The sequence below is a fragment of the Pseudomonas sp. LBUM1641 genome (genome assembly GCF_059716235.1).
Window position 1 is genome coordinate 1604067 of sequence record NZ_CP166815.1, and the last position, 54395, is coordinate 1658461.

The window sequence follows — 54395 nt, forward strand, 5'->3', positions numbered from 1 at the left end:
AGTTCGGACAATGGGCGCTGACCTTTTCCCTTTCGAGCTTGCCGCTGTTGGTCAACATCATGATCTACCTGGTACTGGTGCCGATCCTGGTGTTCTTCTTCCTCAAAGACCGCGAGATGATCGGTCGTTGGGTGCGTGGCTACCTGCCGCGTGAACGGGCGCTGATTACCCGGGTCGCCGAGGAAATGAACCGGCAGATTGCCAATTACATCCGTGGCAAGGTCATCGAGATCTTTATCTGCGGTGGCGTTACGTACATCGGCTTTGTCGCGCTGGGACTGAACTACGCAGCCCTGCTGGCGCTGCTGGTGGGTGTTTCAGTGGTGGTGCCATATGTCGGCGCGGTGGTGGTGACGGTGCCGGTGATGTTGATCGCGCTGTTCCAGTGGGGCTGGAGTGATCAGTTCATCTACCTGATGGCGGTGTACGGCATCATCCAGGTGCTGGATGGCAACGTGCTGGTGCCGCTGCTGTTCTCCGAGGCGGTGAACCTGCATCCGGTGGCGATCATCTGTGCGGTGTTGTTGTTTGGCGGGTTATGGGGATTCTGGGGGGTGTTCTTTGCGATTCCCCTGGCGACGCTGTTCAAGGCGGTGCTGGATGCCTGGCCCCGGCAGGAACCGGTGGTGGCGCCGTTGTTGTAACTGTAGGAGCGAGCTTGCTCGCGAAGAGTTCATAGGCAGCGCGCCCATTCAGGTAGGGCGCGTTATCGTTAACGACCTTCGCGAGCAAGCTCGCTCCTACAGGTTAGGTGTCAGGCTTTATTCAGCGCCTGCGCCGCTGCCAGCACGGCATCCACATGCCCTGGCACTTTCACACCACGCCATTCCTGACGCAGCACGCCATCCTTGTCGATCAGGAAGGTGCTGCGATCAACACCCAGGTATTCCTTGCCATACAGCTTCTTCAGCTTGATCACATCAAACAGCTGGCAAACCGCTTCGTCCTTGTCGCTGATCAGCTCAAAGGGAAATTCCTGCTTGGCCTTGAAGTTCTCGTGGGACTTCACGCTGTCCCGTGACACGCCAAACACTTCGGTGTTGGCCGCCTTGAATGCCGCGTGCTGGTCACGAAAGCCCTGGCCTTCGGTGGTGCAGCCCGGGGTGCTGTCTTTCGGGTAGAAGTAGATCACCACTTGCTTGCCCTTGAGCCCGGCAAGGCTGAAGGTCTGCCCGCTGGTGGCCTGGGCTTCGAAGTCGGCTACCGGTTTGTCGATGACTACAGCCATGAAAACTTCCTTACATTGGGTTCTGTGGGCGCCATGGCTCGATCAGTGCGTCGAGGTTCAGGGCATCGGCGAAATCCAGGAACTGATCGCGCAGCCAGCTGATCTGCACGCCGGCCGGCAAGGTCACGGTAAAGGTGGCGTTGAGCATGGTGCCGCCGGTCTGTGGGGCCTGATAGGTGTCGCAGGTCAGGTTTTCCAGCTCGACGTTATGGTCGATAAAGAACTGGCACAGCTCGTTGACGATGTCCGAGCGGTAGGCCGAACTGACATAGGCAACATAAGGCAGAGCCTGGGGACGGTTCTCCAGGGCAGCGCTACGGACCACGTTGACGGTGAAGTCGTGCTTCTTGGCCAAGCCCGGCAAGCCGGTTTCAAGGCGGGCCAGGGCATCCCAGGTCCCGGAAATCTGCAGGACCAGCGCGCTGCACTCGCCATGGCGGGTCAGGCGGGAGGTCACGACGGCGCAGCGGTTTTCATGGCTGGCGCGGCACAGGACGTTAGTCAGCTCCATGGGGTTGGCGCCAAGGGCACTGATGACAAGGAATTGTTCGCGGACTGTGGGGGTGGACATGCAGCCTTCCTAAAGCGATGAGCGGTCGATACGATGAAAGCGGTATCAATCAAAGGATGAAGGGTAGCGAAAACCATCGCCAAGGGCTAGGAGGTGGCGTTTTCATTACGTAATCAGCTTCATCAAACCCCGCTTTGGCCGAATGATGGCGTTGCTGCGAACTAAGTTGATCCAGAACGCATCCTCAGGCGGTACTTCGCTTGTACAAGCATCTTGGCGCCAGTACCATTACCGCTCTCTTTTTCCGGCAGGAGCGGTTGCATGATTGCGGGCAGTATGGTGGCACTGGTCACACCCATGGATGCACAAGGTAATCTCGACTGGGACAGCCTGGGCAAACTGGTGGACTTCCACCTGCAAGAGGGCACCAACGCCATCGTGGCGGTCGGCACCACGGGTGAATCGGCCACACTTGATGTGGAAGAACACATCGAAGTGATCGAGTTCGTGGTCAAGCGCGTTGCAGGGCGTATTGCTGTCATCGCCGGCACGGGCGCCAATTCGACCCGCGAAGCGATCGAATTGACCAAGAACGCCAAGAAAGCCGGCGCCGATGCCTGCCTGCTGGTGACCCCGTACTACAACAAGCCGACCCAGGAAGGCCTGTACCTGCACTTCCGCGCTATTGCCGAAGCGGTCGACATCCCGCAGATCCTCTACAACGTGCCTGGCCGTACCGCCTGCGACATGAAGGCCGAGACCGTGATCCGCCTGTCCACCGTACCGAACATTATCGGTATCAAGGAAGCCACCGGTGACCTGCAACGCGCCAAGGACATCCTGGCCGGCGTCAGCAGCGACTTCCTGGTGTATTCCGGTGACGACGCCACTGCCGTCGAACTGATCCTGCTGGGAGGCAAAGGCAATATCTCGGTGACTGCCAACGTCGCACCGCGCGCCATGAGCGAGCTGTGCGCCGCGGCCATTGCCGGTGATGCGGTCAAGGCCCGGGCGATCCACGAACAACTGGCACCGCTCAACAAAAACCTGTTTATCGAATCCAACCCTATCCCCGTGAAATGGGCGCTGCATGAGATGGGCTTGATGCCGGACGGTATCCGTCTGCCGCTCACCTGGCTCAGCGAAGCCTGTCACGAACCGCTGCGACTGGCCCTGCGCCAGTCCGGCGTCCTGGTTTAATTGAGGAAGCACTACGCATGAAGCGATTGGCCGGACTTTCCGCACTTGCCTTGATTATCTCCAGCACCAGTGGCTGCGGTTGGATCTGGGGCCCGGAAGGCTACTTCCGCGACCGCGGTAGCGATTACCTGGAAGCCCAACAAACCGCCCCGATGAAATTGCCGTCGGACGTCAATGTCGCCAAGCGCCTTGACCCGTTGCTGCCGATTCCGCGCAACGTGGCCGACGACACCTTCAAGGGTGAGTACGAAGTGCCGCGTCCACAGCCGCTGTCGGCCGTGGCCGATGCCAGCGACTACAGCCTGCAGAAGAGCGGCGATACCCGCTGGGTCATGGCCCAGCGTCCGCCTGCCGAAGTCTGGCCGGTGGCCGTGCAGTTCTTCCAGGACAACGGTTTCCGCATCGATGAGCAACGCCCGCAGACCGGTGAATTCACCACCGCGTGGCAGCACACCAGCGAACTGTCGGCGTCCATGGCCAAGCGCCTGCAAGCCGGCGGCGTAGCCAATGACAGCGAAGCCCGCATCCGCGTGCGCATCGAGCCAGGCGTGCAGCGCAACACCAGTGAAGTCTATGTGGTAAGCGCCGAGCGTCCTGCCGGCAGCACCGCCAACGTCGACTTCACCCCACGTTCGGTCAACACCGGCGTGGACGCTGCCCTGGTCGACGAAATGCTCGCCAGCATGAGCCGTATCTCCGAGAAGGGCGGTTCCGTCTCCCTGCTCGCCGCCGGTAGCTTTGACACACCTAGCCGCGTCAGCCTCAGCGAAGACGGCAGTGGTAACGTTGTGCTCAACCTGGGTGAAGACCTGGATCGCGCCTGGTCGAGTGTCGGTCGCGCGCTGGAACACGGCGAATGGCGCGTTGAAGACATCAACCGCAGCCTGGGCCTGTACTACATCAACTTGGCTGAAAAAGCCGAGAAGAAAGACGAAGAGCCAGGTTTCTTCAGCAAGCTGTTCGGCAGCAAGCCGACCAAGGAAGAAGTCGAGACTCGCGCCGAGCGTTACCAGGTTCGTTTGAGCAAGGTAGGCGAAAGCGTGCAAGTCACCGTCGAGAAAAACATCAACACCGTGGCGCCGGCAGAAGTGGCGCGCAAAGTGTTGGGCGTGATTCAGGACAACCTGGGCTGATCCGATGCGTTTTGCCGTTCTCGGCAGCGGTAGCCAAGGGAACGGAACGCTTGTAGCCCACGACGACACGTACGTCCTGGTGGATTGTGGTTTCTCCCTGCGGGAAACCGAGCGCCGCCTGCTGCGCCTGGGGGTTCACCCTGCACAGCTGAGCGCGATTCTGGTGACCCACGAACATGCCGACCACGTGCATGGCGTGGGTTTGCTGTCTCGGCGCTACAATCTTCCGGTGTACCTGAGTCGCGGTACCTTGCGCGGGATGCGCAAACCGATTGAACCCGCAGGTTTGCTGGCTGGTGGCGAGCAATTGCAGATCGGCGCCTTGAGCATCGCTGTGATTGAAGTGGCCCACGATGCCCAGGAACCGACGCAATACGTATTCAGTGACGGTGAACGGCGCTTCGGCCTGCTCACCGACCTGGGTTCCTACTGCGCCAAGGTGCTGGACGGTTATCGCGACCTCGATGCATTGATGATCGAGTCGAACCACTGCCGTGACCTGCTTGCGCGGGGTCACTACCCGGCCTTTCTCAAGCGGCGGGTTGGCGGGCAGTTTGGACATTTGAACAACCACCAGGCGGCGTACCTGGTGTATGAGTTGGGCTGGCAAGACCTGCAACACCTGGTCCTGGCCCACCTGAGCAGCAAGAACAACCTGCCGCAGCTGGCCCGGCAATGTTTTGTCGACACCCTTGGGTGCGACCCGGACTGGCTGCAACTGGCCGATCAAGATTCAGGGCTCGACTGGCGGCACATCGCCTAGCCCACCTACTTAGCAAGCGGAGCCCATCATGGAAAAACGTGAAGAACTCTACCGCGGCAAAGCCAAATCGGTTTACAAGACCGACGACGCCAACCGCTTGATCCTGCTGTTTCGCAACGACACCTCGGCGTTCGACGGCAAGCGCATCGAACAGCTCGACCGCAAAGGCATGGTGAACAACAAGTTCAACGCCTTCATCATGCAGAAGCTCGAAGCGGCCGGCATTCCGACCCAATTCGACAAACTGCTGGGCGATAACGAATGCCTGGTGAAAAAGCTCGACATGATCCCGGTCGAGTGCGTCGTGCGTAACTACGCGGCCGGCAGCCTGGTGAAGCGTTTGGGCGTGGAAGAGGGGCTCAAGCTCAACCCTTACACCTTCGAACTGTTCCTCAAGGACGACGCCAAGGGCGACCCGTTCATCAACGAATCCCACGTCGTGGCATTCGGCTGGGGCACCGCTGAGCAACTGGCTCGCATGAAAGAACTGTCGTTGAAGGTCAACGACGTCCTGAGCAAACTGTTCGACGACGCCGGCCTGCTGCTGGTGGACTTCAAACTGGAATTCGGTGTGTTCCACGACGGCTCCATCGTCCTGGGCGACGAATTCAGCCCGGACGGCTGCCGCCTGTGGGACAAAGACACCCGCAAGAAAATGGACAAAGACCGCTTCCGCCAGGGCCTCGGTGACGTCATCGAAGCCTACGAAGAAGTCGCCAACCGTCTCGGCGTACCGCTGTAATCGACGCAAGCATCTGATAGCACGGAAAAAAATCGCTTTGGCGCTTTGCTTCCAGGAAACAGGCTGTTATGATGCGCGCCGTTGGAGAGATGCCAGAGTGGCCGAATGGGACGGATTCGAAATCCGTTGTACCTTCACCGGTACCTAGGGTTCGAATCCCTATCTCTCCGCCATTATTGAAAAATGAAAAACCCCCGATAACTTCAATGTTGTCGGGGGTTTTTTGCTTTCAGTCAGAAACTGCATAATGAATTCTGCTACGGTCTTCGTTAATTGGCGCTTCGGACATCAGTCATGAATTTTAAAAAAGTACTGGCGCGTTTGCAGGCTGAAGTTCCCGAGCTATTGGCTGTGTATGTGTTCGGTAGCCAAGTGACGGGTGAGGCTGGTAGTGAGAGTGATCTGGATGTTGCGGTCCTTTCTGCGGGAACGGTCGAGCCTTTATTGCTATGGCAGCTCTCCGGGGAGTTGGCCGATATAGTTGGAGTTCCAGTCGACTTGCTTGATTTGCGCGCAGCCTCAACAGTAATGCAATACCAAGTATTGACCACTGGGCGTCGGCTCTGGTCCGGGAATGTCCAGGCGGGTCTATTCGAGAGCTACGTCCTGAGCGAAAAAACCGCGCTGGACACGGCAAGGGCTGAGTTGTTGGCGGATATCCAGAAGGAAGGGAAAGTTTATGGTCGATGATGTTCTCATCAATAAAGCAGCCAGCATTGAGCGGTGCGTTGCTCGCGCCCGTCAGGAATACGATAAAGATCCCACCAGCTTCGCCACAGATTTCACGCGCCAGGATGCGGCGATTTTGAATATTCAGCGTGCCTGCGAGGCAGCGCTGGACATGGGCCAACACTTGATTCGTCGTGAGCGCCTGGGGGTTCCACAAGGGGCTCGTGACGTGTTTGAGTTGTTGTGTCAGGGCGGTTGGGTCAATCCTGCGTTGCTGACCAACCTGAAGAACATGGTCGGGTTCCGTAACATTGCTGTTCACGAGTACCAGACGCTTCAGTTGCCGATTACCGTAGCGATCATCACAAAACACCTAGGTGAATTTCTAGCATTTAGTTCGCATATTTTGACCAAGGATGCTGGGTTGGAAAATAAACAGGTCTAATCTGTAAATTTCCCCCTCCCTCTGAATAAGTTTTCCTGCTGCGGTGTTCACCACACAGACCACCCAGGAAACGCCCATGAACAGTCCCGCCGACCGCTACGACCGCCTGACCCGCACCTTCCACTGGCTGACCGCCGCCCTGGTGATCTTCATGTTCGCCAGCGCCCACATCTGGGAAAACCTGGAAAAAGGCACGCCACTGCGCAAAGGCCTGCAATCCGTCCATATCTCCCTCGGCATCGCCATGGCAGTGCTGATCGCGGCACGTATCCTCTGGCGGCTGTTCGGTGGTAATCACCCAAAGGCCGACAACCACCCTGCGCTTAAGCTGGCCGCCAAGATCGCCCACGGCTGTCTATACCTGTTACTACTGACGCAAGTGACCCTGGGCTTCCTGTTCCGCTGGGCCCAGGGCGAGCCATTCAACTTTTTCGGACTGTTCCCCATTCCCGCGCCATTCGTGATTGATCACGAATGGCGTGGCACCCTGGGTGGGCTGCACAACAACGTCGCGTGGGCGATCATCGTGCTCGCGGGGCTGCATGCCTGCGCCGCGCTGTGGCATCACTACATCAAGCGCGACAGCACGCTGCGCCGCATGCTGCCCGGCCCTCGGGGCGATCTTCAACACTGAGTTTGCTGCTGTACTTTCCCTATCGTTACGGAGCATGAGCGCCATGAAGAATCGCCACGAACACGCTGTTGGTTACCGTACCGCTTTGTTCTTCGGTGCCTGTATGGCCGCCGCACTGCTGGCCGGTCAGGCTCATGCTTCCGGTGACGAATCGGCGCCACCCAAGCCCAACTGCCCCAAAGGCCAGGTCTGGGACACCAAGACCGGCAAGTGCGTGCTGCAAACCAGCAAAGCCACGTCAGACGCCGACCGCACTGACTACGCCTATCGCCTGGCCAAGGACGGGCGTTATGAAGAAGCCTTGTCACTGCTCGACACCCTGCAAAACCCGAACACCGCCAAGGCCCTGAACTACCGCGGCTACGCCACCCGCAAGCTGGGCCGCACCGACGAAGGCATCAGCTACTACCTGAAATCCGTGGCCCTGGACCCCAACTACGCACAAGTCCGTGAGTACTTGGGTGAGGCCTACGTCATCAAGGGCCGCGTGGACCTGGCCCAGGAGCAACTGGTGAAAATCAAGGCCTTGTGCAGCACCACCTGCGAAGAATACGAAGACCTGGCCGAAGCCATCGCCGCCGCGCCTCAGGCTTGAACCCGTGAGCGAACAGTCGGGAGATTGCCATCAGCAAAGACGCTGAGTTGCGTCGTGAGTTGAGCCAGTTGTTGCCACGTTTATGGCGATACGGGTTGGTGCTGTCGCGACAAAAGCATGTGGCGGATGACCTGGTGCAAGCCACTTGTGTGCGGGCACTCGAGCGTGCAGGCCAGTTCATGGCCGGCACGCGACTGGACCGCTGGTTGCTGACGATCATGCATTCGATCTGGCTTAACGAATTGCGCTCGCAACGGGTACGGCAAGGCCAGGGGTTTGTCGACGCTGAGCAAGAGTTGTCGTTCGACGGCGAAACCCTGGCTCAGGATCAAGTGCTGGCCGCGCAGGTGATCAAGCGCGTCAATGCATTGCCCGAAGCCCAGCGAGAGACGGTGTTTCTGGCCTACGTCGAAGGGCTTTCATACAAGGAAATTGCCGAAGTCCTGCATATCCCGGTGGGAACGGTGATGAGCCGGCTGGCCGCTGCGCGCTTGAAACTGGCTGAACCGGCGCACTCGAGCGGCTTGTTGGATAAATCGAGCGGAGAACGACGATGACTCAAAACACCCCACCGTCGGATGAACTGCTGGTGGCTTATCTGGACGGTGAGTTAGACCATGAGCAGCGTCAGGTTATCGATAACCTGCTGGGGATCGATCCAGCCATGACTGCCCGCGTAGAGCAGCTCAAACGCGGGCACCTGTCGTTCAAATCAGCTTTCGATTCGGTACTCGATCAAGCTCCCACCGAACGTTTGCAGGCGATGCTCGATAGCCTGCCGCCGGCGCAAACATCGACCCTGAGTCGACGCAGGTTTTTCGCGGTAGCGGCAAGCTTTGCGGTGGCCGGCGTGGTCGCCGATCGGCTGTTCATGACCTGGCCCCGGCCTGAACCCGGTTCGGGCTGGCGTGCCTCTGTCGCCGAATACATGGCGCTGTATACGCCCCAGACCTTGGAAAACCTCAGCGCTGATCCCGACTCGCTTATCGCCCAACTGAGTTCGGTAGGGCGCCAGCTCGGTCTGCCGCTGAGCTCAGAGGCGATAAGCCTGCCGGGCGCCGAGTTCAGGCGCGCACAAATCCTCGACTACGATGGCGTATTAATCGGCCAATTAACGTACCTCGACCCACGTCACGGCCCGCTGGCGCTCTGTATTACGTCTGCAAAAAAAGGCCGGATGCCCATGGCCACCGAACAGCGTCGTGGAATGAACGTGGTGTTTTGGTCCAATCCAACCCATGCCTTAATGTTGATTGGCAGAAACCCGTTTGAAGATTTGCAGATCATGGCGCGCAGTGCCGAGAAGGCTCTGGCCGTGTAGTCATTGGCATGGAGTAAACCCTTCGACTGTTCACCAATGCCATCTATTCAGCAGCCAATCGCGCCGACAGGCTTTCAATAAACACCGTCTCCGCCCGGCTCATCTTCTGCTCGCGGTTCCACAGCAGGTGGATATCCACGTCGGTAATCCCTTCGTCCGGCGGCAAGCGCCACAGCAGTCCATTCTTCACATCTTCGGCCACCACATGAATCGGCAGGCAGCCCAGGCCAAACCCGGCAATCACCAACCGCCGCACTTCCTCCAGGCTGGAGGACGACGCCACGATGCGCCCGCTGAAGCCCTGCTGGTCACGGAAGATCGTCAATGGCGAGAGCATCCCGCCGATCTGGTCACTGGTGAAACTCACGAAGTTCTCCGACTGCAAATCGCCCTCCGCCAAACCGGTACGCCCGAACAGCGGGTGATGCCGGCCGCAAAAAAAGGCATAGCGCTGACGCAGAAACAGATGCTGCTCCAGTCGTGGTTGCGGCCGGCGGTTGAGGCTCAGGCCCAACGTCGCGGTTTTCTCCAGCAGGGCGGCGACGATGTCCGAGCTGCGCATCACTTCGACGTCCAGTTCGACCCTGGGATGCTGACGATGGAAGTCGGCGAGAAAGTCATCAAAGGTGTCTGAATTGATCCGGCTGATCATCAGCAACCGCACCTTGCCGATCACCTCGTCACCGGGCTTTTGCAGGGCGTTGCTCATCTGCGAGACCTGGCCATACATCTCGCCGGCGATCGCGAATATCTGCTCGCCGGCTTCGGTCAGTACAAAGCGTGGGCCGCGTCGGGCAATAAGCTGGCAGTCGAGTTGCTCTTCCAGGCGCTTGAGCGCCTGGCTGATGGCCGGCTGTGTCAGGTGCAGGCGTGCGGCGGCGCGGCTGATGCTCAGTTCCTGGCCGATCACCCGGAAGGTGCGCAGCAGGTTCCAGTCCAGGCGGTCGTTGAGCAGTGGGTGAACATCGCGGCGGTTTTCAGGCATGGCGACAGCTCGATAATAAGCAGGATTTATAATCGGAATAATAAATAGAAAATTGACTAATCATAGCGTCGAGACGAAAAATCACCCTTAACCAGCGCCATCAGAGCGCGTGCGCCAGACCTTTCTCCTGCCAAAAAAATAACCAAAGGAGCCAACCCCATGAAGCCTTCCGCTTCGCCGCAGCCTCGCCGTGCCGCGGCCGCCGCCTTCATCGGCACCATGATCGAGTGGTATGACTTTTACATTTACGCCACCGCCGCGGCGCTGGTGTTCGGTCAGCTGTTTTTCCCTTCCGACGACAAACTGTTCAGCACCATGGCCGCGTTCGGCACCTTTGCCGTGGGCTTCTTCGCCCGGCCGTTGGGCGGTATTGTGTTTGGGCATATTGGTGACCGTATCGGTCGCAAGAAATCCCTGGTGATCACGCTGGTGATGATGGGCGTGGTGACGGTGTGCATCGGGCTGTTGCCGACCTACGCACAGATCGGCGTCGCGGCGCCGATATTGCTGGTGCTGCTGCGCATCGTGCAGGGCATTGCCGTTGGCGGCGAGTGGGGCGGGGCGGTGCTGATGGCCGGTGAACATGCGCCGAAAGGTCGCCGCAACTTCTTTGCCTCCTTTGCGCAACTGGGTAGCCCGGCGGGTTTGATTCTCTCGTTGCTGGCGTTCAGTGCGGTGACCCGTTTGCCGGAAGCCGACCTGCTCAGTTGGGGCTGGCGCCTGCCGTTCCTGGCCAGTGCGTTGCTGTTGATCGTCGGCCTGGCGATCCGCCTGGGCGTCAATGAATCGCCCGAGTTCCTCGAAGACAAGGCCAAGGCGGAAAAAGCCCGGGCCATCACCCAGGATCAGGCACCGGTGATCGAAGTGCTAAGGACTTCATGGCGCCCGCTGTTGCTGTGCATCGGTGCCAATACCTTGGGGATTGCCGGGGTGTATTTCACCAACACCTTCATGATTGCCTACACCACCCAGCAACTTAACCTGCCGCGCTCGTTGATTCTGGAATGCCTGTTTGTCGTGGCCATCATCCAGTTCTGCGTCCAGCCGCTGGCGGCCTGGGTGGCGGAGAAGGTCGGTGCCACACGTTTTTTGTGTGCGATGACCGTGCTCGCGATGGCCTCGCCCTATCCGATGTTCGTGCTGGTCAGCAGCGGCCAGGCGCCGTTGATCATCCTCGGCATCGCGCTGGCCGTGGTGTGCATGGCCTCGTTTTATGCGGTGATCGCCGGCTTCGTCAGCGGCCTGTTCGAAACCCGCGTGCGCTACACCGCCATCTCCCTGGCCTATCAAGTGTGCGGCGCGCTTGCCGGCGGCCTCACGCCGTTGATCGGTACCTGGCTGGCCCATGAATACCAAGGCCAATGGTGGCCGATGGCAGTGTTCTACAGCGCGATCGCGGCGGTTTCGCTGGTGTGCGTACTTGCGTTGTCCCGTCGTCACGCCACCGCCCACCGCCTTGAAATGGCTTGAAGCGTTTGATTGGAGAGTGTGTATGTTGAAGATTAATGGCGAGCGCCTGTGGGCCAGCCTGATGGCCATGGCCGAGATCGGCGCCACGGCCCGCGGTGGCAGTTGCCGCCTGGCGTTGAGCGCCGAAGACCAGGCTGGCCGCGTGCTGTTCAGCCGCTGGTGTGAAGACGCCGGGCTGACCTTGAGCGTCGACGCCATTGGCAACCTTTTCGCCCGCCGCGCCGGCACGGACAATGAAGCGGCCCCGGTGATGATGGGCAGCCACCTCGACACCCAGCCGGAAGGCGGGCGCTTTGATGGCGTCTATGGTGTGTTGGCTGGATTGGAGGTGATCCGCAGCCTCGACGACCACGGGATCAAAACCCGCAAGCCGCTGGAAATCGCCGTGTGGACCAACGAGGAGGGCGCCCGTTTTACTCCCGCCATGCTCGGCTCGGCGGTGTTCACCGGCACCTTGGCGTTGGACAAGGCGCTGGCCACCCAGGATGTCGACGGTGTCAGCGTGGCGGATGCGTTGCGCAGCACTGGCTACAACGGCGAGCGCCCCTTGGGTGGCGCGGTGGATGCGTATTTTGAAGCGCACATCGAACAAGGCCCTATTCTGGAAGACAACGCCAAGAGCATCGGCGTGGTCACCGGTGGCCAGGCGATTCGCTGGCTGGACGTGCGCGTAGAAGGCATGGCCGCCCATGCCGGGACTACGCCGATGCCGCTGCGCAAGGACGCCTTGTATGGCGCCGCGCAGATGATTCAATCGCTGGATAACCTGGCGGCTGATTTTGCGCCTGAAGGCCTGACGACGGTGGGCGAATTGAACATCGCCAAGTCTTCGCGCAATACCATTCCCGGCCTGCTGAATTTCACCGTCGACCTGCGCCATCACCGCGACGCCGACATCGAAGCCATGGAGCAACAAGTGCGCGTCCGTTTGCAGGATATCGCCGCCCAGCGGGGCCTGAGCGTCACCGTCAGCCCGCACTGGATCAGTCCCGCCACGCCGTTTGATGCCGAGTGTGTGGCGTGTGTGCAGTCGGCGGTAGATACGTTGGGGTATGCGCAGCAATCCATCGTCAGCGGCGCGGGCCACGATGCTATCCACCTGGCGCGGTTCTGCCCGACGGCGATGGTCTTTATTCCGTGCATCGGCGGCTTGAGTCATAACGAAGCGGAAGACGTGTTGCCCGAGGATGTTCGCCAGGGCACCGATGTATTGCTCAATGCCGTGTTGAAACGTGCCGGCCAGGTTCAGTAAGGAGAAATCCCATGCGTACTTTTTTTCATCCCGAACAACTTTTGCACCATCCTCGCAGCTACTACTCTCGTGGCCAGATGCGCACGCCGCAGGAGGTCCCGGAGCGCGCCCGCAACCTGCTGCTGGCCGCCCAGACCCTGGGCTTCGAGATCCAGCAACCGCAAGACCACGGCCTTGATCCACTGTTGGCTGTACATGGCGCCGCCTACCTGACCTTCCTCCAGGAAGCCCACCAGCGCTGGAAAGAAATCCCCGAAGACTGGGGCGACGAAGTCATGTCCAACATCTTCGTGCGCGAGCCCAACGCCCTGCGCGGCATCCTGGCCCAGGCGGCGCGCTATCTCGCCGATGGCAGTTGCCCGATTGGTGAACTTACCTGGCGTTCGGCGTATTGGTCAGCCCAAAGCGCGGTCGCCGCAGCCAAGGACATCCTCGACGGCGCGCCCGCCGCTTATGCACTGTGCCGCCCGCCAGGCCACCACGCCCGCTTCGATGCTGCCGGTGGGTTTTGCTACATCAACAATGCGGCGGTGGCGGCGCAGGCCTTGCGCGATGGCTTCGAGCGCGTCGCCGTACTCGATACCGACATGCACCACGGGCAAGGCATCCAGGAGATTTTCTACGACCGTGATGACGTGCTGTACGTGTCGATTCATGGCGATCCAACCAACTTCTATCCCGGCGTTGCAGGTTTTGCGCAAGAGCGTGGCCATGCTTCGGGCGAAGGCTTCAACCTCAACCTGCCGATGGCGCATGGAGCCAGTGAGGCGGTGTTCTTTGAAAAGCTGGAGCTGGCGTTAAAGGCGGTGAAGGACTTCTCGGCGGACGTGCTGGTGTTGTCGCTGGGGTTCGATATCTACGAGCTGGACCCACAGAGCAAAGTGTCAGTGACGCGGGAAGGGTTTGCGCGGTTGGGTGAGTGTATTCGTGGGTTGGGGCTGCCGTGTGTGATCGTGCAAGAAGGCGGCTATCACCTGGAAACGCTGGACCGTAATGCGCAGGCGTTTTTTGAAAGTGCGCAGGCGTGGTCGATCTAACCTGCTGAATAAAGAGTCTCGGACTGCCTTGGAAATACATTCAAGGCGTGTCCGTTCCGTAGGGCATTCAGGTAGGTAATTTATATCCTTTAACTTCTGCTCAATACCCCTCAAGTCCTGCCCAGGCTGGCCGAAACTCTGTCATACGATGTCGTATGCCCATAATGAGAACAAACGCCATGTCGCTTCGCAGCCTGTCCATTGCCCGCCGTGCGGGTCTCGGTTTTGCCTTGATTGCTTTGCTCGTGGCGCTGCTGGGGTTCTTTGCCCTCTCGAACATGGCGAGCATTCGCGAAAGCGCGGTGCAGGTGGAACGTGGCCTGGTGCCGAAAATGCGCCTGGTGTCGGACATTCGCGAAATCATGCTGCGTATCCGCACCATTTCCCTGCGCATGGCCCTTGATTCCAATGCTGCGAGCATCCCGCAATACCGCAGTCAGATGGACACCCGCAGCCAGGACCTGACGAAAAAACTCGCCGACCTGAATGCCGTCATCGACACACCCGAAGTGCGCACTCTCTACGATCAGTTCCAGGTGTCCCTGCGTCAGTACCAGCAAGGCCTGACTCAGTCGTTCATTCTCGCCGACAAGCAGCAGCTCGCCGAGCTGAACAAGTTGCTGCTGGTGGACATGAAAACCGTGGTCGACGGCTCCGGCAATCAGCTCAATGCCCTGGCCGACTACTACAACGCCCAGATAAATATGCAGGGCCAGATGGCAGAGCTGCAGTACAGCCGCTCGCGCACAATGGTCTTCGGTTTTGTTCTGCTGGCCGCGTTGAGCACCGTGGCGCTGGCCTGGTTGCTGACGCGCAGTATCGTTGGCCCTTTGAGCCACGCGGTGCGCGCTGCAGAAAATGTCGCCCAAGGTGATTTGACCCAGACCGTTGAAGTGACCGGTGACGACGAAGTCACGCGCCTGCTCGTGGCACTGCAAAGCATGCAAGGCAGCCTGCGCAGCACCTTGCAGTTGATTCGCCAGTCGGCCGGGCAGATGGCAGCATCGGCCACTGACCTCAACGGTATCACCGACGAGAGCAGCCGCAGCCTGCAAAAGCAGACCGCTGAAATCGAGCAAGCCGCCACCGCCGTCAATGAGATGACTTCGGCCGCCGATGAGGTGGCACGTAATGCCGTTTCCACCTCCGAATCGACCCGACTCTCCAATGAAACGGCCCGCGACGGCCAGCAGCGCGTCGGTGAAACGGTCAGCGCGATTCAGGCGCTGAGTACCAACATCGGCGAAACCTCGAGCCTGGTGCAAAACCTCGCCGATCAGTCGCGGGACATCGGCAAGGTGCTGGACGTGATTCGCTCCATCGCCGAGCAGACCAATTTGCTGGCGCTGAACGCCGCCATCGAGGCGGCGCGTGCCGGTGAGTCCGGACGTGGTTTTGCCGTGGTGGCGGATGAAGTGCGTGCACTGGCCCATCGCACCCAGCAATCGACCCTGGAGATCGACCAGATGGTCACTGCGATGCGCAGTGGTTCCAGCCAGGCGCTGACATCGATGCAATCGAGCACCCAGCGGGCCAGCGAAACGCTGATCCTGGCCGAAGGAGCCGGTGGCGCTTTGAGCCAGATCACCGACTCCATCGACCAGATTCATCAGCGCAACCTGGTCATCGCCAGCGCCGCCGAGGAGCAGGCCCAAGTGGCGAAGGAAGTGGACCGCAACATCGTCAATATTCGTGACCTGTCCGCGCAGTCGTCCTCGGGTGCGGGGCAGATCAACGGATCGAGCCACGAGCTGGCGCGGTTGGCTGTGTCGCTTAATGAGGCTGTGGCGCGGTTTCAGCTGTAACGCGATTCTCCAGTGCCAGGGACGGCACCAGTTCCAGGATACGGTTACGGCCACCTTCGGCCACCAGGTACGTTCCCTTCGTCGTACGCACAATCGACTGTGGCGCCTTCAGGAAAGACAGAATTGTCTGCTGGCGCCCGTGCTTGTCGATCAGCAACAAACGCGCACGGTGGGTTGAATCCTCGTTGATCCATAACCCGCGTTCATCGCACATCAGGAAGGTGGGTTTGTTCAAATGGCTCAGTACCACCGGGTCGCTACCGTCGATGGTCAGCTCTCGCACCACGCCCTTCTTCTTTTCTGTGTAGAGCATGCGCCCATCCGTGCAGCGAACAATCGACTCGCCTTCGCTGAGTTGATCACGCACGACGCTCAGTGTTTTATCGCTCCAGTGATAGCGCAATATCCGGGCACCTACCTTGCGGTCTTCGATGGCGTAGAGATACTCGCCGTCGTCCCATAGCCCTTGCACGCTTTCTCCCTTGAACAGCTCGGTGACGACGCCGCCCTTGAGGAAGCTGACTGGTGCGCCATCCACTTCCTGGCTGAACACCCAACCTCCTTGAGTGGCGACCATGCCGTCGGGCTTGGAGAGATTTCCTACCACCAGTTCGCGTTTTCCGTCCGGTAATAGGCGCACAATACTGCCAAGCCCGTTGCTCAATTCCTGGCTCACCATCAGCGAACCGTCGGGCATCGGCATCAGTGATGCGGCCTTTGCTACGTCTCGGTGGACGACATGAACACTCCAGTCTTCGGCTGCGCTGACCGGGTAGAAGCTTTGCCAGGCGAAGAAGCCCAAAGCTGCAAGGCAGAGCAAACCCAGGAGCCACAACCCCGCTCGAAGCGCTCGATAGAGAGGCGCAGGGCTGGAAGTCCTTTTTATTGTTTCATCCATTGATTGCGTTACCGGTAGCTACTCGTGAATAGAACGATTGGAGCCGAAGTTAACCGTTGTCCTCGTCCTGCAAGAGGGCTGCGTAATCTTGCCCTCCGTAGAACACCCCTAGAATCGATACCGTTTCAGTGTCGGCATCTACTGTAAAAGCGATGATGGTGGTGTGCCGATAGTGAGTGGTACGTAGAGTGGGTAACAAGTCTTCACGGCTGATGCCGCGCAGAGGAAACAGAGACAGGTTTTCGCAGTAAGTGATGATGGCATCTACATAGCGCGCAGCGATGACGGGTGAGCCGGCCTGGGTGACGTAGTCTTCAAGTTCTTCGAGTTGCATTACTGCCTTGGGTGAAAAAGCTACCGTGTAGGTCACGACTTACGGTTGCCTTTCTGTTGGCGTTTGGCTGCCATGTGTTCGCGGACCTGGGCGGCAGACAGCGCGCTGTCTGGATCGGCCTTGAGGGCGACGGCTGCTGGAATCACTTGATCCCGAAGCCAGTTTTCCATTGCTCGGTCACGTGCCAGCAAGATTCGCAGCCCGTCGCGTATGACTTCACTTTCACTGGCATATTCGCCAGTGCTCACTTTGGCTTTGACGAGTGCGGCCATCTCAATCGGCAAGGTGATGCTCATTTGCTGGGTTGAGCGCATGGTAGCGTCCGCTTTTGCTGGGTAGGATTTAATCCTACTCAACGCTGGGCGTGTTGCAAGCGGTAACTGACCAGTGTGAGTCGCTAGAGTCTCCTGAACTGACCAGCGTGCTGTCTGTTTCGTGCAGATACTGATGGGGTAATCCATCGTCAAAGACTTTTCCATAGTGGGCCTAAAAGTGAGAGCTGGATTTGAGGCTGTCAGTATTGACGCTTTTCAGAAGTCTCGTTTCCAACCCACGCAAATTCCCTGCTTATATGTATGACCGCATATTTTCCGTAGGGTTATTGGCTGATCCCGAGTATGTGGCCCGCGCCAATAGCATCCCGCCAGCCCCCATACGATAATGCCCGCCACATCTGCTCAACCAATGGCTGCCCCCGTGATCATCAACTTCGACCTCAACGACCTCCAAGCCTTCCGTGCCGTCGTAGACAAGGGCAGTTTCCGTGCGGCGGCCGAAGCCATCCGTATCTCCCAGCCGGCCCTCAGTCGGCGCATCGAAAAGCTCGAGTCCGCCCTCGACGTCAAACTCTTTGAACGCACCACTCGCCGGGTCAGCCTGACCATGGTTGGTCGCGCGTTCCTGCCGCAGGTCGAGCGCATGCTCGATGACCTGGACATCGCCCTGATGGGCATCAGTAACGTGGCTTCAACCCGTATGGGCAATGTCACCATCGCCTGTGTGCCGTCTACGGCGTACTACTTCATGCCTCACGTGATCTCTGAATTCCACAAGCTCTATCCGAAGATTCGTCTGCGGGTATTGGACGCGAGTGCGGGCGAGGTGTGTGCGGCGGTGGAAAGTGGCGAGGCGGATTTCGGCGTGAGTTTCAGCGGTAGCCTGGCGGACGGGGTGGAGTTCGAGTTGTTGTTGCAGGAACGTTATGTGCTGGCCTGTCGCCGGGATCATCCACTGGCGGACCGTGCCAGTGTGACGTGGGCCGAGGCGTACGAGCACGACTACATCACCGTGGACAAGACCTCAGGCAACCGCTTTTTGCTGGACCAGGCCCTGCGCGGGGTGCGGGTGAAGAAGCAAAGCATCTGCGAAACCCATCACGTGACCACGATGATCGGGCTGGTGGAGGCGGGGCTTGGGGTGGCGATGGTGCCGTCGATTGCGATGCCGGGCGGCAAGCATCCGATTCTGACGAGCGTGCCGCTGGTGGAGCCGGAGGTGGTGCGCAATGTGGGACTGATCAAGCGCCGCGGGCGTACGTTGACGCCGGCGGCACTGGAGTTGGAGCGGTTGACCCGGCAGATGCCGTTCCGGTCAGTGTGATACCGAGTCCAGGCCGGTGGCTTGTACCACCGGTTGCGCCTGGGGTGAGGCGAGGAATTGCAGGAGCTTTTTCGCCTGCGCCGGGTGTTCGGCATTCACTGGAATGCCAGCGGCAAAACGGGTGACGGACTGCACGTCTTCAGGGATTTTTCCGACGTAGGTCACGCCCGGAATCGGCAGCAGTTCGGACACCTGTTGCAAGCCCACCTCGTAATCACCCTTGGCGACTTGCGAGGCTACCGGGATGCGTTCGATCATGGTGCCCTTGGACGGCATGCCGAGTTTCTTGAACAGTTCCTTTTCGACGTAGACGCCGCTGGCGCTGTCCGAGTACGCGACGGATTTGGCGTTGGTCAGTACCGTCTTCAGTTCGGCGTCGGTGGCAATCGAAGGCTTAGCCGCGCCTTCCTTGACTACCAGGCCGATGCGCGAGTCCGCCAGTTCAACGCGGGACGCTTTGTCGACCTTGCCTTGCTTGATCAGCTCGTCCAGGGCGTAGCCGACCATGATCACCACGTCGGCGTGTTCGCCACGGGCCAGGCGGTTGGGAATTGCTTCCGGCGCCTTGCCCATCGACGGGCCGAGGATGGTGTCGAGGGTATCGCCGCTCTGGGTCGCATATTGCGCACCCAGCACCTTGTAGGCAGCGGTGAAGCCGCCGGAGGTCATGACTTTCAGCTCTTCAGCGTGGACCACCATTGCCAGGGAACCGATCGCCAGTGCCACCAGTGTTTTCAATAGGGTTTTCATTCGCGTGACTCCTCAGGCAACTTGCAGACGGGCACTGGCGCGGCGATACAGCGCAAACGTCGCGCACAGTGCGCACAGCGCGGCAAACATCAACCAGTAGGCCGGCGACGCCTTGTCGCCCGTCTCGTGGATAAACCAGGTTGAGATCGCCGGGGTAAAACCACCGAAGATCGCGGTCGCCAGGCTGTAGGCCAGGGAGAAGCCCGCCACGCGCACTTCCACCGGCATGATTTCGGTCAGGGCCGGGATCATCGCGCCGTTGTACATGCCGTAGAGGAAGGAGAACCACAGCAGGGTTTCCAGCATGTGCGCGAAGCTTGGCGCATTGACCACGTAGGAAAGTGTCGGGTAGGCGGTCAGCACAGTCAGAGTGGTCATCGCCATCAGCACCGGCTTGCGGCCAAAACGGTCACTCAGGGTGCCGCCGATGGGCAGCCAGATGAAGTTCGACACGGCCACCAGCAAGGTCACCAGCAGGGCGTCGGAGGTGCTCAGGTTAAGCACGGTTTTGCCGAAGGTCGGCGCGTATACGGTGATCAGGTAGAACGCGGTGGTGGTCATCGCCACCATCATCATGCCGCCGATGACGAGGGTCCAGTTCTTCACCAGGGTGGCCAGCACTTCGCGCATGGTGGGGCGGTGCTTGCGGTTGGCGAACTCTTCGGTCTCCTGCAGGTTGCGACGCAGGACGAAGATGAACGGGATGATCACGCAGCCGATGGCGAACGGAATACGCCAGCCCCAATCGGCAACCACCGCCGGTTCCATCCATTGGTTCAGGCCATAACCCAGGGCGGCCGCGACCATGATGGAGATCTGCTGGCTACCCGATTGCCAGCTGGTGTAGAAACCCTTGCGGCCCGGTGTGGCCATTTCGGCCAGGTACACCGACACGCCGCCCAGTTCTGCGCCGGCCGAGAAGCCTTGCAACAGGCGGCCCACCAGCACCAGCAGCGGTGCCCACAAACCAATGGTGTGATAGCCCGGTACCAGCACGATCAGCAGCGTGCCACTGGCCATGATCGCCAGGGTCACGATCAAGCCTTTACGGCGGCCCACATCATCGATGTAAGCGCCGAGGATGATTGCGCCCAGCGGACGCATCAAAAAGCCTGCGCCGAACACGGCGAAGGTCATCATTAATGACGCAAATTCATTAGCAGCGGGGAAGAAGGCGGCAGCGATATAGGTGGCGTAGAAACCGAACAGAAAAAAATCGAACTGTTCGAGAAAGTTGCCGGAGGTGACGCGAAAGACCGCGCCGACTTTGGAGCGGGCAGAGTCAGGCCGTGAAGGATTTTGCATTTTTTTGTGTCTCCAGCGTTCTTTTTAAAGTGCTTGTTTCGCTTAAGACCGCGGATAGTGGCTGACACATTTAGAAATGATAAGTGAGTTATTTACATGTATTGATGCGTCTTGGTTATCAATGACTGAGATCACACAAAACCGCTCCCTCATCTATGCTTGCCCAGTGTGTCCAATTCTTACGGACGGGAGGTGGGTATGAGCAACGAACACAAGCAACATGATGAGTTGGAGCAGGAGCGCGCCAGGCAGCGTCGCGAGGAAGAAAAACCGCAGACCTGGAAGCATCCGGACGATGGCACGGAGCTGTCCGAGCGTGACCAGGAGCGCCCGCTCAAGCCTTGAGTCCTTGTTTCCTGTAGGAGCGAGCTTGCTCGCGAAAAACCTGAGGGCGACGCGGGGCACCTGGTTTCCCGCGTTACCGTTCACGACCTTCACGACCTTCACGACCTTCGCGAGCAAGCTCGCTCCTACAGTGTTTCTTCAGTTCTGAATCGGCGTACACAACTCCACCAGCGTGCCATCCGGGCAACGCACATACGACACCACCTGCCCCCAAGGCTTGGTGCTCGGCGCAGCGAGCTCTGTCGCACCTTCTGCCAGCGCTCTGGCATGGGCCTTTGACACATCCTCGGTAACAAACCCCAGCTCCATCCCCAGCGGCTGCTGTGAGGCATGCGCCTCCACGTGCCCGCCCTTGAAGTTCATCTCGCCCAACTCATGCGCCACGAAGGAGAGCGTGGTGCCACCCGTCTCCAACTCGCCATACGTCCCCGATTCATGCAGGAAACGACGACTCAAACCGAAGGCTTTTTCGAAGAACTGCAGGGAGGCAGCGACGTCCGGCACGTAGACGATGGTGTAGGCGAATTTCATGGTTCAGCGGTCCTTGCTTGAGAGAGGAGGGCATTAGAGTCAGGGTCGTTCATACCGTCAATGGGAAACTATTTGACATATTTGATTTGTGATCACATATTGGAGCCATAAGAACGACAACACAGGTTTTGACTCATGACAGATGGCCCGCTTCTCCTTCCGACCTTGCGCCAGGTGTCTCGCGATACCTTGCAAGACCAGGTCTATCGCCAGATCCGCGAAGCCTTGATGAGTGGTCGTTTCCAGCCCGGCCAGAAACTCACCATCCGCGGCCTCGCCGAAGCCCTCGGCTCCAGCCCCATGCCGGTGCGCGAAGCCCTCCAGCGCCTTAGCGCCGAAAACGCCTTTGAAGTCACCGAAACCTCCCGTCTGCGGGTCCGCATGATGACGGTCGAACGCCTGCGCGAGATTCGCGATGCGCGGGTCGCCCTGGAAGGTTTGCTGGCAGAAAAAGCCGTGCTGCTCCTGGAAAAAGCCGACCTCGACGAAATCTCCGACCTCTGCCAACAGATGCAACAAGCCGCCGACGAAGTCGACGTTTCCCGCTACCTGTGGACCAACTTTGCCTTTCACCGTCGGATCTATGCCGTCGCCCAGGCCGAATTGACCATGGCCGCCGTGGAAAACTTCTGGCTGCACATGGGCCCGTGTTTTGCCCTGGTCGCTCCCGATAAAGCTCACTTGCAGCGCTCGATGGAGGCGCACACGCGCATCGTCGAAGCCCTGGCCGCCCGCGATGGCGCCGGTGCCCGCGCGGCCGTGACCGATGACATCATGCAGGCCGCCGATTCCCTGGCGCGCCTGCTCGTCAAGAACGACCGTTCGCGGTCGTCTGTTTCAGGAGGTAAACGTGCATGAGTGTCCTACAGCGGCTGCAGCCCTATCCAGGGTTACGTGTGTTGATTTCCGGCGGGGCTGCCGGCATCGGTGAAGTGTTGGCGGCGGCCTATCTGGAGGCGGGTGCCAAGGTGCATGTGTGTGATGTCAGCGAACCAGCCCTGGCGGCGTTTCGCGACAAGTACCCGGGCACTGTCGCCACCCGTGCCGACGTGAGTGATGCCGCGCAGATCGAGGCGGTGTTCCAGGTGCAGCGCGAGCAATTTGGCGGGCTGGATGTGTTGGTCAATAACGCCGGGATTGCCGGTCCCACCGGCGGCATTGACGCCATCAGCGATGCCGAGTGGCAAGCCACGATCAACATCAACCTGACGGCGCAATACCGTTTTGCCCACCACGCGGTGCCGATGCTCAAGGAGTCGTCCCACGGCCATTTGCTGCATATCGCCTCGGTCGCGGGCCGTCTTGGCTACGCCTGGCGCACGCCGTATGCCGCGACCAAATGGGCGATCGTCGGCCTGATGAAATCCCTGGCCTCGGAGCTGGGCGAAAGCGACATCCGCGTCAACGCCTTGCTGCCCGGCATCGTCGAAGGCCCGCGCATGGACGGCGTGATTCGCGCCCGTGCCGAACAGGTCGGCGTACCGGAAGCCGAGATGCGCCAGGAATACCTCAACAAGATCTCCCTCAAGCGCATGGTCACCGCCGAAGACGTCGCGGCCATGGCCTTGTTTCTCTGCTCGCCCGCCGCCCGCAATGTCACCGGCCAAGCGATCAGTGTCGACGGAAACGTCGAGTACCTGTAGGCCGCGTCAGCGTTTAGCCAAGGAAGAACACACAAGCCACACCCGGGATTTTTTTTCATAAGAATAAAAGTCGGAGAATCGTCATGTCCAAAAATCGTCCTGTGATCATCACCTGCGCCGTCACCGGTGCCATCCATACGCCGTCGATGTCGCCGCATTTGCCGATCACCGCGCAGGAAATTGCCGACGCCGCCATCGGTGCCGCCGAAGCCGGCGCCGCTATTGTTCACCTGCATGCCCGTGATCCCATCGATGGCCGTCCCAGCCAGGACCCCGCGCTGTTCGCCGAATTCCTGCCGCACATCAAAGCCGCCAGCGACGTGGTGATCAACATCACGACCGGCGGCGCACCGACCATGGGTGTTGAAGAACGCCTGCAACCGGTGATGCAATTCAAGCCGGAACTGGCCTCGCTGAACATGGGCTCGATGAACTTCGGCCTGTACGAAATGCTCAACCGCTTCACCGAGTTCAAGCACGATTGGGAGCGTCCGTACCTGGAAGAAAGTGACGACCGGATCTTTCGCAACACCTTCCGCGACATTACCCACATCCTCAATTCCTGTGCCGAGAACCGCACACGTTTTGAAATCGAGTGCTACGACATCGGCCACCTGTACACCGCCGCCCATTTCCTGGAACGCGGCCTGCTCAAGCCGCCGCTGTTTATCCAGTCGGTATTCGGTTTGCGCGGCGGTATCGGCGGCCACCCGGAAGACCTGGCCCACATGCGCCGCACCGCCGACCGGCTGTTTGGCGATGACTATGTGTGGTCGATCCTCGGCGCCGGCCGTGGGCAAATTCCGCTGGCCACCATGGGCCTGTCCATGGGCAGCAATGCCCGGGTCGGCCTGGAAGATTCGCTGTGGGATGGCCCGGGCAAACTGGCCGCGTCCAACGCCGATCAGGTACGGCGGATTCGCACGGTGATCGAAGCCCTTGGCCACCGGGTCGCCACGCCGGATGAAGCGCGAGAAATCCTCGGGCTCAAGGGGCGCGATCAGGTCAATTTTTAAAGCACAAACCGGCCGCGTCACGGCGTGGCCATGTCCATCCCGCACAACAACAAAAAAGGGGATAACACCATGCGTATCGAAGTGCTTGTGGACGTGAAGACCACCCTGGGCGAAGGCCCGGTGTGGGACGTCGAACAACAACGGTTGTACTGGATCGACAGCGCCGACGGCCGGATCCTGCGCTGCACCGATGATGGCCGCGAACTGCGCGCCTGGGACGTGGGCCAGAAAATCGGCTCCATGGCCCTGCGGCATAGCGGCGAGCAAGCCATCGTCGCCCTGCAAAACGGCGTGCATCTGCTCGACCTGAACAGCGGCGAACAGACGCTGGTCATCGACCCGGAACCCGCACTGACCAACAACCGCCTCAACGACGGCAAGGTCGACCGCCAGGGCCGCTTTGTCTTCGGCTCCATGGACACCCTCGAAGACAACGCCAGCGCCAAACTTTACCGCCTCGACGCGGACCTGAGCCTGCACACCCTGGACGAAGGCATCATCGTGTCCAACGGCCCGTGCTGGAGCCCGTCGGGCGACACGTTCTACTTTTGCGACACCTGGTCCGGCGAGATCTGGGCCTATGACTACGACCTCGCCACGGGGGCCGTGAGCAATCGACGCACCTTCGCCAAGGTCGACACCAGCAGCGGTGGCGCCGCCGACGGCTGCACCGTGGATGCCGAAGGCTGCCTGTGGCAGGCGCTGGTCTACGCCGGGAAACTGGTGCGCTACACACCGGATGGCCAGGTCGACCGGATCATCCAGATGCCGGTGAAAAAGGTCACCAGCCTGACCTTTGGCGGGCCGAACCTGGACACCCTGTTTGTCACCTCCATGGCCAAGCCGCCGTTGCCGCGTTTCCCGGCCGACGGTCAGCAGCGCGGGGCGCTTTTTGCGATCACCGGGCTGGGCGTGCAAGGAATAGCCGAGCGACGGTTCGCCAGCTAGCGCGTTTTTTTCAACAAGGCACATTCCTTCCGCAACCTTGTGTCAGTGCGCGCCCTCGCGCGCCTGGAGAAACCCATGGCAACCTTGAAAAAAGCCTCGCTGCGCAGTATTCACCGGCACTCCTGGGTGTCGTTGCTGGTGTGCTGGATGATCTGGATCCTCAACGCCTACGACCGTGAGATCGTGCTGCGCCTGGGGCCGACCATCTCCAAGCATTTCGATTTGTCGGCCGATCAGTGGGGCACCATGGCCACAGTGATCATGCTCGCCCTGGCCTTGCTGGATATTCCCGGGTCGATGTGGAGTGACCGCTACGGCGGTGGCTGGAAGCGCGCGCGGTTCCAGGTGCCGCTGGTGCTGGGCTACACGGCGATCTCGTTTCTCTCCGGGTTCAAGGCCCTCAGCGGCAACCTCGCGACCTTTATTGCACTGCGGGTTGGCGTCAACCTTGGCGCAGGCTGGGGCGAGCCGGTGGGTGTAAGCAACACCGCCGAATGGTGGCCGGTGGAACGTCGTGGTTTTGCCCTCGGCGCGCACCATACCGGTTACCCGATCGGCGCCATGCTCAGTGGCATCGTCGCCAGCTTTGTCATCAGCACCTTTGGTGAAGACAACTGGCGCTACGTGTTCTTCTTCGCGTTTGTGGTGGCGTTGCCGCTGATGATTTTCTGGGCGCGTTACTCCACCGCCGAACGCATCACCGCGCTCTACGTCGACATCGCCGCCAAGGGCATGACTCCGCCGGACAACGCACCCGCCAGCCAAGTGAAGGGCCACGCCTGGCGCACGTTTATCGCCACGTTGCGCAATCGCAATATCGCCCTGACGGCGGGTAATACGATGCTGACCCAAGTCGTGTACATGGGCGTCAACATCGTGCTGCCAGCCTATCTGTACAACATCGCCGGGCTGTCCCTGGCCGAGTCGGCGGGGATGAGCGTGGTGTTCACCTTGACCGGGATTCTCGGGCAACTGGTGTGGCCGTCGCTGTCGGACATCATTGGCCGGCGCGTCACCCTGATCATCTGCGGCGTGTGGATGGCCGCCAGTGTCGGTGCGTTTTACTTCGCCAACACCCTGACCCTGATCATCGTCGTGCAACTGCTGTTCGGCCTGGTGGCCAACGCGGTGTGGCCGATCTACTACGCGGTGGCCTGCGACTCGGCCGAGCCGTCGGCGACCTCCACCGCCAACGGCATCATCACCACCGCGATGTTTATCGGCGGCGGCCTGGCGCCGGTGCTGATGGGCAGCCTGATTGCCACGGGCGGCGGCTGGACCACCTTGCACGGCTACACGGTGTGCTTCTTCGTGATGGCCGGTTGTGCCCTGGGCGGGGCGCTGCTGCAACTGTTTTCCCATCGCCCGCCGGCGCTGGTTGCGCAACTCGAATCCTAGAACAACACCGATGCGTCCCCCAGCCGTTGCGTTGGCGGGGCGCCAAGAGGAATTGCCCGATGAAGACTGCCAACACTGCCCGTGAACCACGGGAGTTGAACAAACTGATGTTCGTCAAGTTGATGCCCTTGCTGATCATCGCCTACGTGCTGAGCTTTCTGGACCGCACCAACATCGCCCTGGCCAAGCATCACCTGGACGTTGACCTGGGGATTTCAGCGGCGGCTTACGGCCTGGGTGCGGGGTTGTTTTTCCTGACCTATGCGCTGTCGGAAATCCCCAGCAACCTGATCATGCACAAGGTCGGCGCGCGGTTCTGGATTGCCCGGATCATGGTGACCTGGGGTTTGATTTCAGCGGCCATGGCGTTCGTCCAGGGTGAGACTTCGTTCTATGTCTTGCGGCTGCTGCTGGGCATTGCCGAAGCCGGTCTGTTTCCCGGGGTGATGCTGTACCTCACCTACTGGTTCAACCGCGAGCAACGGGCGCGGGCCACCGGGTATTTTCTGCTCGGCGTGTGTTTTGCCAACATCATCGGCGGCCCGGTGGGCGCGGCGTTGATGCGCATGGATGGAATCCTCGGCTGGCACGGCTGGCAGTGGATGTTCCTGCTCGAAGGCTTGCCGGCAGTGGCATTTGCCTGGGTGGTGTGGTGCAAGTTGCCGGACCGTCCGAGCAAGGCGCCGTGGCTCTCGGCCGAAGAGGCGCGCGGGATTGAACAGCGCATCGCGATGGAGACCGAAGAGGGCGCAGGCGAGGGCGGGCATTCCCTGAAAAACTGGCTGACCCCGCAAATCCTGCTGGCGATCTTTGTGTATTTTTGCCATCAGATCACCATCTACACCGTGATCTTTTTCCTGCCGAGCATCATCAGCAAATACGGTGAATTGAGCACCATGAGCGTCGGCTTGCTGACCTCACTGCCGTGGATTGCCGCAGCGGCCGGCGCGGTGTTGCTGCCGCGTTTTGCGACCACGCCTACCCGTGCCCGGCGGCTGTTGATTACCGGCTTGCTTACCATGGCGTTGGGGTTGGGCATTGCCTCGGTGTCCGGGCCGGTGTTCAGCCTGCTGGGCTTCTGTGTGTCGGCGGTGATGTTCTTTGTGGTGCAGTCGATCATCTTTCTCTACCCGGCTTCACGCCTCAAGGGCGTGGCACTGGCGGGCGGGCTGGGCTTCGTCAACGCCTGCGGGTTGCTCGGCGGGTTTGTCGGGCCATCGGTGATGGGCGCGATCGAAATGAGCACTGGCAATGCCATGAACGGCTTGAAAGTGATTGCCGTGGTGCTGGTGGTGGCTGCGTTGGCCGCCTTGCGTTTGCGCCAGGGGCAGGAGCCCGATCACACCAGCAATGAGGTCGGAAACCCCGAAGCCAGCACCAGATAAGCCACGACGGCCGCCAGGCATAAACCGACAAATACCCGCAACAGTGTCCTGGCGGTAGGGTGAACGACGAATTTGATGGCCCAGAGCAAAATCCCGGCGAGCAGGATGCTCAAGGCAGAAATGACCAGCACGATGGTGTTCTCACAAGCCTTGGAAGCTGCTTTATAGTCCCAAAGGCCCGTGTTGAACAGTGTGCGCATAGACGCAGGGCCCCGGGTGTTTCTAAACTGCTGCTTATCCAGGGCAGTGGGGCGAGCGCCGATGAATCGCAATGAATTACGCAAGGCCGACATCAACTTGATGGTGGTCTTTGAAACCTTGATGCTCGAGCGCAATGTGACCCGGGTGGCGGAGAAGCTGTTTCTCGGCCAACCCACCATCAGTTCGGCCCTCAATCGCCTGCGCACGCTGTTCAACGACCCGCTGTTCATTCGCGTCGGCCATCGCATGGAGCCCACCGCGCGGGCCGAGGAAATCATCAAGCACCTGTCGCCGGCCCTCGACTCATTGTCGTCGGCCCTGAGCCTGACCCACGACTTCGACCCGTCCATCAGCACCATGACCTTTCGCATCGGCCTGTCCGATGACGTCGAGTTCGGCCTGCTGCCGCCGTTGCTGCGGGCGTTGCGCCAGGAAGCACCGCAGGTGGTGTTCGTGGTGCAGCATGTGGATTACTGGCGCATCCCTGACCTGTTGGCTTCCGGCGATATCACCGTCGGCATCACCCAAACCCGCGGCCTGCCGGCGAATGCCAAGCGCAAGCTGTTGCGGCATATCCGTCCTTGTCTGCTGCGGGCGGACGCCTCGGACAAACCCCTGACTCTCGATGAATACTGCGCACGGCCCCATGTGCTGGTGTCCCACACCGCCAACGTGTCCGGGTTTGCCGATGAATGGCTGGCGGAGATCGGTCGCAAACGCCACGTGGTGCTTTCGGTGCCGCAATACAGCGCGCTGCCGGCGCTGCTCGCCGGCACCGACATGATTGCCAGCCTGCCGGACTACACCGCCCAGGCCATGGCCGCGGGGGGGAATCTGTTCTGCGAGCCGTTCCCGTTCGAAACCCCGACACTGGACTTGTCCATGGTCTGGCTCAGCCACGTGGACACCGACCCGGCGGAACGCTGGATGCGTTCGCGGCTGGAGGCGTTCATGAGCGAGCGGGACATGCTGCCGGTAGTCGCCCCCAAATCTTGAGATAAACCTTTCAGGGAGATCCACCCATGATCTCATCCCGGTCCTTGCTGCGTGGGCGCGGCAGTCATGACAGCGGCAAGGTTGGTATGGTCGAGTTGTTTTTCGACCTGGTGTTCGTGTTCGCCGTGACCCAGTTGTCCCATTCGCTGCTCGCGCACCTGTCCATCGGCGGCGCGGTGCAAGTGGCGTTGATGATGGTCGCGGTGTGGTGGGTGTGGATCTTCACCTCGTGGGTCACCAACTGGCTCGATCCGGAAAAAATCCCGATTCGCATCGGCCTGTTCGGCTTGATGGTGGCGGGCCTGCTGTTGTCCTCGTCGATTCCCAAGGCGTTTACCGACCGTGGCCTGTTGTTCGCCGGTGCCTATGTGTTCATGCAGGTTGGACGCACGCTGTTTGCCTTGTGGGCGGTGCGCTGCGAGTCGCTGAACATGACCCGCAATTTCCAGCGGATCCTGGCGTGGATGCTGCTGTCCGGGGTGTTCTGGATCACCGGTGCGCTGCTCGAAGGTGAACAGCGTTTGGCCTTCTGGGCCCTGGCGCTGTTGATCGAGTTGGTTTCCCCATCGGTGTATTTCTGGGTACCGGGGCTTGGGCCCTCGACGCTGTCGGACTGGAATGTGGAAGGCAACCACATGGCCGAACGCTGCGGCCTGTTTGTGATCATCGCCTTGGGTGAGTCGTTGCTGGTCACCGGCGCGACCTTCGCTGAATTGCCCTGGAGCGTGGAAGGGCTGGCGGCTTTCCTGGTGGCGGTGGTGGGCAGCATCGCCCTGTGGTGGATCTATTTCGACAGCGGCGCCGAGCGTGCCCACCATCGTATCGCCAGTTCTGCCGACCCCGGCCGTCAGGCGCGGATTGCCTACACCTACCTGCATGTATTGATCGTCGCCGGGATTATCGTCAGCGCTGTGGCCGACGAACTGGTGCTGGTGCACCCGGGGCACGCCAGCCAGGCGGGCGTGGTGGCGATTATTGCCGGCCCGTGCTTGTTTCTGCTGGGCAGCGCGCTGTTCAAGTGGGTGATGAGCGACCGGCCGTTGCCGCCTTTTTCCCACCTGGGCGGGCTGTTGATGTTGTTGGTGTTGTTACCGCTGGGGTTGCAGCAGCTGTTTTCGGCGTTGGTGCTGGGCGCGCTGACTTCGGCAGTATTGGTGATCGTGGCGATCTGGGAAAATCGTTCGCTGCGCAGCGTGACTGAAGTTTCACATTGAAAGCAGTCTGGTTCAGCTTGGCCGCGTGCTATATGTATGACTCTTTTCCTACAACAATTCGGAGCCTTTCATGCCGCATCTGCATCTGGAATACACCGCCAACCTCACAGAACTGGCCGTTGAGAAAACCTTGTTGCGGCTCAACAACGTGCTGATGGCGTCCGGGCAGTTCGGTTCCGAGTTCGATATCAAAAGCCGGGCGCTGAAGGTGGAGACGTTCCAGGTCGGCACGTCCTTGAGCCCGCGGGCGTTTATCGCGGTGAAACTGTCGCTGCTCAGCGGGCGTTCACCGCAGGTCAAGAAACAGTTGTCGGAAAGCCTGCTGGCAGCGCTGCAGGACCTGGGCGATTGGCCTGCAGATTTGCAGGTTCAGCTCAGCGTCCTGCTGGTAGACATGGACCGCGAGTCCTACAGCAAAGTCACCATCGGCTAACTACTGTAGGAGCGAGCTTGCTCGCGAAAAACTAACAGACGACGCGGGAATCCTGAATGCCCGTGTCATCGTTAACGTTCTTCGCGAGCAAGCTCGCTCCTACAAAAAAGTTATAGCAACCCCTGATCCGCGCACACCTTCACCACCTGCTCCCTGAACCACGTGTTGGCGCTGTCCTGCTCGCTGTGTTCATTCCACTGCATATCCAGGGTAAACCCCGGCAATCCGTTCGGCGCTTCGCAATGGCCGAACACGGCCTTGTCTGCCAGCAGCTTCTGCACCCGACGGGGCAGGGTGACGATAAAATCGGTGCCGGTGATCATCTTCAGCGCCGCGCTGTAGCTGTTGGCCCGGGCGATCACCTGGCGTTTGTGAGCCTGGCGCGCGAGCCAGCCGTCGATCATGTTGGTGTCGGAACTCCAGGGCGTCGGGAACACATGGCGCCGGGCGACAAAGGATTGCAGGCTGAACGCCGGCTCCCGGGGCGCCGAGTGCTTGTCGAACACGCACACCAGGTCGTCCTCCAGCAGCATCTGGGTCTTGATGTCCTTGTGCTCGCGATGAAAGTGCGGCCCGAAGCAGATCACCAGGTCCAGGCGCCCGTCGCGCAAGGCTTCGGCCGGGACCTCGGTTTCCAGCTTCTGCACATTGACGATCACCGGCAGGTCGGCGTGATCGAAGTTTTTCAGCAGGCGCGGCAGGATCAGTTGTTCGAAGTATTCGGGGGCGCAGACGTTGAATTTCACGGCCTTCTGGGTGGGGTCGAAGGCCTGGCTGCCGGCATGGCACAGGTTGATGCTTTCGAGGATTTTCTGCACATGCCCGTACATGGTGGCGGCTTTGTACGTAGGACGCATGCCCGCCCGGGTGTTGATAAACAACTCGTCTTCAAAGCTGGTGCGCAGCTTCTTCAGGCTGTAGCTCACGGTGGACTGGCTGACGAACAGCGTTTCGGAGACCTCGGTGACGCTGCTTTGGTCGTAAACAGCGACAAACACCATCAGGTCCTGCATATCGAGCTTTCTTAGCAAGTTGCTGTTTAGCATCCGTTCCGTCCGCAAGCGCTTTGTACCGAACTCGGTACAAGACAATACAAAATGTTAACGGAACGTTCGTGCCAATAGAAAGCGCTGTCGGACCTTTCTATGTTTAAGGTGGGACAAATAATGTTTACAACACGACGTCAGCGAATATGCCGCGCGTAATACCGTGGGTCGAAGCGCAGCAGGATCAGCAACATCACCACGACGACTGCCGTCAGTGACCACCAGGCCCACTCGAAGCTGCCCAGTTGGTCGCGGATCATCCCGGCAATCAGCGGCGACAAACCGGCGATCAAGTAGCCGATGCCCTGCACAAAGGCCGTCAGGCCGCCGGCGCGGCGTGGGTTGTCGAGGTGGTCGAGCGAGAGGATCAGGCTCATCGGAAACAACCCGCCAATCCCCAGGCCCAGCAGGCACGGCCACAGCAGGCTCAGGTGTTGCGGGCTGAGGATCAGGCCGCAGAAGCCGGCGATGATCAGCACCAGCAGCACTGCGACCACGCCGCGCTTGTCTTGGCGGCGGTTGGCGATGGCCGGGGTGACCAGGCCGGAGACCACTTCCATGGCCGTCAGAAAGCCCAGCAACAGGCCGGCATTCTGCTCGCTCCAGCCCAGCTCCACGTAGTACGGCGCCAGCCAGGCCAGCACGCAGGTATAGGCGGCAGTGCCGAGGCCGAAAAAGATCGCCAGCAGCCAGGCTCGGCGATTGCCGAAAAACGACTCCTGTGGACCTGCGCTGGCTTGGGGCAGTGGTGGCAACACCGAGCGTTGGGCGTACCAGAACACCAACGCCAACACGGCGAGAGCCGCCCAGATCGCCAGGCCGATGCGCCAACTGCCGGTTTGCACCTGGATGAACGGTGAGAACGAAGCAGCCAAGGCTGCGCCGCCCATGATCGCGGTGACGTACAGGCCCATGAACAGGGAAACGTTGTCGCTGAAGCGGGACTTGATCAAGGCGGGCATCAGCGCCTGGATCATAGCGATGCCTACGCCGGCGGCGATGGCGCTGAGGATCAGCTCAACCGCCGAGTCCAGGAACAACCGGGAGACGGTGGCCAGGCCGATCACCACCAGCGACAGCACAATGCTGCGATGCTCGCCGAACCGTTTGGCCACGCCCATGCCAAAAAACATCGCCAGGCCCATGGCCATGACCGGCAGCATGGTCAGCAGGGAGGCGGTGCTGAAACTCAGGGGCACCTCTTCGCGGATCGACGACAACAGCGGGCCGACGGCCGCCATTGAAGGGCGCAGGTTGAGGGCGACCAGCACGACGCTGATCATCAGCCAAAGGGCGGTGGCGGGTTTTGCGCGGACGTTTTCCATGGGCAGGCCTTGAACTGACAAGGGCAGTATTAGGCCGGGCGTGGGGGAGGGGGGGCAAATGAGAAAGTCGTTGGGGCTATTGAAAAAATGCGGGCTGGCTTTTTTGTGGTCGGGAAGCCTCCTGTGTAGAGGGGGTCTTGTCCTGTGGCGAGGGGGCTTGTCCCCCGTTGGAGTGCGAAGCGCTCCCGCTTTTTCTGGGGCCGCTTCGCAGCCCAACGGGGGACAAGCCCCCTCGCCACAAAAGCTCCCTCGCCACAATGCTGTCTGGTGGTTTTCAGACCGCCCGAATCACATGCTTGATCTCCTGAAACGCCTGCAATCCCCATGGCCCCAGTTCCCGGCCAATACTGCTCTGCTTGTAACCACCCCACGCCGTTTGCGGGAAGATCACCTGCGGCGCATTGATCCACACCAAGCCCACCTGCAGCGCATTGGCCACCCGCTCAGCCGCTTCCAGATTGCTGCTCAGCACACTGGCCACCAGGCCAAACTCGCTGTCATTGGCCAGCGCCACCGCCTCTGCTTCACTGGCAAAACTTCGCACGCACAGCACCGGGCCGAAGATTTCTTCGTTCCACAGCGCGCTGTCCAATGGCACTTCAGTGAACACGGTCGGGCGAATGAAGTAACCGTGAGGCAACTCCGCCGGGCGCCCGCCGCCACACAGCAACTTCGCGCCGGCTTGCACGCCACGCTCGATATGCCCCAGCACCCGCTCGTACTGCGCACGGTTGACCAGCGCACCCATTTCCACGTCTTCGGCAAACGGGTCTGCCACGCGAATATTCTCGGCCTTGGCCTGTAAGCGAGTCAGAAACTCGTCCGCCAATTCGTCGGCGACCAACACCCGGCTGGTGGCAGAGCACATTTGCCCGGCGTTGAAGAAGCCACCGCCGCAGGCCAGTTCCACGGCGAGGTCGAGGTCGGCATCCGCCAGCACCAGCAACGACGATTTTCCACCCAGTTCCAGGCTCACGCCCTTGACCGTTTCGGCAGCGCGCTGCATCACTTGCACGCCCACGGTATTGCTGCCGGTGAAGGAGATTTTCGCGATCCGCGGGTCAGCCGTCATTGGCGCGCCCACTGCCAGGCCAGTGCCGCAGACCAGGTTGAACACACCGGCAGGCAGCCCTACCGAGGCGATGATCCTGGCCAGTTCCAGCTCCGCCAACGGTGTGACTTCCGAAGGCTTGAGCACCACGCAGCAACCGGCCGCCAGCGCCGGGGCGAGTTTCCAGGCAGTGGTCACCATCGGGAAATTCCACGGCACGATCAGGCCCACCACGCCGCACGGTTCCCGGCGCACGCGGGCGCTGAAGTCCTCAGTGGGCAGCGCCACCGGATGGTCCTGGGTGGCGCCCATTTCGTCGGCCACACCGGCGTAATACTCAAACGTGGCGATCACGTCGTCCACGTCAATGCCTGCCTCAAACAGAGGCTTCCCGCTGTTGCTCGATTGCAGGTGCATCAGGTGATCACGCTGGGCGCTTACGCCCTCGGCGATCTTGCGCAAAAGGGCGGCGCGGTCGCGGCCGGTGCTTTTTGACCAGTCCGGGAATGCAGCGCTGGCAGCACTGACGGCCTCACTCACGGCGCCTGCATCACCCACGTTCACCTGAGCCAATGTGGCCTCGGTCGCCGGGTTGATCACGTCCAACACGTCATGGCCCGCACGCCACACGCCATTGATATACAGCCCGTTCAATACCGTGCTCATACCGCCACCTCCTTCATCCAAAGCCCTTGGTCGATTTCAATCAGCGTCGGCCCTTGGCGATCCGTGGCGGTGCGCAATGCGCAACGCAGTTCTTCAACACCGTGCACGGCCTGGGCAGCGCAGCCCAATGCCTTGGCCACGCCGATAAAGTCCGGGGTGTAGATGTCCACGCCCACCGGCTCGATGGCGCGGTTGACCATGTATTTCTTGATCTCCTCATAGCCTTGGTTATTCCACAGCAGCACGATCACCGGCGTGCGCGCTTCCACGGCGCTGGCCAGTTCCGGCAGGGTGAATTGCAGGCCGCCGTCGCCGATCAGGCACACCACCGGTGCGCCGTTGCCGCGCCCCAGCCACGCACCGATGGCCGCCGGCAACGCGTAGCCGAGGGTGCCGTAGCCGGTGGAGGAGTTGAACCAGCGACGCGGGTGGTCGAGGTTCAGGGTCAGGTTGCCGGTGTACACCGGTTGGGTGGAGTCGCCTACCAGTACGGCGTCGGGCAACTCATTCAATACCGTGTTGAGGAACAGGGTTTGCGCGCGGGTGGCGGCGTCCCAGGTGGGTTCCAGTTCGCTCCACAGGCGGGCGACGCGATGTGCGCCCCAGTTGCTGTCGCGGGCGGCCAAGGGCTTGGTGCCGAGTTCGGCGAGCAAGGCTTGAGCAGCGATTTGCGCGTCAGCCACCAGCGCGACGTGCGGTGGGTAGTTACGTACGGTCTGGTCGGAATCAATGTCGATACGCAGCAGGGCACCGGGAATTTCGAAGCCGCCGGCGAAGGTCACGTCGTAGTCGGTTTCTGCCAGCTCAGTGCCGATCGCCAGTACTACGTCTGCCTCGGCGACCAAGGCGCGGGTGGCGACCAGGGTTTGGGTCGAGCCGATCAGCAGCGGGTGGTTGGACGCCAGCATGCCCTTGGCATTGATGGTCAGCGCCACTGGCGCGCCGAGGGCTTCGGCCAGTTGCGTCAACTCGGGTGCTGCGTCGATGGCGCCACCACCTGCAAGGATCAGCGGACGTTTCGCCGCCGCCAGCAACTGGCTCATCTGCTTGACCGCCGACGGCGCAGCACCGGCGCGGGAAACACTGATGGGCTCGCTTCCGAGCAATGCATCGGCGTTTTCCACCAGCACATCCAGCGGGATTTCGATATGCACCGGGCGCGGTCGCCCGGCCTGGAACAGCGCAAATGCCCGGGCCAACACGCCTGGCAATTCGGCCGCCGACATCAAGGTATGGGAGAACGCCGCCACGCCCGCGATCATCGCGCTCTGGTTCGGCAGCTCATGCAGCTTGCCGCGCCCGCCGCCCAGCTGACTGCGGGACTGCACGCTGGAAATCACCAGCATCGGGATCGAGTCGGCGTAGGCCTGGCCCATGGCGGTGGTGATATTGGTCATGCCGGGGCCAGTGATGATGAAGCACACGCCAGGCTTGCCGCTGGTGCGCGCGTAGCCGTCGGCCATGAAACCGGCGCCCTGTTCGTGACGCGGGGTGACGTGGCGGATGCTTGAGCGCGCCAAGCCCCGGTAGAGTTCCACGGTGTGCACGCCGGGGATGCCGAACACCTGGTCCACGCCGTAGCCTTCCAGCAGGTTGACCAATACTTCGCCGCAGGTCGCCATTGTCGTCGCTCTTATTGTTGATAAAGGCCCGTATTGGAACGGCTGGCCCGTAGCGGCAACAATCGATAAAAAGTCATACTAGCCATGTCCTCACGTCATGGCTGCGCCCTTATGAAACGCCTACCGCCGTTGCCGGCCTTGCACACCTTTTGGGTCACGGCCCAGTGCTGCAACTTCACCCGAGCCGCCGAGCAATTGCACATCACCCAGGGTGCGGTGAGCCGGCAGATTGCCGGGCTGGAAAGTCATCTGGGCTATGCGCTGTTCCAGCGCCAGGCTCGTGGCTTGAGCCTGACCGAAGAGGGCCGTGAATGGTCGCTGCGGGCGCAGCAGGTGTTCGGCCTGATCGGTGACGCGGTGGAGCAGATCGGCACCCGCCGCGAGACCTTGCAGCTCAAGGCTTCCACCTGCGTGATGCGCTGGCTGTTACCGCGCCTGATGCAGTGGCAGCAAGAGCGCCCGGACGTGCCGGTGGAACTGACCACCACCGTGGCCTACACCGTCGACTTTCGCCGCGAGCAGTTCGATGCCGCGGTGATCTACGCACCGATTGCCGAGCAGTCGGCCCAGGCCCGGCATTTGTTTGATGAGCGACTGACGCCGGTGTGCGCACCGGCCTTGCTCGGTGGTTTGCACACGCCCGCGGACTTGCAGCAACAGGTGCTGTTGCACCCTACGCGGGATGAACGGGATTGGGCGTTGTGGTTGAAGGCGGCGAATACACGTTTGAGCAATCTTGCCCAGGGGCATCATTTTGAAACGCTGGATCTGGCGATGACAGTGGCGTCCCAAGGTTCGGGCGTGGCGATTGGCGACAGCGCGCTGATTGGCGAGGATCTCAAGGCGGGGCGGTTGGCGACGCCGTTTGAACTGCGGGTGCCGACGGGGATGGGGTATTACCTGGTGTACCCGCCGGGGACGGAGCCCTCGGCGGGGTTGGAGCAGCTTATGGATTGGTTGGTGAGCCAGGCGCAGTCGCCGTCACAATGAAGATCAAAATGTGGGAGCGGGCTTGCTCGCGAAGGCGCCGCGTCAGCCAATACATCTGTTGACTGACACACCGCCTTCGCGAGCAGGCCCGCTCCCACATTTTTAGTGTGCGTCAGCCTTAGTAACCGACCGTAAACCGCTGGCGCGAATGCTTCGGCGTTTCCACTTCATCAATCAGCGCAATCGCAAAGTCGGCAAAGCTGATCCAGCTGCGGCCTTCGCTGCTCACCAGCAATTCATCCTGGCCCAGGCGGAACTTGCCGGTGCGCGCGGTCTCGGTGAACTCCGCCGAAGGCGAAAGGAAGGTCCAGTCCAGGTCTTTTTCCTGACGCAAGGTGTCGAGGAAAATACTGCCGGCGCTGGCTTCGGTTTTGTATTCCTCGGGGAAGCCCGGGCTGTCGATGACCTTGGTGCCGCCCGACAACAGCAACGAACCGGCACCGCCCACCACCAGCAGGCGCTTCACGCCGGCTTTTTTCACCGGGTTGATTACCGCTTCAGGCGGCAGGGTGGCGAAGTGCGCAGCACTGATTACCACGTCGTTGCCGCTGATGGCCTGTTCCAGCGCCTGGGCATCCAGCGCATCCACTTGCTTGAGGGTGACCCCTGGGCGCACGCCAATCTTGTCGGTATTCCGTGCGATGGCCGTGACGGTGTGCCCGCGACGCAACGCTTCTTCCAGCAGTTGGCTACCGGCACGACCGGTGGCACCAATGATTGCGATCTTGCTCATGACGTTCTCCAGTACGGTTAAGGGTCGAATCAATTCACCACTGCATTTCGCCCTTGGCGACTTTGGCGCCCAGTTCCAGGGTGCTTTCGTCGCCCAGGTTCGGGTAACGCTTTTTCATTGCCGCGATCAGGGCGGCAGAGTCCTTGGCCTTGGCGGTTTCTTCGTCAAACGCCTTGATGTAGTCGGCGGTGAACGCCACGGATTTGAGCGACGGTGTGCCCAGGTAGTGACCCGGAATCACGGTGCGCGGTTTCAAGTCCTGGATACGTTGCAGGGTTGCCAGCCAATCGGTGTGGGACTTCGCGGTCTGCGTGTCGGCCATCCACACATGGATGTTCTCGGAGACGACCACGCCACCGACGACTGCCTTGATCGACGGGATCCACACAAAGGTGCGGTCCGGTTGTGCGCCGTCCAGACCGATCACTTCCAGTTGCTTGCCTTCGAGGGTCAGGCTGTGGCCTTCAAGTACCTGCGGGATGACAGCTTTGGCAGGCTTGTCGGCGCCCAGTTTCGGGCCCCAGAACGCCAGTTTGTGTTCAACGGTCGCCTTGATGTGGTCGACCACCGGCTGCGGTGCCACGACCTTGGCCTGGGGGAAGGCGGCGGTCAGGGTGTCGAGGCCGAAGTAGTAGTCCGGGTCGCCGTGGCTGATGTAGATGGTCGTCAGGCGCTTGCCGCTGGCGCGGATTTTTTGCACCAGTTGCTCGGCCTGGGTCTTGCCGAATTGGGCGTCCACCAGGATCGCGTCTTTGTCGCCGCTGACCAGTACCGAAGTGACCGGCATCATCGCGGTCTCGCCCGGGTTGTAGGCATCCAGGGTCAGGTCGGCAGCCGTGGCGTGGGCGGCGAAGGCCAGGGTGGCGGCGGCCAGGGCCACGCGCTTGAGCGGGGAGAATCCAAACATGTGCTGCTCCAGTCATCGGTAAGGTGTGGACAGAGCTTAGTTGCACTAAACGCTACAAAAAATGCGATGCTTGGACATAGTTTGTTTCTAAAAGCGGGCAAATCATGGATCGTCTTCAAGCAATGCGCGTGTTTGTGACCGTGGTGGACTTGGGCAGCCAGTCCGCAGCGGCCGACCACCTGGACCTGTCGCGGCCGGTGGTGTCGCGCTACCTGGCAGAGCTGGAAGACTGGGTCGGCGCGCGGCTGATGCACCGTACCACGCGCAAACTCAGCCTGACCGCCGCCGGCAGCGAAACCTTGCCCCGTTGCCGGCAGATGCTGGAGTTGTGCAGCGACATGCAGGCCGCCGTCAGTGAACCGGACGAAGCGCCCCGTGGCCTGCTGCGCCTGAGCGTCAGCACCTCCTTCGGCCAGGCGCAGTTGGCCGATGCCATGGCCGAATACGTCAAGCGCTACCCGCTGGTCAGCATCGACATGCAGATGCTCGATCGCACAGTGAACCTGGTGGACGAACGCATCGACCTGGCGATCCGCACCAGCTTTGAACTGGACCCCAACCTGATCGCACGCCGCCTCACGTTGTGCCGTTCGGTGATCTGCGCATCGCCCGCTTACCTGCTGGAGCATCCGCAGCCCCGGCGGGTCCAGGACCTGGCCCGGCACAATTGCCTGACCCACTCCTACTTCGGCAAAAGCCTGTGGCACTTCGTGGAAAACGGCGAGCCGGTGTCGGTGCCGGTGCAGGGCAATATCAGTGCGAATGAGGCGAGCACCTTATTGCGGGTGACGCTGGCGGGGGCAGGGGTGTCGCGGTTGCCGAGTTATCAGGCCGGCGACTACATCCGCAGCGGCGAGCTGATCCGCCTGCTGCCCGAGGCCGAGCCGCAGCAGATGAACATCTACGCGGTGTACGCCTCGCGCAAGCACATGCCGTCGGCGCTGCGCAGCTTGCTGGATTTTTTGGTGTTGAGGTTTCCGGAGGAGCCGGTGTGGGACGTCGGTCTCTAAGCCGACATAAACATGTTGAATGTCGCCCGATAATGGCGACTTGCCCCAGTTGACCTATGCTTATCAAAGCACCTTCTTGATCGGATCAGAGGTCAGCATCATGTCGATCAAAACAAGAAAGTACCTGATGATTTTCACCCTGTGCGCCGCCGCCACAGCGCTCTACGGCACTGCCGCCTATCGCGTCGAACAGGCCCGCATGCAGCCGAGCTATGCCTCCAGCTGCAATAACGGTCAATGCGTTGGCCACATGGCCGCCTTCAGTTCGCTTCGCTAGCGTCCTGATCGGCTTTCAACTGCTCCCGAAACGCTTTCGGAGAGAACCCGACGCGCCGACGAAACAGCCGCGAGAAGTTGGTCGGATCGGAAAAGCCCAGCACTTCCGACATCTCATTGATGGTCATGCTGGTGTAGGTCAGCAGGCGCTTGGCTTCCAGCAGTTGGCGGTCGTGCATGATCTGCAGCGCGGGCTGCCCGCCCAATTCCCGACATGTACCGTTCAGGTGTGAGACCGAGATCCCGAGCTTGTGGGCCAGGTCTTCGATTTTCGGGTGTTCGCGATAGTGCTGCTCCACCAACTGAGTGAACCGGCGGAAGTATTCGCGGCCCCGAGGTGCCCGTGGATGCCGGCGCTGGATGGCCTGGCGGCTGATCCACACCAGCAGCACGCTGACCAGCGCGTGCATCATCATGTCCCGTGCCGGTTGATCGCTGGCGTACTCGTCCTGCAACCGCGCAAACAGGCTGTTGAGGTAGTCACTGTCGTTGCCGGCAGGGTAGCTGCCCAGGGCATTCAGGCCGTCCAGCGCCGCGCCCAGTTGCCCCTGCAAATGCGCCATCAGCGGCGCGGCCAGGGTGACCACAAAACCTTCGACGTTTTCGGAAAACCGAAAACCATGCACGCACAACGGCGGCAGCACCTGCAGCGTCGCTTCGCTCAGGGTGCTGCGCTGGCCTTCGATCTCCAGTTGCGCCTGGCCCTTGTGTACGTAGAGCAATTGGCACAGGTCCGCGTGCCGGTGGGGCTGGATTTCCCACTGGTACTCACGGCTGCGCCGGGAGATGGTTTCACAGTGCAACAAATCCGGGGTCGGCCATTGCTGGCTCTCACCGTAGAGTTTGAACACTGGAATCGCGGCACTGGCAGTTTTGGTCATGGCTTCATCCGATACTTCGGGATAATTGTGCGGTAATCGCCCCAATTGGCAAAAAGCGCAGCTTTGGGCTTAGTTTTCACCTTCTTATGCCGGGCACTCAAGTGAAAAATGCCAGCAACAACATCAATGACAACTCTTTCACCGAATACGTTCGGGTGAAGCTTGCGGGCCATAAAAATAATGAAAACGCTGAAAACCCAAGTCGCCATCATCGGCGCCGGCCCGTCGGGGCTGTTGCTCGGCCAACTGCTGCACGAGGCCGGAATTGAAACCCTGATTCTAGAGCGCCAGACCCCGGATTACGTGCAAGGGCGCATCCGTGCCGGGGTGCTGGAGCAAGGCATGGTCGACCTGTTGCGCCAGGCCGGCGTCAGTGCGCGGATGGATGCCGAAGGCCTGGTACATGATGGCTTTGAGCTGGCACTGAACGGGCAACTGACCCACATCGACCTCAAGGCGCTGACCGGCGGCAAGACGGTGATGATCTACGGCCAGACCGAAGTCACCCGCGACCTGATGGCCGCGCGCCAGGCCAGCGGCGCCACTACAGTGTACGAAGCCAGCAATGTGCAGCCTCATGATCTGAAAAGCGCAGAGCCGTGGCTGAGCTTCGAGCATGAAGGTGAGCAGTATCGGCTGGACTGCGATTACATCGCCGGCTGTGACGGTTTTCACGGTGTGGCGCGTCAGTCGATTCCCTCTGAAGCGTTGAAAGTCTTTGAACGGGTGTATCCGTTCGGCTGGCTTGGCATTCTCGCCGACACCCCGCCGATCCACGATGAACTGGTGTACGCCAAGCACGAGCGCGGTTTTGCCCTGTGCAGCATGCGCTCACCCACCCGCAGCCGCTATTACCTGCAAGTGCCGGCCGATGAGTCGGTTGACGACTGGTCCGATGAGCGCTTCTGGGATGAACTGAAAACCCGGCTGCCTACGTCGTTGATCGAGCAACTGGTGACGGGCCCGTCCATCGAAAAGAGCATCGCACCCCTGCGCAGCTTTGTGGTGGAGCCGATGCAATACGGTCGCCTGTTCCTGCTGGGCGACGCCGCCCACATCGTGCCGCCCACCGGCGCAAAGGGCTTGAACCTGGCGGCCAGCGATGTCAGCACCTTGTTCAATATTTTGCTCAAGGTGTACCGCGAGGGCAGGGTGGAATTGCTGGAGAAGTACTCGCAGATTTGCCTGCGGCGGATCTGGAAGGCCGAACGGTTTTCCTGGTGGATGACCTCGATGTTGCACCAATTCCCGGAGGCGGACGGCTTCAGCCAGCGCATCGCCCAGAGCGAATTGGAATACTTCGTCGACTCCGAAGCCGGTCGTAAAACCATTGCAGAAAATTACGTAGGACTTCCTTACGAGGCTATCGAATAGCCAGCTATCTAGTACACTGACGAGCATTCCTGCGGGCTTCCTTTTCCCGCGGGCCTTGCTCGCAGGTTCTGCCGTGACCAACCTCAATCAGCCCGCCACACCTGCTGTTCGCAGTGTCCTTGTCGCCTTGATGATGGCGATCTTTCTCGGGGCCTTGGACCAGACCATCGTCGCCGTCTCCATGCCGGCGATTTCCGCCCAGTTCCATGACGTCAACCTGCTGGCCTGGGTGATCTCCGGCTACATGGTGGCGATGACCGTGGCAGTGCCGATCTACGGCAAGCTCGGTGACCTGTACGGGCGCCGGCCGATGATGCTGATCGGCATGGGCCTGTTCACCATCGCCTCGCTGTTTTGCGGCATGGCCCAGAGCATGGAGCAATTGGTGCTGGCGCGGATCCTCCAGGGCATTGGTGCCGGCGGGATGATTTCGGTCAGCCAGGCGATTATCGGTGACATCATTCCGCCCCGTGAGCGTGGGCGTTACCAGGGTTACTTCAGCAGCATGTACGCGGTGGCGAGCGTGGCCGGCCCGGTGTTGGGTGGTTACATGACCGAATACCTGTCGTGGCGCTGGGTGTTCCTGATCAACCTGCCATTGGGCGCGGGCGCCTGGTGGGTGGCCCATCGCACGCTGGTGGGGCTGCCGGTGCCGCAGCGCAAGCCAGTGATCGACTATCTCGGCACTGTGCTGATGATCGTCGGTTTGACGGCGCTGTTGCTGGGCATCACCGAAATTGGCCAGGGTCATCATTGGCGCGACGATGAAGTGCTGGGCTTGCTGGTTTGCGCGTTGGTGGCGTTGACGGTGTTTGTGTGGCACGAGCGTCGGGCGCGGGAGCCGTTGTTGCCGATGCACTTGTTCGCCAACCGCAGTGCGGTGTTGTGTTGGTGCACGATTTTCTTTACCAGTTTCCAGGCGATTTCCCTCACGGTGTTGATGCCGCTGCGTTACCAGACCGTGACCGGTTCCGGTGCCGACAGCGCCGCTTTGCATTTGCTGCCGCTGGCGATGGGCTTGCCGATGGGGGCGTACTTCGCCGGGCGTATGACCTCGGTGACTGGACGCTATAAGCCGATGATTCTGATTGGCGCTTTCCTGAGTCCGATCGCGATTCTCGGCATGGCCCTCAGTGCGCCGCAGGCTGTGGCAGTGACCAGTTTGTTTATGTTGCTGTGTGGGGTTGCCGCCGGGATGCAGTTTCCGACTTCGCTGGTGGGCACGCAAAATTCGGTGGAACAGCGGGATATTGGGGTGGCTACCAGCACCACCAATCTGTTCCGTTCCCTGGGCGGGGCGGTCGGGGTGGCGTGTATGTCGGCGCTGTTGCTGGCGTTGTTGCAGGATTCCAGTTTTGCGCACTTGGCCAGTGGTGCCTTGGTGGCTGAGGGGAGTTCCGGGAATGTGTTGCTGGATGGTTTGAATGCGGCGCCTGGGCCGGCGCAGGATGCTTTGCGGGGGGAGTTGCTGATTACCTTTCGGCATTTGCTGATGGTCAGTGCCGGGGTGTCGTTGTTGGGGTTGGCGGCGGCGATTGCCATGCCTAATCGGGTGTTGCGGGGGCGGGAAGACAAGGCCAAATAGTTGAAAAAATGAAGATTAAATGTGGGAGCGGGCTTGCTCGCGAATGCGGTCTGTCAGTTGATAAATAGGCTGGCTGATACACCGCATTCGTGAGCAAGCCCGCTCCCACATTCGATCACACTTTGATGTTCTCGCGGATATTCCAGCCGTACTTGACGGCGCCGCCATCCTTGCCGCCGTCGGCCTTTTGCGGTTGATAGCCGACTTCGACCTTGGCGAAATTCAGGCCGATAATCTCGGTCAGTACATCCGCGGTTTCCGTTGCGTCGGCTTGGTAGGAGGTGACCATGACTTCCTTCAAGGTGATCACCAGATACTCTACGGTGCTGTCGCCCCCGGCCTTGCGTACTACCAGCCTGGCTTCGGGGTAATGCTTGCCGGTGGAGCAGGCCATCATCAGGTTGGGCGAGGATTTATCCATACGCTTGGTGATCATCAGGTTATCCATGTTGACCTTGCCGGCGCCACCGCCAGTGCCAGTATGCATGGAGCCCGACTGGGACATCCCCCAGTTCCACTCGGTGATATCGATCTCGTCGCGATGGACCTGGTCCCTTGACTCTCCCTTGATGTCTCCCAGTTTCAAAAACATATCAGTTGCCATCGTCGTTCCCTCTTATGTTTCGCCGGTAGTGGCGGGGGGACGTACCTTTTCTTAATTCGGATATTGCCCACAAGACCGTGGGAAGTGATCAGGAAGTGCCTGTCTGGAAAAGAGGAGTTTTCCGACATTCTTCGAGGGGATTGAATCTTTACGCTCTGCGCTCTTTAAGACCAAGGAGTAAACGGATGACTTCCAGCTTACTGAAAGACGGCTTTCCCAGTGCCCATCTCACTACCCGGCAGCGGGTGGAAAGCAGTATCGACGTGCGCCGTCTGTTTGCTGCCATCGACGCCGATCCCGCCATTGTCGGGGCCGGGGTGGTGTATCTCGACGGGAATTTGCGGGCGGTTGTATTGCGTGAGTTCCAGCCGATTTGCAGCATCGTGCCGAAGAAGGTGATTTTGCGTGAGGCACCGCGCTCTGTCGGGAGAGTGGAGTTTATTCGGCGGCTGGAGCATGAGCCGCGGGAATCGCAGGTGGTGTTTGAGTTGCTGAATACGGCATTGGCCTGTACGGCTGCCTTGATTAGTTGGAGGGTCGCCATCAGTGGAACGTCACTGATCCCGTTCAGTGCTGGTGCCTCGGGCGTGGTGACTGCGATTGGTGTTTCAGCTGGACTGGCAAGTGGCGTTCAATGTCTTAACGGGTTTGTTCGGGTTCGTAACGAACTTTTTAATTCTGCCCAGAATAATTATTTGGACAGTGATGAGTGGTACCAGGCTGTAACAGCTGGTCTGGATGCAGCTTCATTGTTAGGCGCTGGAGTGACGTCAATGGCAACCATTCGACTCGTTACTGTGCTCAGAAAAACCACCGGCAAGAGTTTGCGCCAGGTGCTTAAAGGTTTGAATCGCCAAGAACGGGTAAGGCTTACCAACGAGCTGCTGAGCATCAATCGGCCGGAAATGACGCGAAAATTGATCAAGTTAAAGCAAAGGATGGGAGATATGCCTAAGCGCTACTCATCTGCTGAAATCCGGCAAGGGACTATCGCTCAAATTCAAGATGCTATTGGCGCTGCATTAGGTGTTGCGGGCAGTGCGATGTCTGGGAACATCCGCACTATTGCGGTTGGGCTTTACGAGGAGGTTTCAGAGTGATCCATCTGACGCCTTTGGAGCCATTTTTGAAACGCTACTTTCCTATCTTTATGGCCGCTATTTTTTGCGGTTTTCTGGGGGGCTCCGCAGTAGTTTTCCTGATAGAACATTACTATCTGCGCTTGGCGCCTTTGGTGTTGCGGACATCATTTGATGAGAGCGCTGCTGCTTTGCTGGCCTGCATTATCACCCTCTGCAATTTTATGATGATGTACGGGCGGCCTCAGTGGGTGTGGGGTATGGTCGTTTTTTTTGTGGCGTGCCTGCTCATAGCTCTGCCGGCCATCCAATTTTCCCTGTCCCCATTTTTATATGCAGAAAGTCTATTTTGGCCGTTATTGGGCCTGCTGATACTTAACAGCAGGCGCCACCGGGAAATGCGTGGAGAGTTCCTCGAGCTTCGCTACAGGCGAAAACGGATCAGGGAAATACTCCGCCGTCGACAAAGGAAGTTTTCCGGCTGAAAAAAATCAGGACGTTACGATTAAAATGTGGGAGCGGGCTTGCTCGCGAATGCGGTGTATCAGCCAGCATGCTTATCAGCTGACAGACCGCATTCGCGAGCAAGCCCGCTCCCACATTCGATTGCGTTACAGCATTTAAATAGGTGACCTTCACGGGCTGTAATACCCCACAGCCACCATGAAATGCCCGGTTTTGCGCAAGTACGCATGCTTGTTCTCAACCTTCCCCGTCACCGGATTCTTCCAGCGATACTGGTACTCCCCCTGATCCTGCTCCGCCATCACCGCCAGTATCGGCTCACCCACCGGCTTCCCGTCGGGATCCTTGATCTTGCTGAAATCCGTATTCACCAACCGCGGATTCGTCCCATGGGCCACATAGCGCCGGGTATCAAGATCAACCACAAACACATACAAATCGTCCTGCAGAAAACCACCCTGCATGTCGTTGATCGCCTTAAGCGTCCCAACCGGGTCCTTCTCCAGCGCCTTGACGGCTTTGTTTCGCAGGGCTTTGGCATGTTCCGGCGTCGCCCGCGGCAGGTAGTAGCCGACGGCCAGAATCCGCTGCCCAACACGCTGGTAATACACATGCTTGCGCTCAACCTTACCGTCATTCCAATTCTGCCAACGGTAATCGGCCTGCTGAATACCGCTGCCCTCAGGCACCCCCAACGCATCCTTGAACGACTTGTTCAAATCCGGCCCCAGTACCTCGGAAACATTGCGCCCGATCAACGCAGAAGAGGGCCCGCCACTCGCCAGCAGCACGCCCTTGGTGTTGACCACGAATACATAGCGGTCCTGATCGACGAATTCACCCTGGCGGCTGAACGCCGCAAAAGCCTTGTCACCATTCGTCTGGTAATACGCCAAGGCCTTTTCCAGCAAGGCCTTGGCGGCTTGGGCATCCGCCTCCTCAGCGGTGGCGGCGTGCACCTGGCCAAAACACAACAGCAGCAGCCAGGTGGCTCGGAGCATTGCCTTCATTACCCGTCCCTCGTTCTTGTTGGTGTGCCAAGAGCGTAGACGGTTTACCGGCCAATCAGAACGGTTTGGTCGGCAGGTATTTGCCATCCAGGGTGATCACCGCGCGGGAGCCGCCGTCCGGGTCTTCGACCTTCTTGATGTCCAGCTTGAAGTTGATCGCGCTGATGATGCCGTCGCCAAACTGCTCGTGCACCAGGGCCTTGAGGGTCGAACCGTAGACCTGCAGCATTTCATAGAAGCGGTACATGGTCGGGTCCGTCGGCACACCGCCGGGGAAGCTGCCACGCAGGGGCACGGTTTGCAGCAGGCGGCTGGCGTCCTGGTCGAGACCGAGCTTTTCGCAGACCACATCGGCAGCGTCTTTCGGCAGTGGATGCTGGCCGAGCAGGGCGGCGGTGACGAACGCCAGGCTCAGGCCGGTGCCGTCGGTGAGGTCCTGCCACGACAGGTTCTTGCGCGCCTTGATGTCGATGACGGTGTCGGCCAGGGCCAGGCGTGGGGATTGGGCGAATTGGGATTGCAACATGATGATTTCCTCTTGGGGTTGAATAAGGTTCAAGCCGCGTGGGCGCGGGTGGTCGGGTGGTCGAGCAGGGACACGAAGCGCCCGCTGCGGCCATCCAGGGCGTCGATGCCGCCGCTTTCAATATCGTAGACCCAGCCGTGCAGGCTCAGCCGGCCTTGTTCCAGGGCCAGGGCCACGCAAGGGTGGGTCTTGAGATTAGCCAACTGGGCGATCACGTTTTCCCTCACCAGCGAGTTCAGCCGGTCGGCGTCGGAGGCGTGAGTGCGGGCGGCGTTGATCACCTTGGCCGACTCGGCGTGGCGCAGCCAGTTGGCCACGGCAGGCAAGTGGTCGAGGCATTTGCAGGTGGAAATGGCGGTCATGGCGCCGCAGTCGGAGTGGCCGCAGATCACGATGTCGCTGACGCCGAGAACGGCTACTGCGTATTCGACGGTGGCCGACACGCCGCCGGGCTCTGGTCCGTAGGATGGCACGATGTTGCCGGCGTTACGGATTACAAACAGGTCGCCAGGCTCCTGCTGGGTTAACAGCTCCGGGACTACGCGGCTGTCGGAACAGGACACGAACAGCGTGCCGGGGTTTTGGGTGGTCGCCAGGTGTTTGAACAGATCGCTGCGTTGAGTGAAGGCTTCACCCTGGAACTTGCGAAAGCCGTCGATGAGGTCTTGCATGGTGGTTCTCCTTGCGTCGCTGATGGGGCAAGGATGGAAGTTTTCAGCTATAGCGTCCAAGACCGGCTTATTATGGTTTCTATAAGTCATGCCTATAGTTGGAGCCATTCATGTTGCTGCGTCATATCCGCTACCTGCTGGCCGTCGCCGAGCACCGTAATTTCACTCGGGCGGCCGAGGCGCTGCATGTGTCGCAGCCGACCTTGTCGCAGCAGATCAAGCAACTGGAAGATACCTTGGGCGCGCCGCTGCTGGATCGCTCCGGCAGAAGCGTCAGCCTGACCGACGCGGGCGAGGCTTATGTGCGGTTTGCGCGCCTGGCGTTGCAGGATCTGCAGGCCGGCAACCGCGCCATGCATGACGTGCAGGACTTGAGTCGTGGCAGCTTGCGCCTGGCGATGACGCCGACCTTTACCGCTTACCTGATCGGGCCGTTGCTGGCCCGATTTAACGGGCTGTATCCGGGAATTACAGTGAGTGTCGAGGAACTGACCCAGGACCGCATGGAGGCAGCGCTGACGGAAGATTTGCTGGATATCGGCATCGGTTTTACCGGCGAGCATTTGCCGGATATCGAGTGTGAAGGAGTGTTCGTCGAGGCGTTGAGTGTGGTGGTGAGTTCTGGCCATGCTGATATCGGCCAACAGTCGTGGCTTCAGCAACCGCTGGTGTTGCTGAACTCAGGCTTCGCCACGCGCCGCTATATCGATGAATATTTTCGCAGTCAGGCGGTGAAACCTCTGATTGCCATGGAGGCCAATTCCATCAGCGCGATTATCGAAATCGTACGGAACACCCGGTTGGCGACCATCCTGCCCAGTGCGATTGCCCAGGTACAACCGGGGTTGCAGGCGGTGCCGCTAAGCCCGCCGTTGCCGCAACGCACGGCGGCGTTGCTCAGTCGCAAGGGAGGCTATCGCAGCGCCGCGTGCAGGGCGTTTGTCGATCTGGTCAGGGCGCAGCCAACCACTGATTGATGATGCCGTCATACACGCCGGTCACCGTGCTCAAGTGCAGCCACTGGTCCACATAACTCTTCCATGCCACGTCATCGCGAGGCAGTAAAAAGGCTTTCTCGCTGTATTGCATGTAGCGCTCGGGGTTCACCGCACACAGCCCAGGCTTGAGTTTTTGCTGATACCGGGCTTCGCTGGCGTCGGTGATCATCACGTCGGCCTTGTTGGCCAGCAGCTCTTCGAAAATCGTCACGTTGTCCGGGAACAACGTCAGCTGTGCCTTACCCAAGTGCGCCCGTGCAAACACCTCATTGGTACCGCCCGAAGGCTCGATCACCCGAACCTGCGGCTGGTTGATCTGCTCCACTGTCTGATAGCGCTGCACATCGGCGCAGCGCACCAGCGGGATCTTGCCGTCGACGCCCAATGGCTGGCTGAAAAATGCCTTTTTCTGCCGTTCGAGGGACACCGAAATACCACCCACCGCAATATCACAGCGCTGGGCCAGGAAGTCCGGCATCAGGGTTTTCCAGGTGGTCGGCACCCACTTCACCTGCACCCCAAGGCTCTTGGCCAGGGATTGGGCCATGGCAATGTCGATGCCTTCATAGCTGCCGTCCGGGCGCAGATAGGTGTAGGGCTTGTAGTCGCCGGTGGTGCAGACGGTCATTTCACCGCGTTGCAGCACTTCATCCAGGCGCGACACGGGGCTGTCGGCCAGGGCCTGGGCGGACAGGCCGGCCAGCAGGGAAAGGGTCAGCAAAGCTTTCATGCGGTCGGGTCCTTGGGCATGAGCAGGGACGCCATTATTTGCAAATGTTTAGCCACGGCACAACCAAACTCCGTCAAGACTGGATTTAACGGCTTAACCTCGCGTGTGAGGCTGCCCGGCATCTCTTTACTGTGATTTGCGCATGGACGGTTCCCCCGGCACACACCCTGAGACATCGCCAGGCGCTACCGCGTCCAGCCGTCCGGACCGTCGTCGGATCACCGCTGATGCGCTTCCCTCCGAACTCGCCTTCTGGGCGCTGTGGCACTGCCGCCACGCGCGCCCACCGGACACCTTTCTCCTACGTTGATTTGCCCCATGGATGCCCCGCGCATCTGCCCGGCAGCGCCTGTGCGCCTGCCTGACGCGAACGTATGAGAATGCCCATGAGCACGCCCTTTGCCACCCTGCACGAAGCCCAATCCTTTCTTGAACAGAACCCGGATATCGAGATGTTCGAACTGTTCATCCTCGATAACAACGGCGTGCCCCGCGGCAAGCTGTTGCACCGCGATGAGCTGCTGGCGGTCTATGAAAGTGGCCGTCCGCTGCCGAGTACGATCCTCGGCCTGACCATCAATGGCGACGACGTGGAGAACTCCGGGCTGGTCTGGGAAGTCGGCGATATTGACTGCCGCGCCTACCCGGTCAGCGGCAGTTTGCAGCGCATGCCCTGGCGGCTGATCCCGACGGCGGCGGTGCAAGTCAGCATGCACCCCACCGAAGGCATGCCCGCCACCGTGGCCGATCCCCGGCACTTGCTGGCCAAGGTGATTGACGACCTCAAGGCCGACGGCTATTACCCGGTGATGGCGGCGGAGCTGGAGTTTTATTTGCTTGACCAGAAACCCGACAGCAACGGCCGCCCGCAACCGGCGCGGGATGTCGATGGCGGCCGACCGCGCTCGACCCAGGTCTACGGCCTGCGGGAGCTGGAGCAGATCGAACCGTTTCTCGCTGACCTCTACAGCGCCTGCAAACTCCAGGGCATCCCGGCGCGTACGGCGATTTCCGAATACGCCCCGGGCCAGGTTGAAATCACCCTGGAACATCGCAGCGATGCCCTGCAAGCCATGGACGAGGCGGTGCGTTACAAACGGCTGGTCAAGGGCGTGGCCCACAAGCACGGGATGACCGCGTGTTTCATGGCCAAGCCTTTCGATGATCTGGCCGGCACTGGCATGCACATGCACGTCAGCCTGGCGGACCGCGACGGCAATAACCTGTTTGCCAGCGAAGCCCCCGACGGCACGCCGCTGTTGCGCCATGCGGTGGGCGGCATGCTCAGCACCTTGCTCGACTCGTTGCTGATGTTCTGCCCCAACGCCAACTCCTATCGGCGTTTCCAGACCAACAGCTACGCGCCGCTGGCCGCCACCTGGGGTGTGGACAACCGCACCGTCACACTGCGGGTGCCCGGCGGACCGGCGTTTTCCCGGCATATCGAACACCGCATCTGCGGCGCCGACGCCAATCCGTACCTTGCGGCGGCGGCGATTCTGGCCGGTATCCATCGGGGTATCCGCGAACAGCGCGACCCCGGCGCGCCGGTGGAAGGCAACGGTTACGCCCAGGCCAAGGAGTTGTTGCCCACCGATTGGCTGACCACCTTGCGCGCACTCGAAGGTTCGACCTGGGCGCGGGAAGCGTTTGGCGGCGAATTCCTCGGCGTGTACCTGGCGGTCAAGCGGGCCGAGTACCGCCAGTTCATGGGCGAAGTGGGCGAACAGGACTGGCGCTGGTATTTGCACCAGGCCTGAAGATGAAGCCCTGATCACAGACAGTTAACAGACAGGCTGTGCGCTGGATACTGGCTCGGTACGAACGGCGAACAATCCTTCGACCTTTTTTTCACGAGTCAGTGGTTAAGCTGCGAATGTCTGATCCATTAACAGAGTCGTGTGATGCCGTCGCAACCGCCGTCTTCCATCGAGATTGAATTTGCCGAACGCACAGGCCAGGAGCATGCCCGGGTCTGCGCCGACACGCGCCCTCCGGGTTTACTGCGGCGCCTGGGGTTTTGGCGCGATGAGCAGTTGGTGCGCCGTGCGCTGAAAATCGCCGGCGAGCCGGGGCTGATTCTTGACCTGGCGTGCGGCACGGGGCGGTTTTGGCCGGTACTGGCCGAGCACACCAATCGGGTGATCCTCGCGTCGGACAACTCCCAGGACATGCTCGACCACGCCCGTACCCACCACGCGCCTGCCTTGCTCAAGCGGATCAAGACCTTCCAGGGCTCGGCGTTTTCCATCGGCCTGTCGGCCAACGCGGTGGACTGCATTTTTTGCATGGAGTTGTTTCGTCATGTGCCGACGGCCGAAGGGCGCCTGGCGCTGCTCGGTGAATTTCACCGGGTGAGTCGCGACACGGTGATCGTCTCGGTCAACAGTGACAGCGGCTATCGAGCGTTGCAGCCCGCCGGGACGCCAGTCGCCAGCCACCGGGCTCAAGTGGAAGCCGAGTTTCGCCAGGCCGGTTTCAAGGTCCTCACTCAACAGGAATTCATGCCCGGTTCGGCCATGTGGCGGGCCTATGTCCTGCGTAAGAGAGGATAAGTACCGACTGTCGGACTATTCTTCAGCTCCTGTAAGAGTTTTCATGGCGGATGCTGTACTGCGAATGCTCGCAACTCCCTTTCGCGATATATACTGCGCGCCATTCTTCAAGGGAGAGCCGTGTGGCCATCGATATTCACTGGATCTGCGACAACGATAGCCTCGGCCAGCACTGCGCCGAATGGCAGCAGTTGCCATTCGTCGCCCTCGACACCGAATTCATGCGGGTCGACACCTTTTATCCCATTGCCGGGCTGATCCAGATCGGTGATGGCGTTCGCGCTTACCTGATCGACCCCCTGACCATCGACAATTGGCAACCCTTGGCCGCCTTGCTGGAAAATCCGGCAGTGATCAAGGTGGTGCACGCCTGCAGCGAAGACCTGGAAGTGTTGCTGCGCCTGACCGGCAGCTTGCCGGTGCCGTTGTTCGACACCCAACTGGCGGCGGCGTATTTGAACCTCGGTTTCTCCATGGGCTATTCGCGGTTGGTGCAAGCCGTCCTCGATATCGACCTGCCCAAGGGTGAAACCCGTTCGGACTGGCTGCAGCGGCCATTGTCCGAGACGCAAATCAGCTACGCCGCCGAAGACGCAGTGCACCTGGCGGAAGTCTACACACGCCTGCGCCCGAAGCTTTCCGACGACAAATACGCCTGGGTCCTGGAAGACGGTGCCGAGTTGGTGGCCAACCTGCGCCGCGAAGTCGACCCGTACGAGGTCTATCGCGACGCCAAGCTGGCCTGGAAACTGTCGCGTGCCCAGCTCGCGGTATTGCGCGAACTGTGCGCCTGGCGCGAGCAGCAAGCCCGTGCCCGGGACTTGCCGCGCAACCGGATCATTCGTGAACACTCGTTATGGCCCCTGGCCAAATCCCAGCCGGATAACCTCGCCGCGCTGGGCAAGATCGAAGACATGCACCCGCGCACGGTGCGCCAGGACGGCGAGTTCCTGCTGGGCCTGATCAAACGTGCCGGCAGCGTACCCATGGACCAGTGGCCGCCGGCGGTTGCCGAGCCATTGCCGGTGGACGCCGCCACGCTGATCAAGCAACTGCGCGCCCTTGGCCAGGCCGAGGCTGAACGCCTGGACATGGCGCCGGAACTGATGCTGCGCAAGAAAACCCTCGAAGCCCTGGTCAAGAGTGGCTACCCCGAGGGGCCTTACCAATTGCCAGATTCGCTGCGTGGCTGGCGCCGCGAATTGATGGGCCAGGCGCTGCTGGACAGCCTGGCCACTGCCGGAGAACAGCCTTGAAACGTATCTGCTCCATCTATCGCAGCCTCAAACGAAACGAGATGTACCTCTACGTGCTGAAAAGCGATGCACTGGAGCGCGTGCCGGAAAGTCTGCTGGCCGCTTTCGGCAAACCGCACCACGCCTTTGACCTGGTGCTGAGCCCGGAGCGCAAGCTGTCCCGCGAGGACATCACCGTGGTTCTGGAGAACCTCGAGAAGCAGGGCTACCACCTGCAAATGCCGCCGGCCGAGGACGAGTACATCGAAC

At 60.4% G+C, this 54395-nt stretch carries 60 protein-coding genes, 1 tRNA gene and 1 pseudogene (2 of these 62 cut by a window edge); 40 read left to right on the top strand and 22 right to left on the bottom strand.

Annotated features, from left to right (window positions below; genetic code table 11):
* Positions 1–644, top strand: partial view of an AI-2E family transporter gene (locus ACA046_RS07280; protein WP_003211986.1) — the 3' portion only. The gene continues 427 nt to the left of window position 1, outside the view; 644 of the gene's 1071 nt are visible here — the last part of the coding sequence; its start codon lies off the left edge, out of view; it ends in the stop codon at positions 642–644.
* Between the two features lie 110 nt (positions 645–754).
* On the opposite strand, the gene ACA046_RS07285 is transcribed toward ACA046_RS07280, so the two are convergent.
* Both ACA046_RS07285 and ACA046_RS07290 read right to left on the bottom strand, forming a co-directional pair.
* Positions 755–1228 carry a peroxiredoxin gene (locus ACA046_RS07285; protein WP_017479251.1) on the bottom strand — a complete coding sequence of 158 codons (474 nt, stop codon included), beginning with the start codon at positions 1226–1228 and terminating at the stop codon, positions 755–757.
* A 10-nt stretch (positions 1229–1238) separates the two neighbouring features.
* Positions 1239–1799, bottom strand: a complete 561-nt coding sequence (locus ACA046_RS07290; protein ID WP_003172487.1) for a glycine cleavage system transcriptional repressor — start codon at positions 1797–1799, stop codon at positions 1239–1241.
* A 261-nt stretch (positions 1800–2060) separates the two neighbouring features.
* Here ACA046_RS07290 and dapA point away from each other — a divergent pair, with 261 nt between their 5' ends.
* The 11 genes from dapA (at position 2061) to ACA046_RS07345 (ending at position 9241) form a co-directional block, all read left to right on the top strand.
* Positions 2061–2939, top strand: a complete 879-nt coding sequence (gene dapA / locus ACA046_RS07295) for a 4-hydroxy-tetrahydrodipicolinate synthase (protein ID WP_459026719.1) — start codon at positions 2061–2063, stop codon at positions 2937–2939.
* A 17-nt stretch (positions 2940–2956) separates the two neighbouring features.
* Entirely contained in the window at positions 2957–4072 is a 1116-nt protein-coding gene (gene bamC / locus ACA046_RS07300; protein WP_076015929.1) for an NlpB/DapX family lipoprotein, read from the top strand.
* Positions 4073–4076: 4 nt separating this feature from the next.
* Positions 4077–4835, top strand: a complete 759-nt coding sequence (locus ACA046_RS07305) for an MBL fold metallo-hydrolase (protein WP_318301268.1) — start codon at positions 4077–4079, stop codon at positions 4833–4835.
* 28 nt (positions 4836–4863) lie between these two features.
* Positions 4864–5577 carry a phosphoribosylaminoimidazolesuccinocarboxamide synthase gene (gene purC, locus ACA046_RS07310; RefSeq protein WP_003211975.1) on the top strand — a complete coding sequence of 238 codons (714 nt, stop codon included), beginning with the start codon at positions 4864–4866 and terminating at the stop codon, positions 5575–5577.
* An 83-nt stretch (positions 5578–5660) separates the two neighbouring features.
* Positions 5661–5750 (top strand) — tRNA-Ser (locus ACA046_RS07315).
* 121 nt (positions 5751–5871) lie between these two features.
* The gene (gene mntA, locus ACA046_RS07320; protein WP_459026722.1) at positions 5872–6267 is read left to right on the top strand and encodes a type VII toxin-antitoxin system MntA family adenylyltransferase antitoxin; all 396 of its coding nucleotides are present in this window, start codon (positions 5872–5874) and stop codon (positions 6265–6267) included.
* The gene (gene hepT, locus ACA046_RS07325) at positions 6257–6691 is read left to right on the top strand and encodes a type VII toxin-antitoxin system HepT family RNase toxin (RefSeq protein ID WP_076015926.1); all 435 of its coding nucleotides are present in this window, start codon (positions 6257–6259) and stop codon (positions 6689–6691) included. Before mntA ends, hepT begins: the two co-directional genes overlap by 11 nt.
* A gap of 76 nt (positions 6692–6767) precedes the next feature.
* A complete protein-coding gene (locus ACA046_RS07330) occupies positions 6768–7325 on the top strand; it encodes a cytochrome b (RefSeq protein ID WP_459026724.1) in 558 nt (185 codons plus the stop codon).
* 43 nt (positions 7326–7368) lie between these two features.
* Entirely contained in the window at positions 7369–7920 is a 552-nt protein-coding gene (locus ACA046_RS07335) for a tetratricopeptide repeat protein (protein ID WP_459026726.1), read from the top strand.
* 59 nt (positions 7921–7979) lie between these two features.
* Positions 7980–8477, top strand: coding sequence for an RNA polymerase sigma factor (locus tag ACA046_RS07340; RefSeq protein ID WP_459029213.1), 498 nt, complete (start codon positions 7980–7982; stop codon positions 8475–8477).
* On the top strand, positions 8474–9241 hold the full coding sequence (locus tag ACA046_RS07345; protein WP_497676190.1) for an anti-sigma factor family protein: 768 nt from the start codon (positions 8474–8476) through the stop codon (positions 9239–9241). Before ACA046_RS07340 ends, ACA046_RS07345 begins: the two co-directional genes overlap by 4 nt.
* A 43-nt stretch (positions 9242–9284) precedes the next feature.
* Here the strand turns inward: ACA046_RS07345 and ACA046_RS07350 are convergent, their stop codons facing one another.
* Complete coding sequence (locus tag ACA046_RS07350) at positions 9285–10226, bottom strand: LysR family transcriptional regulator (RefSeq protein ID WP_497676191.1); 942 nt, start codon at positions 10224–10226, stop codon at positions 9285–9287.
* A 159-nt stretch (positions 10227–10385) separates the two neighbouring features.
* On the opposite strand from ACA046_RS07350, the gene ACA046_RS07355 reads away from it, so the two are divergent.
* From ACA046_RS07355 to ACA046_RS07375, 5 genes and pseudogenes are all read left to right on the top strand, one after another.
* Complete coding sequence (locus tag ACA046_RS07355) at positions 10386–11696, top strand: MFS transporter (RefSeq protein ID WP_459026732.1); 1311 nt, start codon at positions 10386–10388, stop codon at positions 11694–11696.
* 22 nt (positions 11697–11718) lie between these two features.
* Entirely contained in the window at positions 11719–12948 is a 1230-nt protein-coding gene (locus ACA046_RS07360; RefSeq protein ID WP_497676192.1) for a Zn-dependent hydrolase, read from the top strand.
* Between the two features lie 11 nt (positions 12949–12959).
* Entirely contained in the window at positions 12960–13985 is a 1026-nt protein-coding gene (locus ACA046_RS07365) for a histone deacetylase family protein (RefSeq protein WP_497676193.1), read from the top strand.
* A 179-nt stretch (positions 13986–14164) separates the two neighbouring features.
* Positions 14165–14932 (top strand): annotated as a pseudogene (locus ACA046_RS07370) (MCP four helix bundle domain-containing protein); the annotation flags it as partial.
* Positions 14933–14980: 48 nt separating this feature from the next.
* On the top strand, positions 14981–15790 hold the full coding sequence (locus ACA046_RS07375; RefSeq protein WP_497677051.1) for a methyl-accepting chemotaxis protein: 810 nt from the start codon (positions 14981–14983) through the stop codon (positions 15788–15790).
* On the opposite strand, the gene ACA046_RS07380 is transcribed toward ACA046_RS07375, so the two are convergent.
* The 3 genes from ACA046_RS07380 to ACA046_RS07390 form a co-directional block, all read right to left on the bottom strand.
* The gene (locus ACA046_RS07380) at positions 15759–16610 is read right to left on the bottom strand and encodes an SMP-30/gluconolactonase/LRE family protein (RefSeq protein ID WP_497676194.1); all 852 of its coding nucleotides are present in this window, start codon (positions 16608–16610) and stop codon (positions 15759–15761) included. The genes ACA046_RS07375 and ACA046_RS07380 overlap by 32 nt on opposite strands.
* 127 nt (positions 16611–16737) lie before the next feature.
* Complete coding sequence (locus tag ACA046_RS07385) at positions 16738–17058, bottom strand: type II toxin-antitoxin system RelE/ParE family toxin (protein WP_497676195.1); 321 nt, start codon at positions 17056–17058, stop codon at positions 16738–16740.
* A complete protein-coding gene (locus ACA046_RS07390) occupies positions 17055–17336 on the bottom strand; it encodes a ribbon-helix-helix domain-containing protein (protein ID WP_083676694.1) in 282 nt (93 codons plus the stop codon). Before ACA046_RS07390 ends, ACA046_RS07385 begins: the two co-directional genes overlap by 4 nt.
* Before the next feature lie 382 nt (positions 17337–17718).
* Between ACA046_RS07390 and ACA046_RS07395 the strand changes: the two genes are divergently transcribed.
* A complete protein-coding gene (locus tag ACA046_RS07395; protein WP_076015915.1) occupies positions 17719–18621 on the top strand; it encodes a LysR family transcriptional regulator in 903 nt (300 codons plus the stop codon).
* Here the strand turns inward: ACA046_RS07395 and ACA046_RS07400 are convergent.
* On the bottom strand, positions 18613–19371 hold the full coding sequence (locus ACA046_RS07400) for a substrate-binding domain-containing protein (RefSeq protein WP_459026742.1): 759 nt from the start codon (positions 19369–19371) through the stop codon (positions 18613–18615). The genes ACA046_RS07395 and ACA046_RS07400 overlap by 9 nt on opposite strands.
* Before the next feature lie 12 nt (positions 19372–19383).
* Complete coding sequence (locus ACA046_RS07405) at positions 19384–20676, bottom strand: MFS transporter (RefSeq protein ID WP_497676196.1); 1293 nt, start codon at positions 20674–20676, stop codon at positions 19384–19386.
* 198 nt (positions 20677–20874) lie between these two features.
* Here ACA046_RS07405 and ACA046_RS07410 point away from each other — a divergent pair, with 198 nt between their 5' ends.
* Positions 20875–21021 carry a hypothetical protein gene (locus ACA046_RS07410; protein WP_459026746.1) on the top strand — a complete coding sequence of 49 codons (147 nt, stop codon included), beginning with the start codon at positions 20875–20877 and terminating at the stop codon, positions 21019–21021.
* Between the two features lie 138 nt (positions 21022–21159).
* Here ACA046_RS07410 and ACA046_RS07415 read toward each other — a convergent pair whose 3' ends face one another.
* Positions 21160–21552: a VOC family protein gene (locus ACA046_RS07415; RefSeq protein ID WP_459026748.1), complete on the bottom strand. Its 393-nt coding sequence runs from the start codon at positions 21550–21552 to the stop codon at positions 21160–21162.
* Positions 21553–21687: 135 nt separating this feature from the next.
* Here ACA046_RS07415 and ACA046_RS07420 point away from each other — a divergent pair, with 135 nt between their 5' ends.
* From ACA046_RS07420 to ACA046_RS07445, 6 genes are all read left to right on the top strand, one after another.
* Positions 21688–22410 carry a GntR family transcriptional regulator gene (locus ACA046_RS07420; RefSeq protein ID WP_003211913.1) on the top strand — a complete coding sequence of 241 codons (723 nt, stop codon included), beginning with the start codon at positions 21688–21690 and terminating at the stop codon, positions 22408–22410.
* Positions 22407–23195 carry an SDR family oxidoreductase gene (locus ACA046_RS07425; RefSeq protein WP_010176559.1) on the top strand — a complete coding sequence of 263 codons (789 nt, stop codon included), beginning with the start codon at positions 22407–22409 and terminating at the stop codon, positions 23193–23195. Before ACA046_RS07420 ends, ACA046_RS07425 begins: the two co-directional genes overlap by 4 nt.
* 83 nt (positions 23196–23278) lie before the next feature.
* A complete protein-coding gene (gene kce, locus ACA046_RS07430; RefSeq protein ID WP_003211908.1) occupies positions 23279–24211 on the top strand; it encodes a 3,5-dioxohexanoate:acetyl-CoA acetone transferase in 933 nt (310 codons plus the stop codon).
* Positions 24212–24280: 69 nt separating this feature from the next.
* On the top strand, positions 24281–25159 hold the full coding sequence (locus ACA046_RS07435) for an SMP-30/gluconolactonase/LRE family protein (RefSeq protein WP_497677052.1): 879 nt from the start codon (positions 24281–24283) through the stop codon (positions 25157–25159).
* A 75-nt stretch (positions 25160–25234) separates the two neighbouring features.
* The gene (locus ACA046_RS07440; protein ID WP_497676197.1) at positions 25235–26557 is read left to right on the top strand and encodes an MFS transporter; all 1323 of its coding nucleotides are present in this window, start codon (positions 25235–25237) and stop codon (positions 26555–26557) included.
* A gap of 59 nt (positions 26558–26616) precedes the next feature.
* Positions 26617–27942 (top strand): MFS transporter, encoded by a 1326-nt coding sequence (locus tag ACA046_RS07445; protein WP_497676198.1) that lies wholly within the window; start codon positions 26617–26619, stop codon positions 27940–27942.
* Here the strand turns inward: ACA046_RS07445 and ACA046_RS07450 are convergent.
* Positions 27897–28142 carry a hypothetical protein gene (locus tag ACA046_RS07450; RefSeq protein ID WP_076015907.1) on the bottom strand — a complete coding sequence of 82 codons (246 nt, stop codon included), beginning with the start codon at positions 28140–28142 and terminating at the stop codon, positions 27897–27899. The genes ACA046_RS07445 and ACA046_RS07450 overlap by 46 nt on opposite strands.
* A 61-nt stretch (positions 28143–28203) precedes the next feature.
* Here ACA046_RS07450 and ACA046_RS07455 point away from each other — a divergent pair, with 61 nt between their 5' ends.
* The 3 genes from ACA046_RS07455 to ACA046_RS07465 all read left to right on the top strand — a co-directional run bounded on the left by ACA046_RS07455 (position 28204) and on the right by ACA046_RS07465 (position 30786).
* Positions 28204–29139, top strand: coding sequence for a LysR substrate-binding domain-containing protein (locus tag ACA046_RS07455; protein WP_167662740.1), 936 nt, complete (start codon positions 28204–28206; stop codon positions 29137–29139).
* 26 nt (positions 29140–29165) lie between these two features.
* A complete protein-coding gene (locus tag ACA046_RS07460; protein ID WP_497676199.1) occupies positions 29166–30353 on the top strand; it encodes a low temperature requirement protein A in 1188 nt (395 codons plus the stop codon).
* A gap of 70 nt (positions 30354–30423) precedes the next feature.
* The gene (locus ACA046_RS07465) at positions 30424–30786 is read left to right on the top strand and encodes a 5-carboxymethyl-2-hydroxymuconate Delta-isomerase (protein ID WP_076015904.1); all 363 of its coding nucleotides are present in this window, start codon (positions 30424–30426) and stop codon (positions 30784–30786) included.
* A gap of 110 nt (positions 30787–30896) precedes the next feature.
* On the opposite strand, the gene ACA046_RS07470 is transcribed toward ACA046_RS07465, so the two are convergent.
* The 4 genes from ACA046_RS07470 to ACA046_RS07485 form a co-directional block, all read right to left on the bottom strand.
* A complete protein-coding gene (locus ACA046_RS07470) occupies positions 30897–31832 on the bottom strand; it encodes a LysR family transcriptional regulator (RefSeq protein WP_497676200.1) in 936 nt (311 codons plus the stop codon).
* A 137-nt stretch (positions 31833–31969) separates the two neighbouring features.
* A complete protein-coding gene (locus ACA046_RS07475; protein WP_497676201.1) occupies positions 31970–33157 on the bottom strand; it encodes a cyanate transporter in 1188 nt (395 codons plus the stop codon).
* A gap of 274 nt (positions 33158–33431) precedes the next feature.
* Entirely contained in the window at positions 33432–34874 is a 1443-nt protein-coding gene (locus ACA046_RS07480) for an aldehyde dehydrogenase family protein (protein ID WP_497676202.1), read from the bottom strand.
* Positions 34871–36496 carry a 5-guanidino-2-oxopentanoate decarboxylase gene (locus tag ACA046_RS07485; protein ID WP_497676203.1) on the bottom strand — a complete coding sequence of 542 codons (1626 nt, stop codon included), beginning with the start codon at positions 36494–36496 and terminating at the stop codon, positions 34871–34873. The genes ACA046_RS07480 and ACA046_RS07485 overlap by 4 nt, the downstream gene beginning before the upstream one ends.
* A 111-nt stretch (positions 36497–36607) precedes the next feature.
* Between ACA046_RS07485 and ACA046_RS07490 the strand changes: the two genes are divergently transcribed.
* Positions 36608–37486 (top strand): LysR substrate-binding domain-containing protein, encoded by an 879-nt coding sequence (locus ACA046_RS07490; RefSeq protein WP_076015899.1) that lies wholly within the window; start codon positions 36608–36610, stop codon positions 37484–37486.
* Positions 37487–37604: 118 nt separating this feature from the next.
* On the opposite strand, the gene ACA046_RS07495 is transcribed toward ACA046_RS07490, so the two are convergent.
* Both ACA046_RS07495 and ACA046_RS07500 read right to left on the bottom strand, forming a co-directional pair.
* Positions 37605–38219: an NAD(P)-dependent oxidoreductase gene (locus ACA046_RS07495; RefSeq protein ID WP_318302987.1), complete on the bottom strand. Its 615-nt coding sequence runs from the start codon at positions 38217–38219 to the stop codon at positions 37605–37607.
* Positions 38220–38253: 34 nt separating this feature from the next.
* Positions 38254–39126, bottom strand: a complete 873-nt coding sequence (locus tag ACA046_RS07500; RefSeq protein ID WP_445572925.1) for an MBL fold metallo-hydrolase — start codon at positions 39124–39126, stop codon at positions 38254–38256.
* A gap of 104 nt (positions 39127–39230) precedes the next feature.
* On the opposite strand from ACA046_RS07500, the gene ACA046_RS07505 reads away from it, so the two are divergent.
* A complete protein-coding gene (locus ACA046_RS07505; protein ID WP_167662733.1) occupies positions 39231–40136 on the top strand; it encodes a LysR family transcriptional regulator in 906 nt (301 codons plus the stop codon).
* Positions 40137–40155: 19 nt separating this feature from the next.
* Positions 40156–40413 (top strand): hypothetical protein, encoded by a 258-nt coding sequence (locus ACA046_RS07510; protein ID WP_459029484.1) that lies wholly within the window; start codon positions 40156–40158, stop codon positions 40411–40413.
* Here the strand turns inward: ACA046_RS07510 and ACA046_RS07515 are convergent.
* A complete protein-coding gene (locus tag ACA046_RS07515) occupies positions 40397–41293 on the bottom strand; it encodes a helix-turn-helix domain-containing protein (protein WP_459026766.1) in 897 nt (298 codons plus the stop codon). The genes ACA046_RS07510 and ACA046_RS07515 overlap by 17 nt on opposite strands.
* A 189-nt stretch (positions 41294–41482) precedes the next feature.
* On the opposite strand from ACA046_RS07515, the gene pobA reads away from it, so the two are divergent.
* Positions 41483–42667: a 4-hydroxybenzoate 3-monooxygenase gene (gene pobA / locus ACA046_RS07520; RefSeq protein ID WP_497677053.1), complete on the top strand. Its 1185-nt coding sequence runs from the start codon at positions 41483–41485 to the stop codon at positions 42665–42667.
* Positions 42668–42740: 73 nt separating this feature from the next.
* Positions 42741–44252 (top strand): MDR family MFS transporter, encoded by a 1512-nt coding sequence (locus ACA046_RS07525; RefSeq protein ID WP_497676204.1) that lies wholly within the window; start codon positions 42741–42743, stop codon positions 44250–44252.
* 115 nt (positions 44253–44367) lie between these two features.
* On the opposite strand, the gene ACA046_RS07530 is transcribed toward ACA046_RS07525, so the two are convergent.
* Entirely contained in the window at positions 44368–44856 is a 489-nt protein-coding gene (locus tag ACA046_RS07530) for an Hcp family type VI secretion system effector (RefSeq protein ID WP_459026769.1), read from the bottom strand.
* Positions 44857–45041: 185 nt separating this feature from the next.
* Here ACA046_RS07530 and ssp4 point away from each other — a divergent pair, with 185 nt between their 5' ends.
* Both ssp4 and ACA046_RS07540 read left to right on the top strand, forming a co-directional pair.
* On the top strand, positions 45042–45956 hold the full coding sequence (ssp4, locus tag ACA046_RS07535) for an Ssp4 family T6SS effector (protein ID WP_497676205.1): 915 nt from the start codon (positions 45042–45044) through the stop codon (positions 45954–45956).
* The gene (locus ACA046_RS07540; RefSeq protein ID WP_497676206.1) at positions 45953–46420 is read left to right on the top strand and encodes a hypothetical protein; all 468 of its coding nucleotides are present in this window, start codon (positions 45953–45955) and stop codon (positions 46418–46420) included. Before ssp4 ends, ACA046_RS07540 begins: the two co-directional genes overlap by 4 nt.
* A gap of 150 nt (positions 46421–46570) precedes the next feature.
* Here ACA046_RS07540 and ACA046_RS07545 read toward each other — a convergent pair whose 3' ends face one another.
* The 3 genes from ACA046_RS07545 to ACA046_RS07555 are packed head-to-tail and all read right to left on the bottom strand — an operon-like array spanning position 46571 to position 48607.
* Positions 46571–47410 carry a cache domain-containing protein gene (locus ACA046_RS07545; RefSeq protein ID WP_497676207.1) on the bottom strand — a complete coding sequence of 280 codons (840 nt, stop codon included), beginning with the start codon at positions 47408–47410 and terminating at the stop codon, positions 46571–46573.
* Between the two features lie 55 nt (positions 47411–47465).
* Positions 47466–47936, bottom strand: coding sequence for a cyanase (gene cynS, locus ACA046_RS07550; RefSeq protein WP_076014821.1), 471 nt, complete (start codon positions 47934–47936; stop codon positions 47466–47468).
* A 29-nt stretch (positions 47937–47965) separates the two neighbouring features.
* On the bottom strand, positions 47966–48607 hold the full coding sequence (locus tag ACA046_RS07555; RefSeq protein WP_459026777.1) for a carbonic anhydrase: 642 nt from the start codon (positions 48605–48607) through the stop codon (positions 47966–47968).
* A 110-nt stretch (positions 48608–48717) separates the two neighbouring features.
* Between ACA046_RS07555 and cynR the strand changes: the two genes are divergently transcribed.
* Positions 48718–49584: a transcriptional regulator CynR gene (gene cynR / locus ACA046_RS07560; RefSeq protein WP_459026779.1), complete on the top strand. Its 867-nt coding sequence runs from the start codon at positions 48718–48720 to the stop codon at positions 49582–49584.
* Here the strand turns inward: cynR and ACA046_RS07565 are convergent.
* The gene (locus tag ACA046_RS07565; RefSeq protein WP_497676208.1) at positions 49559–50335 is read right to left on the bottom strand and encodes a transporter substrate-binding domain-containing protein; all 777 of its coding nucleotides are present in this window, start codon (positions 50333–50335) and stop codon (positions 49559–49561) included. The two genes, cynR and ACA046_RS07565, sit on opposite strands and share 26 nt — an antisense overlap.
* Positions 50336–50721: 386 nt before the next feature.
* Between ACA046_RS07565 and ACA046_RS07570 the strand changes: the two genes are divergently transcribed.
* The 4 genes from ACA046_RS07570 to ACA046_RS07585 all read left to right on the top strand — a co-directional run.
* Complete coding sequence (locus ACA046_RS07570; protein ID WP_459026783.1) at positions 50722–52095, top strand: glutamine synthetase family protein; 1374 nt, start codon at positions 50722–50724, stop codon at positions 52093–52095.
* Positions 52096–52239: 144 nt separating this feature from the next.
* Positions 52240–52890: a class I SAM-dependent methyltransferase gene (locus ACA046_RS07575; protein ID WP_497676209.1), complete on the top strand. Its 651-nt coding sequence runs from the start codon at positions 52240–52242 to the stop codon at positions 52888–52890.
* A gap of 122 nt (positions 52891–53012) precedes the next feature.
* Positions 53013–54146 (top strand): ribonuclease D, encoded by a 1134-nt coding sequence (rnd, locus tag ACA046_RS07580; RefSeq protein WP_063032544.1) that lies wholly within the window; start codon positions 53013–53015, stop codon positions 54144–54146.
* A protein-coding gene (locus ACA046_RS07585; protein WP_003210667.1) for a YcgL domain-containing protein crosses the window boundary here: on the top strand, positions 54143–54395 show its 5' portion. It continues 41 nt past the right edge of the window; the window shows 253 of its 294 coding nt (coding positions 1–253); its start codon is at positions 54143–54145; its stop codon lies beyond the right edge, outside the window. The genes rnd and ACA046_RS07585 overlap by 4 nt, the downstream gene beginning before the upstream one ends.

Excerpts from the sequence above, each read along its gene's own strand:
- ACA046_RS07285 (WP_017479251.1), bottom strand. The coding sequence starts at position 1,228 with ATGGCTGTAGTCATCGACAAACCGGTAGCCGACTTCGAAGCCCAGGCC.
- ACA046_RS07290 (WP_003172487.1), bottom strand. The coding sequence starts at position 1,799 with ATGTCCACCCCCACAGTCCGCGAACAATTCCTTGTCATCAGTGCCCTT.
- dapA (WP_459026719.1), top strand. The coding sequence starts at position 2,061 with ATGATTGCGGGCAGTATGGTGGCACTGGTCACACCCATGGATGCACAA.
- bamC (WP_076015929.1), top strand. The coding sequence starts at position 2,957 with ATGAAGCGATTGGCCGGACTTTCCGCACTTGCCTTGATTATCTCCAGC.
- ACA046_RS07305 (WP_318301268.1), top strand. The coding sequence starts at position 4,077 with ATGCGTTTTGCCGTTCTCGGCAGCGGTAGCCAAGGGAACGGAACGCTT.
- purC (WP_003211975.1), top strand. The coding sequence starts at position 4,864 with ATGGAAAAACGTGAAGAACTCTACCGCGGCAAAGCCAAATCGGTTTAC.
- mntA (WP_459026722.1), top strand. The coding sequence starts at position 5,872 with ATGAATTTTAAAAAAGTACTGGCGCGTTTGCAGGCTGAAGTTCCCGAG.
- hepT (WP_076015926.1), top strand. The coding sequence starts at position 6,257 with ATGGTCGATGATGTTCTCATCAATAAAGCAGCCAGCATTGAGCGGTGC.
- ACA046_RS07330 (WP_459026724.1), top strand. The coding sequence starts at position 6,768 with ATGAACAGTCCCGCCGACCGCTACGACCGCCTGACCCGCACCTTCCAC.
- ACA046_RS07335 (WP_459026726.1), top strand. The coding sequence starts at position 7,369 with ATGAAGAATCGCCACGAACACGCTGTTGGTTACCGTACCGCTTTGTTC.
- ACA046_RS07345 (WP_497676190.1), top strand. The coding sequence starts at position 8,474 with ATGACTCAAAACACCCCACCGTCGGATGAACTGCTGGTGGCTTATCTG.
- ACA046_RS07350 (WP_497676191.1), bottom strand. The coding sequence starts at position 10,226 with ATGCCTGAAAACCGCCGCGATGTTCACCCACTGCTCAACGACCGCCTG.
- ACA046_RS07355 (WP_459026732.1), top strand. The coding sequence starts at position 10,386 with ATGAAGCCTTCCGCTTCGCCGCAGCCTCGCCGTGCCGCGGCCGCCGCC.
- ACA046_RS07360 (WP_497676192.1), top strand. The coding sequence starts at position 11,719 with ATGTTGAAGATTAATGGCGAGCGCCTGTGGGCCAGCCTGATGGCCATG.
- ACA046_RS07365 (WP_497676193.1), top strand. The coding sequence starts at position 12,960 with ATGCGTACTTTTTTTCATCCCGAACAACTTTTGCACCATCCTCGCAGC.
- ACA046_RS07375 (WP_497677051.1), top strand. The coding sequence starts at position 14,981 with ATGGCAGCATCGGCCACTGACCTCAACGGTATCACCGACGAGAGCAGC.
- ACA046_RS07390 (WP_083676694.1), bottom strand. The coding sequence starts at position 17,336 with ATGCGCTCAACCCAGCAAATGAGCATCACCTTGCCGATTGAGATGGCC.
- ACA046_RS07400 (WP_459026742.1), bottom strand. The coding sequence starts at position 19,371 with ATGAAAACCCTATTGAAAACACTGGTGGCACTGGCGATCGGTTCCCTG.
- ACA046_RS07405 (WP_497676196.1), bottom strand. The coding sequence starts at position 20,676 with ATGCAAAATCCTTCACGGCCTGACTCTGCCCGCTCCAAAGTCGGCGCG.
- ACA046_RS07410 (WP_459026746.1), top strand. The coding sequence starts at position 20,875 with ATGAGCAACGAACACAAGCAACATGATGAGTTGGAGCAGGAGCGCGCC.
- ACA046_RS07415 (WP_459026748.1), bottom strand. The coding sequence starts at position 21,552 with ATGAAATTCGCCTACACCATCGTCTACGTGCCGGACGTCGCTGCCTCC.
- ACA046_RS07420 (WP_003211913.1), top strand. The coding sequence starts at position 21,688 with ATGACAGATGGCCCGCTTCTCCTTCCGACCTTGCGCCAGGTGTCTCGC.
- ACA046_RS07425 (WP_010176559.1), top strand. The coding sequence starts at position 22,407 with ATGAGTGTCCTACAGCGGCTGCAGCCCTATCCAGGGTTACGTGTGTTG.
- kce (WP_003211908.1), top strand. The coding sequence starts at position 23,279 with ATGTCCAAAAATCGTCCTGTGATCATCACCTGCGCCGTCACCGGTGCC.
- ACA046_RS07435 (WP_497677052.1), top strand. The coding sequence starts at position 24,281 with ATGCGTATCGAAGTGCTTGTGGACGTGAAGACCACCCTGGGCGAAGGC.
- ACA046_RS07440 (WP_497676197.1), top strand. The coding sequence starts at position 25,235 with ATGGCAACCTTGAAAAAAGCCTCGCTGCGCAGTATTCACCGGCACTCC.
- ACA046_RS07445 (WP_497676198.1), top strand. The coding sequence starts at position 26,617 with ATGAAGACTGCCAACACTGCCCGTGAACCACGGGAGTTGAACAAACTG.
- ACA046_RS07450 (WP_076015907.1), bottom strand. The coding sequence starts at position 28,142 with ATGCGCACACTGTTCAACACGGGCCTTTGGGACTATAAAGCAGCTTCC.
- ACA046_RS07455 (WP_167662740.1), top strand. The coding sequence starts at position 28,204 with ATGAATCGCAATGAATTACGCAAGGCCGACATCAACTTGATGGTGGTC.
- ACA046_RS07460 (WP_497676199.1), top strand. The coding sequence starts at position 29,166 with ATGATCTCATCCCGGTCCTTGCTGCGTGGGCGCGGCAGTCATGACAGC.
- ACA046_RS07465 (WP_076015904.1), top strand. The coding sequence starts at position 30,424 with ATGCCGCATCTGCATCTGGAATACACCGCCAACCTCACAGAACTGGCC.
- ACA046_RS07470 (WP_497676200.1), bottom strand. The coding sequence starts at position 31,832 with ATGCTAAACAGCAACTTGCTAAGAAAGCTCGATATGCAGGACCTGATG.
- ACA046_RS07475 (WP_497676201.1), bottom strand. The coding sequence starts at position 33,157 with ATGGAAAACGTCCGCGCAAAACCCGCCACCGCCCTTTGGCTGATGATC.
- ACA046_RS07480 (WP_497676202.1), bottom strand. The coding sequence starts at position 34,874 with ATGAGCACGGTATTGAACGGGCTGTATATCAATGGCGTGTGGCGTGCG.
- ACA046_RS07485 (WP_497676203.1), bottom strand. The coding sequence starts at position 36,496 with ATGGCGACCTGCGGCGAAGTATTGGTCAACCTGCTGGAAGGCTACGGC.
- ACA046_RS07490 (WP_076015899.1), top strand. The coding sequence starts at position 36,608 with ATGAAACGCCTACCGCCGTTGCCGGCCTTGCACACCTTTTGGGTCACG.
- ACA046_RS07495 (WP_318302987.1), bottom strand. The coding sequence starts at position 38,219 with ATGAGCAAGATCGCAATCATTGGTGCCACCGGTCGTGCCGGTAGCCAA.
- ACA046_RS07500 (WP_445572925.1), bottom strand. The coding sequence starts at position 39,126 with ATGTTTGGATTCTCCCCGCTCAAGCGCGTGGCCCTGGCCGCCGCCACC.
- ACA046_RS07505 (WP_167662733.1), top strand. The coding sequence starts at position 39,231 with ATGGATCGTCTTCAAGCAATGCGCGTGTTTGTGACCGTGGTGGACTTG.
- ACA046_RS07510 (WP_459029484.1), top strand. The coding sequence starts at position 40,156 with ATGTCGCCCGATAATGGCGACTTGCCCCAGTTGACCTATGCTTATCAA.
- ACA046_RS07515 (WP_459026766.1), bottom strand. The coding sequence starts at position 41,293 with ATGACCAAAACTGCCAGTGCCGCGATTCCAGTGTTCAAACTCTACGGT.
- ACA046_RS07530 (WP_459026769.1), bottom strand. The coding sequence starts at position 44,856 with ATGGCAACTGATATGTTTTTGAAACTGGGAGACATCAAGGGAGAGTCA.
- ssp4 (WP_497676205.1), top strand. The coding sequence starts at position 45,042 with ATGACTTCCAGCTTACTGAAAGACGGCTTTCCCAGTGCCCATCTCACT.
- ACA046_RS07545 (WP_497676207.1), bottom strand. The coding sequence starts at position 47,410 with ATGAAGGCAATGCTCCGAGCCACCTGGCTGCTGCTGTTGTGTTTTGGC.
- cynS (WP_076014821.1), bottom strand. The coding sequence starts at position 47,936 with ATGTTGCAATCCCAATTCGCCCAATCCCCACGCCTGGCCCTGGCCGAC.
- ACA046_RS07555 (WP_459026777.1), bottom strand. The coding sequence starts at position 48,607 with ATGCAAGACCTCATCGACGGCTTTCGCAAGTTCCAGGGTGAAGCCTTC.
- cynR (WP_459026779.1), top strand. The coding sequence starts at position 48,718 with ATGTTGCTGCGTCATATCCGCTACCTGCTGGCCGTCGCCGAGCACCGT.
- ACA046_RS07565 (WP_497676208.1), bottom strand. The coding sequence starts at position 50,335 with ATGAAAGCTTTGCTGACCCTTTCCCTGCTGGCCGGCCTGTCCGCCCAG.
- ACA046_RS07570 (WP_459026783.1), top strand. The coding sequence starts at position 50,722 with ATGAGCACGCCCTTTGCCACCCTGCACGAAGCCCAATCCTTTCTTGAA.
- ACA046_RS07575 (WP_497676209.1), top strand. The coding sequence starts at position 52,240 with ATGCCGTCGCAACCGCCGTCTTCCATCGAGATTGAATTTGCCGAACGC.